A 57,671-nucleotide genomic window follows, 5' to 3' on the forward strand; every position below is an offset into this window, starting at 1 on the left:
ACAGGTCTCGGCCGAAACAACTAGGACGATTCAGGAGACCCAGGAGACCCGGAGGACGCGGGAGGGTCCTCCGCCAGCGCGTCCGCGAGGGAGTCATGGACGGTGAAAACGGCGTCCGCGCCCGTGATTTCGAACACCCGCGCGACCACCGGCTGCATTCCGGCGAGATGCACCCCGCCGCCCGCGGTCTCCGCCTTCAGGCGGGCGCCGAGCAGCACATTGAGACCGGTGGAGTCACAGAACTCCAGGCGCGTGCAGTCGACGACCAGCCGCACGAGGCCCTTCGCGAGGCAGTCCTCGAGCGGTTCACGCAACAGGTCGGCGGTGTGATGGTCAAGCTCACCCGCCGGCGTCACGACGGCACTCTTGCCTTCATTCCGCACCTCGACCAGAAGCCGGCCAGACTGTGCGCTGCCGACCGTCCCGCGATCCATGCCGTCTCTCTCCCGAGGTCGTGGCTGCTTTCCAGCGCCCGGTGGCGCCCGACTGACGTCCACGAAGACTACGCCTTCCTCACAATCTCCGACACCTGAACTAACGCCCATATATGGACATAAGGGAAGGGAACGCACTTGCGGCGGGCTCGGGAGAACGGGTAGGGCTAGTAGTGAGCCAGTTCCAGTAGCGAGCCGGCCCGAGACAAGCACCCGACACGGCCGGCATTGGAGGCGCCGCACACCGCACCGCACGCTCCGGCTTCGGCAGCCTTATGCCGAGAACCATGGAGGACACCATGTCACCCCGGCTCGACGCATCGCATACCCAGACGGCGACGTCGACACCCCCTCCGGAACACACGGACTCCCATCAGCCAGACCAGCACATCCCGGGCCCACGCGTTCCGGACCCCTTGGAGGGTCTCCCCGAGATCCCTCCGTACGACGAGGTGGGGGCGGTCGACGCCCGGGCCCTGTCGAAGACCCTCTTCGCGCGGCTGGAGTCCCTCGAGGAGGGCACGCACGAGCACGCGTACGTCCGGAACACCCTCGTCGAGCTCAACCTGGCGCTGGTCAAGTTCGCCGCCTCCCGCTTCCGTTCGCGCAGCGAACCCATGGAGGACATCATCCAGGTCGGCACCATCGGCCTGATCAAGGCGATCGACCGCTTCGAACTGAGCCGCGGCGTCGAGTTCCCGACCTTCGCCATGCCGACCATCGTCGGTGAGATCAAGCGTTTCTTCCGCGACACGTCGTGGTCCGTCCGGGTACCGCGCCGGCTCCAGGAGCTCCGGCTCGACCTGGCCAGGGCCGGCGACGAACTGGCCCAGCAGCTCGACCGCGCCCCCACCGTGGCCGAGCTGGCCGAACGCCTCGACCTCTCCAAGGACGAGGTCGTGGAGGGGATGGCGGCGTCGAACGCGTACACCGCCAGCTCCCTCGACGCCCAGCCCGAGGAGGACGACTCCGAGGGCGCGCTCGCGGACCGCATCGGGTACGAGGACCACGGCATCGAAGGCATCGAGTACATCGAGTCGTTGAAGCCGCTGATCGCCGAACTCCTGCCCAGGGACCGGCAGATCCTCGCCCTGCGCTTCGTCGCCAATCTGACGCAGTCGGAGATCGGCGAGGAGCTGGGCATCTCGCAGATGCATGTGTCACGACTGCTGTCGCGCACCCTGCAGCGGCTGCGCAAGGGCCTGTTGGCCGAGGGCTGAGGCCCGACAGCCGATGGCCGAGGCGTCCGGCAACGACGTCCGCCCGGGAGGGGTTTCCGGTTACCTGGTCACCAGTTGATGGTTACCTACGGAAACCCCTCCCCTCTTTTCCCAAAGGCCCCATGCGTCACCGACGCCGCCCTCAGACTGGCTGGTACGTCAGGACGGGGACGGGCCGGGGGTGCGAGGAGGCGGACGGATGTCCCAGGGCACCGACCACAGCGGGGTGTACGACGACAGCGAGCTGTACGGGGAGTACGCGGGCGCGCCCGACGCCCGGCTCACCGAGTTACTGCGCACCAACTCCCCCACCGCGTACCCGGCGTTGCAGGAACTCCGCTCCCGTCACCGCGCGTCCGTCCTCGCGTACGCCGGGCTGTGCACCGCGAGCGGCTCGGCGGCGGACCGGCTGGCGACCCAGGCGTTCACCACGGCAGCCCGGGACACCGCGCGCGGCAACGAGCCGAGTGTGCCGTGGCGCCACCAACTCCTGCTGACCACAGCGGACTTGACGGCGTCATGGGCGGCCGACGAACGCGCGGCGGGCCTCGACCCGAGCCTGCTCCTCGTCCTGAACACCGCCGGCGGCGGCTGGCCGCCCCCGCCCATGCTGGGCCCGTTCCAGTCGCTGCCGGCCCGCACTCAGGGCCTCATCTGGTACGGCATCGTGGAGCGCGAGTCCGAGGAACGGACCGCCGCTCTCCTCGGGTTGACGCGCGAGGACGTGACGCACGAGCTGGACTCGGCGCTCCAGGCCCTCGCGCAAGCCTGTCTGCGGTTCCGGCTGGCCGCCTCCGACGACCCGCGCTGCCAGGACTTCCGCCGGCTGATCGAGGAGTCGCTCCGCCCCGTCAACCCGCGCCACAGCACGGACCTCAACTCCCACATGGTCATCTGTCCGCACTGCTCGGTGGCCTACCAGGAGCTCTCCGCCTGACAACCCGCGCGCGGCGCTGGGTGACGGTCTGTTGCCGTGGAGCGGCCCGGCGTACGCGCGGGACGCGCCGACGGTCGCCCGGGCCAACACCACGCCCTCGGAGGGCAGTTGGTCCGGGGCGCCGCCCAGGCCGTCCCGGCGGCGGTTCGTGCTGGCCTCGGCGGTGCTGGGCGTGACGCTCGTGCCGCTGCTGATCGTGCTGCTGTCGCCGGGGGACGGCTCGGAGCAGCAGGACCCGGCGGGCTCTCTCCCGGTCACCTCGGTCCCCAGCGGCCCCGGGGCGCCGGCCCCCTCCTCGCCGACGGACGACCGGTCCCCCGCGTCTTCCTCGTCCCCCACCCCGTCGCCGTCGTCGACTTCCCGGCCGCGGGTCCCTCCGTCCCCGACTCCGACTCCGAAGCCGACCCCCACGGGAAAACCCGCGCCCAGGCCCGTCTTCCGGGCGCCGGGGGCCGCGACAGCGCAGGTGGTGAACGTGGCCTCGGGGCGCTGCCTGGACATCCGGCGCGGTGTGCTGGCGAAGGGCACGGATGTCGTGACGGCGCCCTGTTCCTCCTCCGCCACCCAACGCTGGCGCGTGGACGCGGGCTTGCAGCTTCTGCGCTCGGCCGCCGACAGCGATCTGTGCCTGGACAGCCGGGGTGACGTGGACAAGGGCGTGGGCATCTGGGAGTGCGCGTCCGTGAACGACGACGACAACGGGGACAACCTGCGCTTCACCGTGGACCCCGACGGGGTGATCCGTCCGGCGATCGCCATCGCGACGGGCCTCGCCCCGGACGTCGACGGCGGCCTGGCCCTCGTACCGCTGACGGGCGGTTCGGGGCAGCGGTGGCGGGCCGGCGCTACCTGAAAAGTCGGTGACCGCCAACCTCCCGCGTCAAGAACACGTTTCACTTCCGCCGTACCGACAGTACGGAAGCGGAGTGAAATGCTGCCGCGCGCACCCGGGCAACCCCGTGCGCGGCCGGTGGCGACCCGAGGGTGAATCCCGTTCCCCACAAAGGGAGTTCACCGATGCGCAAACACCTCGCACGACTGCTGGCCGTCCTCGCGGCGCTGGCCGCGCTGATCGCCGCGCCCGGTCTGCCCGCGGCGTTCGCCGCTCCCGCCGTGACGGCGGCCGAGACCCGGGCACAGGCGCAGGCCGCCGACGACTGGAACCCGCCCGCGAACCTCGTACAGCCCCTGAACCAGGTCTGGAACCACGTCGAGTCGACGTACGGGAACCTCTACGGCTTCCGCAACTACGGCTGGGACCAGGTCATGGCCAACCGGGGAAGCGTCAACTACTGCGTCCGCTGGGAGTCGGACGCGCCCGTCAGCACCGCCCTGCGCGACCGGATCCACGCCGCGCTGAAGAAGCAGTTCGCCAAGTGGATGGCGGCCATGGTCGACAACGGCAGGGGGCACAACGCCTGGCCGTACACCAGCGTCCCGGTCAACATCGTCGGCTGGGCCGTGAAGAACCGCTCGACCCTCCAGTGGACGGACAACTCCGTCGACATCTACGCCGGAAACCTCGACGGCGGCGGCTCCCCGCAGTGCGCCCCCGACTGCGGCCGCTTCTTCCACCAGGACGGCAACTACTCCAGGTGCCCGGGCGGCGCGTCCCGCCACTACGACCAGTCGCTGTGGCTGACGAAGGGCTTCCAGGGCGGCGCAGGTGGTGACTGGGGCCAGCGGGTCGGCCAGGAGTACTTCACCAGCACGCTGGACCAGGAGAACATCCACATCTATCTGCACGAGGTCGGCCACACGTTCGGGCTCGACGACTTCTACGACTGGACCCCCACCGGGCAGTGCTGCTTCATCATGAACGCGGGCAGCGCGACCCAGATCACCGAGTTCGACAAGTGGATGCTCCGCGACTTCTGGCGCCACATGAAGAACCGCTACGGCCTCTGAGCAGGTGATCCAGAGGGTCCGAGCACTCAGACGATCCGTACGCCCCGCCGCCACACCCCGCTGACCAGCGGAACGCCCGGCCGGTAGGCCAGGTGGACGTGGCTCGGGGCGTCCAGGAGCGTCAGGTCGGCGTGCGCCCCGGGCGTGAGGCGGCCTACGTCGGTGCGGCGCAGCGCCTGTGCGCCCCCCGCCGTGGCCGACCAGACCGCCTCGTCCGGGGTCATGCCCATGTCCCGTACGGCCAGTGCGACGCAGAAGGGCACGGAGGAGGTGAAGGACGACCCCGGATTGCAGTCCGTGGACAGTGCGACCGTGACGCCCGCGTCGAGGAGGCGGCGGGCGTCCGGCCACTGGGCGCGGGTGGAGAACTCGGCGCCGGGCAGCAGGGTCGCGACCGTACGGCTGTTCGCGAGGGCGTCCACGTCGGCGGCGGTGAGGTGGGTGCAGTGGTCGGCGCTGGCGGCGTCGAGTTCGACGGCCAGTTGCACGCCGGGCCCGTACGAGAGCTGGTTGGCGTGGACGCGCGGGTGCAGCCCCTTCGCCTGGCCGGCCGTGAGGATCGCGCGCGCCTGGTCGCCGTCGAAGGCGCCCTTCTCGCAGAAGACGTCGATCCAACGGGCGTGCGGGGCACAGGCGTCGAGCATCTCGCCGGTGACCAGGGCGACATAGGCGGCCGGGTCGTCGGCGTAGTCCGGGGACACGATGTGGGCGCCGAGGTAGGTGACCTCGTCGGTGTGGGCGGCGGCGATGCGCAGGGCGCGGGCCTCGTCCTCGACGGTCAGGCCGTACCCCGACTTGGTCTCGAAGGTTGTCGTGCCCTGGTGCAGGGCCTCGCGGAGGTAACGGGTGAGGTTGGCCTCGAGTTCCGCGTCCGTGGCGGCGCGGGTGGCGGCGACGGTCGTACGGATGCCCCCTGCCGTGTAGCCGCGCCCCGACATGCGGGCGTTGAACTCCTGCGTCCGGTCGCCCGCGAAGACGAGGTGCGAGTGGGAGTCGACGAAGCCCGGCAGGACGGCCCGGCCACCGGCGTCGACCCGATTGTCAGTGGCGGGTGCTTTGCTGTTCTCACCGGTCCAGACGACGCGTTCGCCCTCTATGACGACGGCCGCGTCCAGGACCAGCCCAAGAGGAGAACCGTCGCCGAGGGAGGGGTCGTTGGTGACCAGGCTGCCGATGTTCGTGATGACAGTCGTCGTGCCGGTGGTGGTGTCGGTCGTGCTGCCGATAGCGCTCTTCGTCCGGTTCGGGCTGCTCGGACTGTTCGGCGTGCTGGTGCTGTTCATGGCGTCCTCGTGGGTGGCGGGCCGGGTGGGGGGCCGTACCGGCGGGCGTACGGGGTTCAGCCGCGCAGGGCTTCGACGGCGGCCGCAAGCGCCTGCGGCACCTCGGGTACCAGGGTGTGCGCCCCGTCGCGCACGACGTGCCGGCCGCCCACGACCGTATGACGCACATCCGCTGCCGACGCTGCGAATACCGCCGTCTCGGCTCCCAGGCGAGGCACCGGCCCCGCAGTTCTGACCGAGTCGAGCGCGATCGTCGTGAAGTCTGCGAGCGCACCCGCCTCCAGAACGCCGGCGTCGTCCCAGCCGAGGGCCGCGTGTCCGTCGGCGGAGGCCGCCCGGAGCAGGGCCGCTGCGGTCCAGTGGCCCCGGGTGCGGGTGCGCAGCCGCTCGTTCAGCTCCAGGGCGCGCGCCTCTTCGAGGAGGTCGATGACGGCGTGGCTGTCGGAGCCGAGCGAGAGCGGTGAGCCCGCGCGCTGCAGGGCCACGGCGGGGCCGATGCCGTCGGCGAGGTCGCGTTCGGTGGTGGGGCACATACAGGTGCCGGTGCCGCTGTGGCCGAGGAGCGCGATGTCGTCGTCGGTGAGGTGGGTGCTGTGGACGCCGGTGGTGCGGGGGCCGAGGACCCCGTGGTCGGCGAGCAGGCGAGTGGGGGTGCAGCCGTGGGCGGCCTGGCAGGCGTCGTTCTCCGCCGTCTGCTCGGACAGATGCACATGGAGGGGGGCCCGCCGTTCCTCGGCCCAGCGGGCCACGGTCGCCAACTGGCGTGCGGGCACGGCCCGTACGGAGTGGATGGCGGCGCCGATCCGCGCGTGATCCCGTTCCTTGAGAACTGAACAGCGTTCCGCCCAGGCGTCGGCCGTGCCGTCGGAGAAGCGGAGCTGGTGGCGGTTGGGGGCCTGGCCGAAGCCTGAGGAGAGATAGGCGGTGTCGAGGATGGTGATGCGGATCCCGGCATCGGAGGCGGCGGCGACGAGGGCCTCGCCCATGGCGTTGGGGTCGGTGTAGGGGGTGCCGCCGGGGGCGTGGTGGACGTAGTGGAACTCGCCGACGGCGGTGATGCCGGCGAGGGCCATCTCGGCGTACACGGCACGCGCGAGGGCGTGGTAGCTGTCCGGGGTCAGTCGGTCGGCGAAGGAGTACATGATCTCGCGCCAGGTCCAGAAGGTGCCGCTGCCGACCTGGACGGTGCCGCGCAGGGCGCGGTGGAAGGCGTGGCTGTGAGCGTTGGCGAGCCCGGGCAGGGTGAGTCCGCGCAGGATCTCGGCGCCGGGGGGCGGGATCTCGACGCCCGTCCGGACGGCGACGATCCGACCGCCCTCGACCTCCAGGGCGACACCCGGCTCGACGTTGGTGTCGAGCCAGGCGTGCTCCAGCCAGTACGTCCGTGCTCCGGGGTGCGTCACGTGCAGGCCAGCCCTTCCAGTACGTCGGCGAGTGCGATCACCCCGGCCACGCAGTCGTCCTCGGCGGCGTACTCCGCCGGGGAGTGCGAGACGCCCGTGGGGTTGCGCACGAACAGCATGGCGGTCGGGATGCTCCCGGAGAGGATCCCTGCGTCGTGTCCGGCCCCGGTGCCGAGGACGGGGACGGTGAGGCCGGTGTCCTTCCCGAGGACGCGGGCGAGTTCGTCGCGCAGGGCGTGGTCGAACTCGACGACGGGGGTGAACGACTCGCGGACGAAGTCGAGTTCGATGCCGTGCGCCTCGGCGTACTCGCGGGCGGCCTTCTCGACGCCGGAGACGACGGTGTCCAGGGCGTGCTGGTCGGCGGCGCGGGAGTCGAGCCAGCCGCGTACGAGGGAGGGGATGGCGTTGACCCCGTTGGGCTCGACGCTGATCTTCCCGAAGGTGGCGACGGCACCGGCGAGTTGCGCCTCGCGTCGGGCGGCGAGGACGGTCTCGGCGTAGGACAGCATGGGGTCACGCCGGTCGACGAGCCGTGTCGTACCGGCGTGGTTGGCCTCGCCCCGGAAATCGAACCTCCAGCGTCCGTGCGGCCAGATGGCGCTGGCGATGCCGACCCGGTCGCCGCTGAGATCGAGCGCCCTGCCCTGCTCGACGTGCAGTTCGACGAAGGCACCGATACGGGCGAGCCGCTCGGGGTCGGGCCCGATGGCGTCCGGGTCGTACCCGGCGGCCTCCATGGCCCTGGGCAGTGTCACCCCGTCCCCGTCGGTCAGCAGCCGGGCCTGCTCGACGGTGACGGCACCTGCGGTGAGCCGCGACCCGACACAGGCCAGCCCGAACCGGGCACCTTCCTCGTCGCCGAAGTTGACGATGGCGAGCGGTTTGCGGAACTGCACCCCGCGCCCCCTCAGTTCATCAAGAGCAGCGAAGGAGGAGACCACACCGAGGGGCCCGTCGAAGGCCCCGCCATCGGGCACGGAATCAAGATGCGACCCGGTGACAACGGCATCCCCGGCAGCGGGATCCCCCAGCCAGGCCCACTGATTCCCGTTCCGATCGACCTCGTGGGCAAGCCCCCGAGCCTCGGCCTGCTCCTTGAACCAGGCCCGGCACTCGAGATCGACGCCGGTCCAGGCGTAACGCCGATACCCGTGAGAGTCGGGATGCCGCCCAATGGGGGCAAGCTCCCGCCACATGGCATGAAAGGAGGAACCGCCACGGGTCTGCAGACCAAGGCCAGCCACCCCACCAGGCCCGCCAGGCTGTGGGCCCTGGACAGCCACCCCACCAGGCTCGCCAGGCTGTGGGCAGTCGTTCCGCAGGGCGATGGGGGTCCCCCCGCTCGAACGAAGTTGAGAGTGGGGGAGGGTGGGCACAGCCGGACCCGCAGGCGGCAACGACCCGCCCGACCCCGCCGAAGCGTGACCGTCCCTCACGCGGAGCCCCCCTCACGCATGGGCACCCGCACGCCCCGCTCGTCGGCGACCGACTCCGCGATGTCGTACCCGGCGTCGACATGCCGGATCACCCCCATCCCGGGGTCGTTCGTCAGCACCCGCCGGATCTTCTCCCCCGCCAGCTTCGTCCCGTCGGCCACCGAAACCTGCCCCGCGTGGATCGACCGCCCCATCCCGACCCCGCCCCCGTGGTGAATGGACACCCAGGACGCGCCGGAGGCGACATTCACCATCGCGTTCAGCAGCGGCCAGTCGGCGATCGCGTCGGACCCGTCCAGCATCGCCTCGGTCTCCCGGTAGGGAGACGCGACCGACCCGCTGTCCAGGTGGTCGCGGCCGATCACCAGCGGCGCGGCCAGCTCCCCGCTCGCCACCATGTCGTTGAACCGCTCGCCCGCCCGGTCCCGCTCGCCGTAGCCGAGCCAGCAGATCCGGGCCGGCAGCCCCTGGAAGTGGACCCGCTCCCCAGCCATCTTGATCCAGCGGTGCAGCGACGCGTTTTGAATGGACTCAGCCTCCGGGAACAGCTCCAGCATCGCCTTGTCCGTCTTCGCGATGTCGGACGCCTCGCCCGACAGGGCCGCCCAGCGGAAGGGGCCCCTGCCCTCGCAGAAGAGAGGACGGATGTACGCGGGGACGAAGCCGGGGAAGGCGAACGCCCGCTCGTATCCGGCGAGTTGGGCCTCACCCCGGATCGAGTTGCCGTAGTCGAAGACCTCCGCACCGGCGTCCATGAAGCCGACCATCGCCTCCACGTGCCGGGCCATCGACTCGCGCGCCCGGGTCGTGAAGCCGGCCGGGTCCTTCGCCGCGTAGGTTGCCAGGTCGTCGAAGTCGACGCCGACCGGCAGGTAGGACAGCGGGTCGTGGGCCGAGGTCTGGTCGGTGACGATGTCGATGGGGGCGCCCTCGGCGAGCATGCGCGGGAGCAGCTCGGCCGCGTTGCCCAGCAGGCCGATGGAGAGCGGGCGGCGGGCGTCCCGCGCCTCCACGGCGAGCCGGAGGGCATGCTCCAGGGAGTCGGCCTTGACATCGAGGTACCGGTGCTCGATACGGCGCTCGATGGCACGCGGGTCGACGTCGATACAGATCGCGACGCCGTCGTTCATCGTGACCGCGAGCGGCTGGGCGCCGCCCATCCCGCCGAGGCCAGCGGTGAGGGTGATCGTCCCGGCGAGGGTGCCGCCGAACTTCTTCGCGGCGACGGCGGCGAACGTCTCATAGGTGCCCTGGAGGATGCCCTGGGTGCCGATGTAGATCCACGACCCGGCCGTCATCTGCCCGTACATGGTCAGACCCAGCTGCTCCAGACGGCGGAACTCCTCCCAGTTGGCCCAGTCGCCGACCAGATTGGAGTTGGCGATCAGGACACGCGGGGCCCACTCGTGGGTCTGCATGACACCGACCGGGCGGCCCGACTGGACGAGCATCGTCTCGTCCTGCTTCAGCGTGCGCAGGGTGCGGACCATGGCGTCGAAGGAGCGCCAGTCACGGGCGGCCTTGCCGGTGCCGCCGTAGACGACCAGCTTGTCGGGGTGCTCGGCGACCTCCGGGTCCAGGTTGTTCTGGAGCATCCGGAGGGCGGCCTCCTGCTGCCATCCCAGGGCACTCAGTTCCGTACCGCGCGGGGCTCGTACGGGGCGGGGTCCTGACATGGTCTGCCTCCCAGCGGACTGACAGCGGACTGTTGCAGTGGATATTCACATCCTGACTTCCTGAATAGAACTAGTCAATACCTTCTCGCTTCGGCATACACGCGCCGCGGATGTTTGGCTTGACAGCGTCGGCATCACATCACCACCACGGGGGACGCCATGGAACAGCACGGACCCAGCCGGACGGCCCGCCGGGACGAGGCCGTACGAGCCGCCGTCGAGCAGGGACTGCTCAACGCCGGCGCACCCATCGTCGGGCTGCTCGACGTCACCGGCATCCGCGAGTCCGCCGCCGAGCTGCGCGCCGCCTTCGAGGCGGTCATGGCGCCCGGCACGCCCGTGCTGCACGCCTTCGCGGTGAAGGCGACCCCGCTGGTGCCCGTACTGCGGCTGCTGCGCGAGGAGGGACTCGGGGCCGAGGTGGCGAGCCCGGGGGAACTGGCACTGGCACGCGCGGCGGGCGTGCCGCCGCACCGGACGGTGCTCGACTCACCCGCCAAGACACCGGCCGAGCTGCGTGAGGCGCTGGCCCTGGACATCGCCGTGAACGCCGACAATCCGCAGGAGCTTGACCGGATCGACGCGCTGATGAGGTCCGCGACCAGCCGGTCCCCGATCGGGATCCGGGTGAACCCGCAGATCGGCGGAGGGACGATCGGGGCCACGTCCACCGCCACCGCGACCTCGAAGTTCGGGGTCGCACTGCTGGACGAAGGGGCGCGCGAATGGATCGTGGGGGCGTACGCCGGGCGCCCGTGGCTGACCAGGCTGCACGCGCACACCGGTTCGCAGGGCATCCCACTGTCGCTGATGGTGCGGGGCGTGGCGGAGACGTACGCGCTCGCCGAGGAGATCAACCGGCGCATCGGGCGGCGGCAGATCGACACGATCGACATCGGCGGCGGGCTGCCGGTCAACTTCGCGTCGGACGCGACGACGCCGACGTACGCGCAGTACGCGCGGCTGCTGCTCGAGGCGGTGCCGGGGCTGTTCGAGGGGCGGTACGGGCTGGTGACCGAGTTCGGGCGGTCACTGCTGGCCAAGCACGGCACGGTGGTGGCGCGCGTCGAGTACGCGAAGAGCGCCGGCGGGCGGCCGGTCGCGGTCACGCACGCGGGCGTACAGGTCGCGACGCGGACGGTGTACGCGCCGGGGTCGTGGCCGCTCAGGATCGCCGCGTACGACGGGAAGGGGCGCCCCAAGTCCGGGGCGGACGTGGTGCAGGACGTGGCCGGACCCGCCTGCTTCTCGGGCGACCTGCTCGCCGAGGGGCGCGCGCTGCCGCTGCTCGAACAGGGCGACTACGTGGCGGCGCTGGACACGGGCGCGTACTACTTCGCGCACCACTACGCGTACAACTCCCTTGCCCGGCCTGGGATCTACGGCTTCGTGCCAGCCGGAGGCGGCGACGGCGGTGACGGCGGTGACGGCGGTGACCGCAGGGACAGTGCGGCCGGGGGCGTCACCTTCGCCGTCGTGCGGGAGCCGCAGACCGTCGCCGAGATCGTGGCCGAATCCGGAGGGGCGCACGCCGCCGCACTCACCACCCTCTCCGCGACCGCCTCCCCGTCAGCACGCCCTTGACGGACTCGGGGGAACATGCAGGTCAACTGCCCTGAAAACAGGCTCAGTCGACCCACCTTAGTCATCCGGCGCATGTTCCACCGGAAAATGCCAGAACTCTCACTCCTCATGCACACGTTGCGTAGCGTCTGTGTCACTCAGCCGAACATCAGGTTGGCCGAACATCCGTCGGCCGAACGCCAGGCGGAGTGACCGAACACCGGCCGGACAGACGCGAACGGGACAGGCAGGAGGGGCCAAGGGTGCCCGGAATCGACGAGTGCTTACTGGAAGCCATGCGGCTGCCCGGTGCCCGGGGCGCCGCGCTGGTGGACTGGACCAGCGGGCTGGCACTGGGCACCGTCGGGGAGTCCCCGGGCGGTGATCCGGAGACGATGGCGGCCGAGGCGGCCGAGCTGGCCCGGCTGGCGGCCGAACACCGCTCGTTCGCCCCGGAGGAGGACGACGACGCGAACGCAGACGCCGGCGCGGGCGGGTTCACCGGGGGCCGGCCCGGCCAGGACCCTCCGGTCGAGGATCTGATCATCAGCAACCGGGACAGCTACCACGTCCTGCGGTTCGTCACGACGAGCTTCGACAGCAGTGTGTTCCTGCACCTGTGGCTGGCCCGCGCGGAGGGCAACCTCGCGCTGGCCCGTATCCGGCTCGGCGAGATGGCGGGGCGGCTGGTGCTGGGATGACGACGCTGCACACGAATCTGACCACCCCGCCGCCGCGCCTGCCGGTGCGGGACAAGGCGGCGACCCGGCAGCGGGCGTGGGGCGGGGTCTCGCCGATGCTCGCCCGGCTCGCCGGCGAACGGGCCACGGGCGTCCTGGTCCGCGAGTGCGGCTCGCTCTACCTCGCCGACGGCCAGGTGGTGCACGCCGACAGCCCGGCGGTCCCGGGTCTCGACGTACTCCTCACCGCGCGCGGCACGCTGGACGCGCAGGGCTGGCGGGACGCGGTGGGCGCGGCCGGCGGGCGCAACCGGGTCGGGCGGTTCCTGGTGGAGAGCGGCCGGATCGGCGCGGGTGCCCTGGAGGTGTGCCACCTGGGGGCGCTGTACGACGCGGCGTACTTCGCCCTCGCGCCCAGCGTCACGCCGGGGCACTTCCGGTACGGGGACACGCACTGGCTCGGCCCGGTGCGCCCGGTGCCGGTGGCGGCGGTCGAGCACGAGACCCTGCGCCGGCGCGCCCTGCTGCACCGCATCTGGCCCGACCCGGCCCCCGACAGTGCCCCGCTGCTGCACTCAGGCAGCCCGGCCGCGCCGTCGGTCTCCGCCCGCCAGCACGCCGTACTGGCCCTGGTCGACGGTGTCCGTACGGCGGCGGACATCGCGCTGGCGCTGGCCCGCCCGACCTTCCACGCCCTGGTGGACATCCGGCGCCTGGCAGCGGCCGGAGTCATAGCCCCGGCGGCGGCTCCCGCGCCGCTTCCCGACCCCTCGCCTCCACCACCCGTGTCCGCCGCTCCCCAGGCACCCCCGGCTCCCCCCGGAACGCTGCCGCCGTCGTTCGCCGACCCCAACATCACGCTGCTGAAGAGGCTCAGGGATGCGCTGGAGGCCCTTTGAACGGCAGCGCCCGCGTGCCGAGAGGAGACCGACACTCATGGCGGCCGAGGCCGAAGTCATGGACGAACTCCGTCGGCTGCGGGCCCGCGTGCCGCAGCTCACCGGCGCGCTCGCGGCCAGCGTCGACGGTCTCGTCCTGGTCCAGGACACCCCCGGAGTCGAACCGGAGACGGTCGCGGCGCTCACCGCCACCGCGCTCAGTGTCGCGGTACGGATGGCGGACGCGACCGGCCAGGGCGACTTCCGCGAGCTGCTGGTGCGCGGGGTCTACGGCTATGTGGCGACGTATGCGGCGGGCCGTACCGCCGTTCTGACGCTGCTCGCCCAGGACCGCGTCAACGTCGGCCGGCTGCACCTGGAGGGCCGCCGGGCGGGCCTGCGCATCGGCGAACTGGTCGACGCGGAGGCCGAGACGGAGGCGGAGCAGCCACCCGCACGGGCAAGGCCGGCCATCGCCCCGCCCCCGACAACCGCTCCCGCCCCGACAACCACCCCCACTCCCACCCCTCCCCCCATGCCCACCCGAACCAGAACCCCGCGCGCGCCACGCACACCGACAACCACGCCCAACGCGCGTACCACCACTGATAGTTGAACCGGAAGCAGGAGAGGACCACCGTCATGGCCAACACCGAGACCGCGCTCAAAGAGGCGCTGACCTCCATCGAGGGAGCGACCGGAGTCGCACTCGTCGACTACACCAGCGGCATGGCCCTGGGCACGATGGGCGGCAGCAAGACGTTCGACCTGAACGTCGCCGCCGCCGGCAACACCGATGTCGTCCGCGCCAAGATGCGGACGATGGAGCACCTCGGCCTGAAGGGCGAGATCGAGGACATCCTGATCACGCTCTCCAGCCAGTACCACCTCATCCGGATGATGAAGGGGCGCGGCGGCAACGGCCTCTTCCTCTACCTGGTGCTCGACATGAACCGTTCCAACCTGGCGATGGCCCGCCACCAGCTGAAGAGGATCGAGGCGGAGATCGAGGTCTGAGCCGGACGGGACCGAAAGGCCCTGGCCGGGACGGGACCGACAGGGCTCAGACCAGTACGTCGCCGCGGCGGCGCGCCCCGCCCGGGGTCGCGTCGCCCGCGGCGATGCCGGTGGCACGGTAGGCCTTGACGGGCTTGCCGGCCGGGGCCCCGGAGCGGGGGCCGAGCCAGTCCACCCGTACCCACAGCAGTACGTCGTCGGCGCGCTCGCGCCGGCCCAGCCAGGCGGCCTTGAGCCGCAGCCCGGTGCCCGCCCCGGCGAGCAGCATTCCGCCCGCCGCGGGCACCGCGAAGGAACTGCCCAGCGCGGCGGCGAAGGCGAGCAGCAGCCACCAGCGGTGGCCCCGGCGCCAGTTGCGCACGGTCACCGCACGGTCCTGGAGCACGTCGTGTCTGCCGGCCCGGGCTGCGCCTGCGGCGAGCCCGGTGTAGCGTCCGCGCCGCAGACACGCCACGCCGGCGCACATGACGATGAACAGGGCGGCCCCCGCCATGACCCCGATCCGGCGCCCGGTGATCCCCGGCACCAGTACGCCGACGCCCGCCGCGAACACCCCGAGCCACCACAGGGGCGCCGCTCCGGCCCGTACGACCACGGCCACCCGAGCGAGGCCCTGCCCTCCGCGAACTCCGTGTGCCACGTCCGCCTCCCGGTTCGTCTCTCCGGCACAGTCCTGTCCTGTCGGAGCGGGAGGCTAGCGAGCGAACGTGAGACGAGTCTGAGAGCCGCGAGGGGAGTGCGAGTCCCGGCGGGGCCTACTCGACGAACAGTCCCCGGGCCGCCGCTCGCGCGTCGAACTCCTCCAGGCGGGCCTGGGCGTCCGACAGGTCGTCGCACATGGCCTCGAGCAGTACCCGGCCGAGCAGCATCGGCGCGCAGGCGGTGTCGAAGGCGAGGCCGGTGCCGACGGCGGCGGGCAGCAGCAGGTCGGAGACCTTCGCGACCGGCGCGAACGCCGAGTCGGCGACGGTGACGACGGTCAGCCCCGCCGACTTGGCGTAGGCGAGGGTGTCGACGACCTCGCGCGGATGCCGGGGCAGCGCGAAGCACAGCAGGGTTGTGGCGCCCGCCCGTACGGCGGCGTCGATCCGGTCGTGGATCATCGTGCCGCCCTCGTGGAGCAGCCGTACGTCCGGGTGGACCTTGGCGGCGAAGTACGCGAAGCCGTACGCCTGGGAGGCGGCGGCACGCAGCCCGAGGACGGGCAGGGGCCGGGACGCGGCGAGCAGCCGGCCCGCCCGGTGCACCGGGCGCGGGTCGGCGAGGACCTCGGCCAGGTGTCGCAGGTTCTCGATCTCGGCCTCGACGGCCTGCTGGTACTCGTTGTACGAGCCCGGCTCGGCGCTCTGTTCGGCGGGAGCGACCTCGCGCAGGTGTTTGCGCAGGGCCGGGTAGCCGTCGAAGCCGAGGGCGACGGCGAAGCGGGTGACGGAGGGCTGGCTGACTCCGGCCAGTTCGGCCAGTTCCACGCTGGAGAGGAAGGGCACCTCGGCGGCCCGGCGCACCATGCTGTGCGCGATGCGCCGCTGCGTCGGGGTGAGCCGGTGCCCTTCGAAGAGAGCCTGGAGCCGGGCGGCGGGACTGTCGGGCAGCTGCCCACCCGAGCCCACCACCCCTTGCCCCTGCCCCTCCGTACCCGTGCCTGTACCCGTGCCCGTGGCCATGCCTGTGCCCGTGCCCCCGCTGCCGTCCGTACTCGGCGTGCTCATGCCCCGCTCCCCCTCCAGATGTCCGTGAACCGGTCCAGCAGTGCCGTCGCCGCCGTCACGTCGTCCGTGAGCGGCCGGTCGGTCGAGTCGGCGTCGAGGACCGACTCGGCCAGCTCCAGCGCCCGGCCGACCGGCAGTTCCGGGTCGGGCCGAAGATCGCGCTGGCGCAGCGCCCGTACGGCGGCGACCAGTTCACAGCCGACGACGAGACGGTACGCGTCGCAGGCGCGCAGTGTCTGGCGGGCGGCGAGCGAGGCGAAGCTGGCCTGTTCCTCGACGCCCCGGGAGAGTACAGCGTGCCCGAGCGAGGCGGGCGCGGAGAAGGCGCGCAGGTCACCGAGGGCGGCGCCGGCGGCGTACTCCAGGATCATCACCCCGGAGGCGGCGGGCTCGTGGTCGGCGAGGAAGGGGCGCAGCCGGGTGAAGGCGGGCTCGTTGAGGGTGGACAGGCGTGAGGTGGACAGCCGTGCCACCTGGGTGACGGCCAGTCTGAAGTGGTCGAGGGCGAGGGCCAGTTGGGCCTGGTAGAAGCCGCCGTGGTGGTAGGCGGCCAGGTCCTCGGGGGAGATGAGCGGGTTCTCGGCGGCGGCGTTGATCTCGATCCGGAGCACGCCTTCGAGCGCGTCCGCCGCGTCGTGAGCGGGCCCGTGGATCTGCGGCAGACACCGGAAGCCGTACGGGTCCTGGATACGCCCGAGGGGAGGGGTGGGCCGGTCGGCGGAACCGATCAACTCCCGCATGCGACGGGCGACTTCGACAGAGCCGCGGTGCGGCCGGGCGGCATGCACGGGAGCGGCGTACGCCTCGTGCGACCCGTCGACGGCGAGCAACGAGAGGGCGGCGACGACCTGAGTGGCGGCGATGAGCCCGCGCAGCTCGTGCAGGGCGAGCGCGGACTGCCCGAGCGTGAGCGCGTTGCTGCTGATCAGGGCGAGGGCGTCGTTGTTGTCGAGGGCCTGGGGTGCGGGGGAACCGGGGACGCGGCGTCCCCGGGGGCCCGATGGGCCGACCCGGGCTGCTGCCTCCGCCCCTTCCTCGGCCTGGGTGGCCGTCACCGACGAGATCCACTCGTGCTCTCCCGCCAGCGCCAGTCCCAGCTGCGCCAGCGGGGCGATGTCGCCGGTGCCCACCGAACCGAACTCGTTGATCACGGGGTGCGCCCCGTTCTCCAGCGCCTCGCACAGGGCGGTGACGACCCCGGGGCGGAGTCCGGCGCCTCCGGCCAGGAGCTGGTTGGCGCGGACGGCGAGCATCGCCCGTACCTGCCGGGCCGACAGCTCCGCCCCTATGGCGCCCGCGTGGCTGCGCAGCAGACGCATCCCGTGGTCGGCGGCGGCCTCGGTCGGGACGTCCTCGTTGCGGTTGGCGCCCACGCCGGTCGACCGGCCGTACACACGCCCGGTCGCGGCGATCCGGCGCGCGGCGTCCCAGACCTCCTCGACCCGCTTCATCGCGTCGGTGCCGGGCACCGGCCGCGCGGTCCCGTCGGCGAGGCGTACGACGTCGTCGATGCCGAGTCCTACGCCGTCCAGCACGACGATGCCGACGGAGGCCACCGGCCCCGACACCGGCCCCGACCCCGCCACCGACACCGGTGACGGCGACGACACCGGTGACGGCGACGCGTCGACGATCCGAGACGACATAAGGCGCACACTCCCCTCAGCTGAACGCCAAGCAGGCATCCGATCCTGCTTGCCGGACATCCGCCATCCCGGCCTGCCACCAGGGCATTGGTGTCCATTCAGACATGGAGAACTCTGCATGAGGCTATACAGGACCGGCAAGGGAGCCCGGGATCCGGTGCGCCCACCTGCGGGCGGAACGCACAGGCGAAGCACGGGAAGTGACACCTCAGCGAACCGGTTCGAGGACGCTAGCACCGCAGAATCGGCCAGCAAATACCCGTGACACCAATCCCACCGACCACACACTCCCAGTCACCCAGCCAGGACGAGACCCCCTCCTCGCCATCCCGCCTCGCTATTGACCTGCTGGCCCGTCAGACACCTCCCCAGCAGCCCAGACACCACCCCGCCGCGCGGCTGACGTTTCCGGGCCGTTACGAGAAATTCGACATGAGGCGTTGACACCTGTCCGGGTTGCTCCTACCTTCACTTCACGCGAACCGGTTCGACGATCGAGATCCGCACGATCCCGTCTCCGGAATCTCGAACCGACTCGATCCATCTCGCCAAGGAGGTCTCGTGAACATCGGTGAGATCGCCCAACGTGCCGGTGTCTCGCGGAGCACCGTGTCGTACGCCCTGAGCGGGAAACGGCCCGTGTCCGAGGACACCCGCCAGAAGATCCAGCGGGTCATCGACGAGCTGGGCTACCAGCCCAACGCGAGTGCGCGAGCCCTGGCCAACGGCCGGACCAACACCATCGGTCTGGTCTTCCCGCCGGCCGGCAACCACTACACCGGCATGCAGCTGGACTTCATCGGCAGCGTCACCGAGGCCGCCGCCGCCCACGACTACGACGTGCTGTTGTCACCGAGTGGTGTGGACAGCGACCGCTCGTTCCAGCGGCTGCTGGGCGAGAGGCGGGTCGACGGCGCGATCCTGATGGAGATCCGGCTGCAGGACGACCGGCTCGACCACCTGGCGGCGGTGGACTTCCCCTCCGTAGCCATCGGCCGGACCGCCCACCCCGAGGGCGGTTGGTGGGTGGGCCTCGACCACACCGCACTGGCCTCGGCCTGTGTGCACCACCTCGCTGATCTGGGTCACCGCAGGATCGCCTTCGTCAACCGTCCCGAGCAGCTCCTGCGAGCCGGCTACGAGTCGGCCCAGCGCGGGCTGGACGGGTTCACCAAGGCCGCGGCGGAACGCGGTCTCACCGTCCGGACGTACTGCTGCGGGGACGACGCCGCATCGGGTCTGGCCTGCCTGGAACGGATCCTGCTCGACGACCCGGCCACCACCGCCCTGGTCACGCTGAACGAGGCGGCGATCGGCGGCCTCTATCGGGGGCTGGCTCAGGCCGGCCGCCATGTGCCGCGCGACTTCTCCGTCACCGGAGTGGTGGCCGGCCGGTGGGCGGAGACGGTGACCCCGCAGCTCACCGCGGCGGACGTACCGGCGGAGGAGATGGGCCGACTCGCCGTCGACCTGCTCGTCCAGCGGCTCGACCACCCCGGCACACCTGCCCGGCATCATCTGCTCGCTCCGCCGATCTCGTTGCGCGCGAGCACCGCACCCCCCGGCACCACCCCGACCGACCTCTCCCCTGACTTCGGCGCCCCCACGCACCCCTGAGCGCCGCCCGCCCCACCGCTTCACCCTCCGCACCCCATACCGGCCGGCCGGCACCTCGCCGTACGAATTCGGCGAGCCCCAGCGGCCCTCGTTCACCCCTCCCAGGCACACCTGTGCCGATCCCTGGGCACCCCCGTGCCAAAAACCATGAGGAACACGCCATGAACCGATCCACCAGACAGCGCCGTCTGACCGCCGCCGCTGTGACCGCTCTGGCCGTCGCTGTGAGCGCCACTGCCTGTTCGTCCGGCTCGGGCAGTTCGGACACGAAGGCCGCCGCCGGTGGTACGTACTCGATCTGGGACCCCTACCCGCAGTTCGCGAAGGGGTCGGCGTGGGTGAAGCTGCTGGAGGACTGCGGTACGAAGGCCGGGGTGAAGGTCAAGCGGACCGGGTTCGACACGGGGGACCTGGCGAACAAGACGCTGCTGGCGGCTCAGCAGGGCAATTCCCCGGATGTGCTGATCGTGGACAACCCGGTGGTCTCGACGCTGGCCGAGGCGGGCGTGCTCACGACGACCGACGACAGCAAGCTGGACACGTCCATGGTGGATCCGAACCTGCTGGCGGCGGGTCAGTCGGGCGGCAAGACGTACGGCACGCCGATCGGCGCCAACACCCTGGCCCTCTACTACAACAAGAAGGTCCTGGCGGAGGCCGGTGTCGACATCGCGTCGGTGAAGGACTGGGCGTCGCTGACGGCGGCGCTGGAGAAGGTGAAGAAGGCGGGGAAGAAGGGCATCACGTTCTCGGCGATCGGCACGGAGGAGGGCAGTTTCCAGTTCCTGCCCTGGTTCTGGGGTTCGGGGGCGAAGCTGACCGCGCTGGATTCGCCGCAGTCGGTGTCGGCGCTGGCGTTGTGGAAGGGCTGGCTGGACAAGGGTTACGCGCCCAACTCGGTCCTCAACAACACGCAGACGACGAGTTGGCAGGAGTTCGCGTCGGGGGAGTACGCGTTCAGTGAGAACGGGACCTGGCAGCTGGCGAACGCGGAGAAGGCCGGTTTCGAGTACGGGGTGATCCCGGTCCCGGGCGCGTCGGGCGGTAACGCGGCGGCCCCGACGGGCGGGGAGTTCGTGACGATGCCGGTGCAGGACGACACCGCCCGTTACGCGACTTCGCAGAAGATCGTGTCCTGCCTGACCAGCAGCCAGAACCTCCTGGCCACCGACACCACGCTCTCCTATGTCGCACCGACCGCCGAGGTCCAGGACCAGCAGGTCGCCGCGAACGCGCAGCTGAAGCCGTGGGTGGACGCGGTCAAGGCGGCCAAGGGCCGTACCAGTGACGACCTGGGCACCAAGTACCCCAAGATCTCTGAGCAGTTGTGGAAGGCGGTCCAGTCCGCGCTGAGCGGCTCCACCTCCCCGAAGGACGCGCTCACGGCCGCCCAGTCCGCCGTCAAGTAACCAGCTGCCAGGGCCTGTTGATGAGTCACACCACACACGCGCCGCATCAGCGGCCCGTTGCCGGCGACAGCGGCGCGGCCCCCACCGCGCCGCCCCGGCGACGACGCCGTGCGACCTCTGCGCAGTGGACGGCCTTGGCGTTCATCGCCCCGGTCGCCTGCTACCTCGCCGTCTTCTACGCCTATCCCCTCTACCGCAACCTCGATCTGAGCCTGCGCAACTACACGGTCCGCTCCTTCGTCCAGGGCAACGCCCCGTTCACCGGTTTGGACAACTACCGCACAATCTTCGACGACCCGACCTTCACCCCGGCCCTCGTGCACACCGCCGTGTTCACCGCCGTGTGCCTGCTCTTCCAGTACGCGATCGGCCTGGCACTCACGGTCTTCTTCCACCAGCACTTCCGGCTGTCGGCCACCCTGCGGGCGCTGTTCCTGGTGCCGTGGCTGCTGCCGCTGATCGTGTCCGCCTCCACCTGGTCGTGGATGCTCAACTCCGACTCCGGCATCGTCAACGCCACCCTGAACGCGGTCGGCATCGGCCCGGTGAACTGGCTGACCTCACCCACCTGGTCCCTCGCCTCGGTGATCATCGCGAACATCTGGATCGGTGTCCCCTTCAACCTGGTCGTCCTCTACAGCGGCCTGCAGTCCATCCCCGCCGGCCTCTACGAAGCGGCCGCCCTCGACGGGGCGAACGCCTGGCGGCGTTTTTGGTCCATCACCTTCCCCCTGCTGCGCCCGGTCTCCGCGATCACCCTCCTGCTCGGCCTGGTGTACACCCTGAAGGTCTTCGACATCATCTGGATCATGACCAAGGGCGGACCCGCCGACTCCTCGACCACGTTCGCGACCTGGTCCTACCAGCTCGGCTTCGGCAGCCTCCTGCCGGCTTTCGGGCCCGGAGCGGCCGTGGGCAACCTCCTGGTCGTCGCCGCCCTCGTCTTCGGCCTGATCTACCTGCGCATCCAGCGAAAGCAGGCCCTGACATGACCGCAACCACCCTCAACCCCCGAAGCCGAACCTGGGGCAAGACGGTCATCGGGGTCGTTTTGACTGGGGTGATGCTGTTCCCGGTGTACTGGATGGTGAATGTGTCCTTCACCCGCGACCAGGACATGCGCAAGTCCCCGCCCAACCTGTTCCCGGTCAACGGGACGCTGGCCGGCTACCGCACCGTCCTTACCGAGCAGCTGCCCTACCTCGCCACCAGCCTCGTCGTCGCCCTGGGCACCGTCGCCCTGACCGTGGCGCTGGCCGCGCCCGCGGGATACGCGCTGGCGAAGCTGCGCCCCCGCGGCGGCGGCATCCTCAGCTTCCTCCTGCTGGCCGCGCAGATGATCCCCGGCATCATCATGGCGATGGGCTTCTACGCCATCTACCTCCAACTCGGCGTCCTGCAGTCCCTCCCCGGCCTGATCGTCGCCGACTCCACCCTCGCCGTCCCCTTCGCGGTCCTCATCTTCACCGCGTTCATGACCTCGATCCCGGGTGAACTCATCCAGGCCGCGCAGATGGACGGAGCACGGCCCCTGCGCACGTTCTGGTCGATCGTCCTGCCGATGAGCCGCAACTCGATCGTCACGGTGTCCCTGTTCGCGTTTTTGTGGTCCTGGTCCGACTTCATCTTCGCCAGCACGCTGGTCAACGGCGGCACGCACGAGCCGATCACCCTGGGCATCTACCACTACATCGGCAACAACAACCAGCAGTGGAACGCCATCATGGCCACCGCCGTCGTGGCCTCCCTGCCCGCCACGGTCATCCTCGTCCTCGCCCAGCGCTACGTCGCCGCAGGCGTCACCGCCGGCGCCGTCAAAGACTAGATCCCCCCACTCCTACCTGGTCCCCACCGCCCGTCCGCACCCCGGACGGCCGACCACCCCTGCCCGAGAAACGAGTACCGCCGCCATGACCGCCGCACCCTCCGGCCCGACCTTCTCCGTCCAGGACATCCCCTTCAGCACCCACGGATCCTGGTTCGGCATCTCACCCGTGCTGGCGGAAAAGACGCGCGCCCAGGACCTCCACCTCGTCTCCCACCAGAACGGCATGCACCCGGTCCTGCGGCTGCTTCCCCTCGATCCGGCGACGGGCGAGCGGGCCGCGACCCACATCGAGGCCACACCCGCCCTGCTCACCTGGACCGGCGACGAGGGACGCATCGACCTCGCCTACGAGTCGCCGGACACCGTACGCGTCAACGGCACCGGTCTCGGGTTCGGTGTCAGCGCCGCGGCTCCGGCCTTGACCCCCTTCAGCGGGACCTATTTCTATCGCGACCCGGTGGACGGCGCGCATGTGTTCACGTCCTACGAAACCGGGCGTCGCTACCGGATCACCGTGCTGTCCGGTTCGGTGGCCGATGTGTCCGGTTCGCAGGCCCTGGGTGCCGGCGAGCGCGGTCTCACGGTCACTGCTGAGGCCGACGGATCGTGGGAGGTCGCGATCGAGGAACTCGACAGCGCGCGAGTGCCCTTCCTTTCGGCGGCTCCGTTCAGCGAGGTCATGAAGGCCGCGCGGCAGTCGTTCGCGGACTTCGTCGACGCGGTCGCTCCCTGGCGCACCCCCGACACCCCCGCCGCCGAACTCGCCGCCTACGTCCTGTGGTCGGCCACCGTCCGCCCCGCAGGCCTGCTCACCCGCCCCGGCGTCCTCATGTCCAAACACTGGATGGACAAGGTCTGGAGCTGGGACCACTGCTTCAACGCCCTCGCCCTGGCCCCCGGCCACCCCCACCTCGCCTGGGACCAATACCACCTCCCCTTCGACCACCAGGACGCCACCGGCGCCCTGCCCGACTCCGTCACCCACTCCGAAGTCCTCCACAACTTCGTCAAACCCCCCATCCACGGCTGGGCCCTCGCACACCTGCGCCGCCTCCTGCCCACACCGATAGGGCAGGCCGAACTCACCGAGACCTACGACAGGCTGACCCGCTGGACCGAGTTCTGGCTCACCGCCCGCCGCGCCCCCGGCAACGCCCTGCCCCACTACCAGCACGGCAACGACAGCGGCTGGGACAACGCCACCACCTTCGACCCCGAACGCGTCATCATCACCGCCGACCTCGCCGCCTTCCTCACCCTCCAACTCCACCAACTCGCCGAACTCGCAACCGAGTTGGGGCACACGGAAGACGCCGCCCGCTGGCAGCAAACCGCCACCGAAACCCAAACCGCCCTGCTCGACCAGCTCTGGACCGGCGACCGGTTCGTGGCCCAAAGCGTCCACACCTCACACACCTGGAGCACATCCAGCCTCCTGGACCTCATGCCCATCACCCTCGGCGAACACCTCCCACCCCACATCAGCAACACACTCGCCGACCGCATCCAAACCCACCTCACCCCCCACGGCCTCGCCACCGAACTCCCCACCTCCCCCCACTACCTCCCTGACGGCTACTGGCGCGGCCCCATCTGGGCCCCCGCCACCGTCCTCATCGAAGACGGCCTGCGCCGCGCCGGCCACCACCACCTCGCCGACGACATCAGCACCCGCTTCCGCACCCTGTGCGAAACCCACGGCTTCGCCGAAAACTTCGACGCCCTCACCGGCACCGGCCTCCGCGACCGCGCCTACACCTGGACCGCCGCCAGTTACCTCCTCCTCGCCCGCGACCACCACCACCGCCACCACGAGCACCATCACCACGCGGACGAGGGGGCCGACGGCGTCGTCACCCCCGTCTCCTGACCCGCGAGACGCCCGCGAACCGCGCCACAGGCGATCCCCAGGTCGCCCCGCGAGCGACAACCACCCAAACGTCCGGCACGGGGGCCGGCGCAGCAACAACCAGCCGCATCAGGCGCATCAGGCGCATCCCTGAAGGGACGTATGCACATGCCACGAATCGGGCAAAGACGCTCGACCGCGAGCCGGCTTCTCCACGGCCTCACCAAGTCGGTGCTCTCGCTGACCGTCATAGTCGGCGCCACCACCGTGCTGGCGACGCCGGCCTCCGCAGCCGACCCCACCCTCACCGTCGACCTCGGCACCAGCACCGGCGCCTTCCGGGGCGGCGCGTCCGGGGCGCTGTACGGGCTGTACGGACCGGACGTACCGACGAACAACCTCATCGAGGGAATGGGGCTGAAGACCACCAACACCAAGTACCAGGACGGTCAGCAGCACCCCGGCTCGGACGCCCTGGAGATCGCCAAGCCCTTCACCGACAGCGGCGGCGGGGACGTCTTCATCTACATGACGGACGTCTACCGGGCCAACTACGAGCGCGCGAGCTACGCGGCCTACCAGGCGACCATGAAGACCCAGGTCGAGCAGGCGATGGCCAGCCCCTACGCGAGCCACATCGTCTTCATCCCCTATAACGAGCCCGACCTGAACTGGTTCAGCGGCATGCGCACCAACGCCACGGCGCTGGCCAACTTCAACGCCGAGTGGCGTCAGACCTACAACTTCATCAAGGGCATCTGGCCCCAGGCGCGGCTCGCGGGACCCAACACCTCCAGCTACACCTCCTCCTCCCTCAGCGGCTTCCTCACCTACTGCAAGGCCAACAACTGCCTGCCCGACGTGGTGACCTGGCACACCCTGGGCAGCCCGGCAGACGTCCGCAGCACCGTCGACTCCTACCGCGCGGTGGAGACCGCCGCCGGCATCACCTCCCCCATCACCGTCAACCTCAACGAGTACGCCCACCGCTACCACCTGACCGACCCCGGTCAAATGGTCCAGTGGATCGGGGCTATCGAGGACGAGAAGATCGACGGGAACCTGCCGTACTGGAACATCAACGGCAACCTCGGTGACTCCGCCGCCGCCCAGAACACGCCCAACGCCCAGTGGTGGCTGTACAACTGGTACAGCTCCATGAGCGGCAACACCGTCAAGGTCACGAGCACGGGCGCCAACGCCGCGTACACCCTCCAGGGCCTGGCGAGCCTGGACACCGCGAAGAAGCAGGCGCGGGTCATCCTCGCCGGTGGCGGCACCAGCGGCGCCTCCAACACGGTCATCAAGAACATCGACCCCGCGGTCTTCGGCAGCACCGTGCACGTCAGCGTGTTCCAGGACCGCTACAGCGGCTACATCGGCGCGGCGGCCACCCCGACCCGGCTCTCCGACGCCGACGTCGCCGTGGCCTCCGACGGTTCGATCACGCTCCCCATCACCCTTGACCGCATGTCCGCCTACGAGGTGATCGTCTCCCCGGGTGGCACCGGCAGCGCCACCGCCTCGGACAGCACCTGGACGGGCACGTACGAGGCCGAGAACGCCACGCTCAGCGGCAGCGGCTACAACATCAACACCGAGGGCACCACCGGCAACGTCGGCGGCTTCGCCACCTCCGGCACCAAGGACGTCGGAGGCCTGCGCACCGGCTCGACCACGGTGATCTCCTTCCCCGTCAACGTTCCCACCACCGGCGACTACGACCTGTCGGTGTTCGGCAACAGCTACGCCAAGGACGCCGACGTCAAGGGCCCGACGAACGTGTACATGCGGGTCGACGGCGGCGCCTCGACCAGGATGGACATACCGGTGGGCTTCCAGTGGGTGGTGTGGGGGCACAGCGACACCACCGTGCACCTCACCGCGGGCAGCCACGCCATCACCCTGGCCACCACCGGCGACAACGGCGCGACGACCATCGGTGACGCGATCATCGACAAGATCGACCTGCGGTACAAGGACGCCTCCGTCCAGGGCACCACGCTCTACGAGGCCGAGCAGGCCAACCTGTCGGACAGCGGCACCGCCGCCTACACGTCCCAGGGCCAGTCCGGCGCCGGCGCGGTAAACCTCACCTCCGGCAAGTCCGCCACCTTCTGGGTCTACTCCGCGCGGGACGGCTACGCCGACCTGACCGCCCGCTACCGCAACACCGGCCAGGCCTCACTCACCGTCAACGGCAAGGCCGCCGACGACCAGACCCTCTCCGGGGCAACGACCGGAGCCTGGTCCACGTCGACCAACCGCGTCTACCTCAACGGCGGCATCAACAAGGTCAAGGTGACCGGCAGCAGCGGCACCCTGGCCCTGGACGACCTGGCCGTCACCCCGTTCAGCGCCACCGACGCCGTCACCACCGGGAACGTCGTCACCTACCAGGCCGAGAGCGGCACCCTCACCGGCACCGCGGCCACCGACACCACGTACAGCCAGGCCAACGGCGGCGTCGTCACCGGCATCGGCAACGGAACCGCCAACTCCCTCACCCTCAACGTCAACGCGCCCACGGCCGGCACGTACGCCATGACCATGCGCTACGCCAACAACGAGGAACTGCCCTCCAACCACTACAACCCCGACCTGTACGCCGAGCACGCGGACGTCAGCGTCAACGGCGGCACCTCCACCCGCGTCAACTTCGCGAGCACCCTGCACTGGAACCAGTTCAACGACTACACCGTCCCCGTGACCCTCACGAAGGGCGCCAACACCGTCAAGTTCACCGCCTCGCAGCTCTACAACTACGACGGCACCACCATCGGTCTCGTCTACTCCGGCGGCGGCAGCGACATCGGACAGCCCATGCGCTCCAGCTCCGCGCCCCACCTCGACCAGGTCTCCTTCGCACCCGCGAGCCTGCACATCGGCGCCTCGACCGGCTTCTCCTCCACGGCCGTCGCCCAGCACAGCTCGCTCTGCCTCGAAGACCCCGCCCAGTCCACCGCCGACGGCACCCAGTACCAGCAGAACACCTGCGGTACCGGCCAGGAGCAGATCTTCGACTTCCACCCCGTCGCCGGTACGACCGACACGTACACCGTGGTCAACCACTCCAGCGGCAAGTGTCTGGACGTCTCCGCCCTCTCCACGGCCAACGGGGCCGCCGTCCAGCAGTGGACCTGCCTCAACGGCACCAACCAGCGGTTCACGCTGAGGGCGGTCACCGCGCTCGGCAACAGCCACGACTACCAGTTGGTCGCCGTACACAGCGGCAAGTGCGTCGACGTCAGCACCATCTCCACCGCGCCCGGCGCCCTCGTCCACCAGTGGACCTGCGACACCGGGAGCACGCTGACGACCAAGAAGAACCAGATCTGGCGGCTCAGCGGCAAGAGCTGACGCTCCATACAAGGGAATGAAGGCATGAAGGCATGAGGGCCACGACCGGGTGTCGTGGCCCTCTCCGCTGCCGGCCCCTAGGGGCCGGCCCAGGGACAACAGGGGGGCTAACCCCAGTGCCAGGTGGTTGCGGTTTCCCTACCGTGGTGTGCATGACGGGTATGGAGACGACGGGCGCGCACGACGCCGACCTGAAGAAGGACCTCAGCGCCACCCTGCACGCCCGCAGGGACCTGGGCAACGAGTACGAGTCCGCGTTGATCGACTCGTTCCTGGAGAAGGTCGACCAGCGGATCGACGACTCGGTGGAGCGCCGGGTCCGGCGGCAGCTCGCCGAACAGCAGATGGTGGTGGCGCGCGACTCGCGCGGGCCCAAATCGACCGACACCTTCGGCGAGCGCTTCGGCTTCGCCATCGTCTCCCTGGTCCTGGCGATACCCCTGTCCGCCATCGGCGGCGCCATGGGGGACCTCCCCGGCCTGCTCGTCGCGTGGGCCGGCATCGTGGGCGTCAACGCGTTCCAGGCGACCCGCGGTACGACGTGGCTCTTCGGCGGACGCCGTCAGCGCGGGTCCGACAGGGACAGCGACGCCTGGGAGGACTGACCCGCCCCGGAAGCCGCCCGAAAACCCGCGCCGGAAAAAGCTGTGCGCGGGGACCGCCGCACCCCCGGTGTTACCCGGAGGGCGGGACGACGGCGGTCCCCGCGAGGGACGCGAGCCGGGTCAGGGCCGGGCTTGGCGCGTCCAGGGCGTCGGTGGAGGTCCGGGAGCCGCTCCGGAGGTCCGTGACGCCGTTTTGGTGCCGGCCTGGGCGGGGAGCCGCTCCCGCCCTTGCCGACATCCACCAATCTGCCGGACTCGTGTTAAGCGTGTGCTGCGCGGACGTGACACCCTCGTACCACTTCCACGAAGTTCTCCGCCCGGAAGGCATCCGAAAGGAATCGGAACGGGACATCGCGGCACACACCGCAAATTCCTCTCCGCCACGCCCCGTTCACCGGACGTTTCCTATTGACTGAATGTCACCTGCCGACCGGATGCTTCCTACTGCTTGCCGCCCTTGGCGAGGAACGCCAGCAGGTCCTGCCGGCTGACGACGCCCTTGGGCTTGCCCTCGACCAGCACGATCGCCGCGTCGGCGGCGCCGAGTACGGACATCAGGTCGCCGACCGGCTCGCCGGAGCCGACCTGGGGCAGCGGCGGCGACATGTGCTTGTCCAGCGGGTCGTCGAGCGAGGCCCGCTGGGTGAACAGCGCGTCGAGCAGCTCCCGCTCGACGACCGAGCCGACGACCTCCGCCGCCATGACATCGGGGTGACCGGCGCCGGGCTTCACGATGGGCATCTGGGAGACGCCGTACTCACGCAGCACCTCGATGGCCTGGCCGACGGTCTCGTCCGGGTGCATGTGCACGAGGGAGGGGATGTGCCCGTGTTCCTTGTCGTCGAGGACGTCGGCGACGCGCGCGGAGGGGCCGGTGTCCTCCAGGAAGCCGTAGTCCGCCATCCACTCGTCGTTGAAGATCTTGCTGAGGTATCCGCGTCCGCTGTCGGGCAGCAGCACGACGACGACATCGTCCGGCCCGAGCCGCTCGGCGACCCGCAGTGCGGCGACGACGGCCATCCCGCAGGAGCCGCCCACCAGCAGGCCCTCCTCCTTGGCGAGGCGCCGGGTCATCTGGAAGGAGTCCTTGTCGGACACGGCGATGATCTCGTCGGCGACGGTCCGGTCGTAGGCGGTGGGCCAGAAGTCCTCCCCCACCCCTTCGACGAGGTACGGCCGTCCGGAGCCGCCGGAGTAGACGGACCCTTCCGGGTCGGCCCCGACGACCTGGACACGCCCGTCGCTGGCGTCCTTCAGATAGCGCCCGGTCCCGGAAATGGTCCCGCCGGTGCCGACGCCGGCCACGAAGTGGGTGATGCGCCCGTCCGTCTGCTCCCACAGCTCGGGGCCGGTGGAGTGATAGTGCGAGAGGGGGTTGTCGGGGTTGGAGTACTGGTCGGGCTTCCAGGCGCCCGGCGTCTCCCGCACCAGCCGGTCGGACACGTTGTAGTACGAGTCCGGGTGCTCGGGGTCGACGGCGGTGGGGCAGACCACCACGTCGGCGCCGTACGCACGCATCACGTTGATCTTGTCGGTGGAGACCTTGTCAGGGCAGACGAAGATGCACTTGTAGCCCTTCTGCTGGGCCACGATGGCGAGCCCGACCCCGGTGTTTCCGCTGGTCGGCTCGACAATCGTGCCGCCCGGCTGGAGCGCGCCGCTCTTCTCCGCCGCCTCGATCATGCGCAGGGCGATGCGGTCCTTCACGGACCCGCCGGGGTTGAAGTACTCGACCTTCGCGAGGACGGTCGCCTGAATGCCCGCGGTCACACTGTTGAGCCTCAGCAGCGGGGTGTTGCCGACGAGGCTGATCATCGAGTCGTGGAATCGCACCGTTGTCTCCGGTTGCCGCACATGAATGTGGTCGTCATTGGTCCCGCCAGCCTAAGGCTCCGCCCCGGCATTCACCTCACGTCACGATTGGCGGACGGTCGGTACGGGGCAAGGAGTGGTTGTACGGCTACGAGGAGGTGGCGGCGACGCATGACGAGCATGTCCAGGGCAAGAGTGGCCAGGCGTATCGCGGCCGGAGCTGCGTACGGCGGTGGCGGGGTCGGTCTGGTGAGCGCGGCGGCCGTGGGACTGGTGCTGGCCGAGGTACGGATGGCGAGACGCCAGGTGGGCAACGGCGGCGGTCCGCATCCGCCGAGCGCGGACGGCCTGTACGGACGCGGGTACGCCACCCCCGGTGAACCCCCGCTCAGACTTGTCCTCCTCGGCGACTCGACTGCGGCCGGCCAGGGCGTCCACCGGGCCCGCCAGACCCCGGGCGCGCTGCTCGCCTCGGGTCTCTCGGCGGTCGCGGAACGCCCGGTGGAGCTGCGCAACGTGGCGCTGCCCGGCGCCCAGTCCGACGACCTGGACCGCCAGGTGGGGCTGACCGTCTCGGGGTCCGACGAGATCCCCGACATCTGCGTGATCATGGTCGGCGCGAACGACGTCACCCACCGGATGCCCCCGACGCGCTCGGTCCGCCACCTCTCCTCGGCGGTACGGCGTCTCCGTACGGCGGGCGCGGAGGTGGTCGTGGGCACGTGTCCCGACCTGGGCACCGTCGAACAGGTCCAGCAGCCCCTGCGGTGGCTGGCCCGCCGCGCATCCCGCCATCTGGCGGCGGCCCAGACGATCGGGGTCGTCGAACAGGGGGGTCGTACGGTGTCGCTGGGCGACCTGCTCGGCCCCGAGTTCGAGGCGAATCCGCGCGAGTTGTTCGGCCCGGACAACTACCACCCCTCCGCGGAGGGGTACGCGACGGCGGCGATGGCCGTACTCCCCACGGTGTGCGCGGCGCTGGGCCTGTGGCCGGCGGAAGAGGAGCGCCCGGACGCGTCCCGCCGCGAGGGCTTCCTGCCGGTGGCGCGTGCGGCAGCGGAGGCGGCCTCGGAACCGGGCACAGAGGTCACGGCGGCGATGCCGACGGGGCCGAGGGGCCCCTGGGCCCTGCTCAAGCGCAGGCGCCGGCGGCGGGTCCCGGCAACGGACCCGGCCCCAACGTCGACCACGTCGAGGGGGGCTTCGGGCAACTGAGTCCGGCGAGGGCTTGCCGGCCCCTCCGTGAGGTGTCACGGAGGGGCCGAGGTCAAATCGACCTGGCGTCAGGGGAGTTCACCCACAAACTCCGTCGCCGGGGCCGTTTCATGGCAGGCGCAGGTGCACACCAGGTACCGCACTCCAGGTACGCCGGTGTCGCGAGGTTCGGCGTCCCGGCAGCGGGGGGGTGTCCCAGGACGCAGCGGGGGGAACGGAACGGGGCTTCCGGTGCCCAGGTCGGCAGGCGGCTCATCCCGGGGTCCTCTCCCCGCCGAGGCCCGATCCACCGACCAGCGGAATCACGTACCAATGCGCACCCTTGGCGTCCTGGTGATCGTCCCTGTGCCCCTGCGGGAGGACGCATGCGCCGGTTTCGCTGAGAATCGGGGCGCGGTAGAAGAGGGAGGCGCGGGTGATCCCACACCGTTTCGCCGAGTCGATGGGGTCCGAGGTCATTCCGCACCTCCTCCGTCGTACGCACGCCGGTAGCTCGCCCACAGCTCCTGTCCGTCCAGGCAGCCGTCCCGCGCCGTGCGGACACGCTTGCAGTGGGCGCACTTGCGGGCGTGCTCGAACCAGAGGCGGTAGGCGCGCAGCATCGGCAACTCGGTCTGCCGTACGCCGACTTTGGTCCCGGTCATCGGGCGCTCACCCCGCTCAGTACGGCGTGGATGTCCCGGGTGTCCGCGTCGATACCGAAGTCCGCGGCCAACACCGCGACCGTCCGACGACGCAACCGCACCGCCCGTTCCCGCGCGGCCCGGTACGGACGTACACGAGCCGTACTGAGGGAGGCGGCCATCTCCGGAGCCCGGTCCATGACGTCGGGCAGGTAGGGCCGCACGAGCCGGGACGCCGAACCGTCCAGGGGTGCCCGGTCGGTGCTGTACGGCGACCGCCGCCGACACGGCACCCGCTCCGCCGGATGCCCGTGCTGCTTAACGTTCTCACTGGTCGTTGTCATGACAGCACGCCCCGGCGTCAGAGGTTTCCGGCGGGTGCCTGTCGGTGGGATCAGGCAGGTGAGCACCCGGAGAACCAGGGTCACCACAACCCAGTGCAGCGCGGCAGCGCTACGCTCGGCCATGTTCATCAACTCCTATCAGTTGGTGGGCCACGCCCCGGGAGTCCTGACCGACTCGCCGGGGTCTGTCGATTCAGAGAATACGCGCATTCGCGCATTCGCGGTCGCTCGGTTTCGCGAAGACGCATACGTTCGAGTCATGGATCTCGACCGGAGCAAACCCGTATGGACCCAGATCGCCGATGAGCTGCGACGCAGGATCGACGCGGGCACGTACGTCCCCGGGGAACGCTTCCCTGCCGTCGTGGACCTCGCTACGGAGTTCGATGTCGCGGCGTCGACAATCCAGAAAGCCGTTGCCGCACTGCGGTCGGAAGGCAGACTTCGCACTGTGCTGGGACAGGGCTCGTTCGTCGAGGGTGCAGTGCGAGCCGGGCAGTAACCGGGGGCGGCCGTCCGGGTTGGATTCGCCTTCTGGTGCTGCCTCATAGAGGACAGGCTGAATGCGCCTGCGCCTCTTGGACTACGCACCTGTGCCAACTTGCGCGGCGAAGTCGGCGCGTGGAAGCGTGTCCGGCCCACGGGCAGGGCTGGGCTCTGCGGAGTCCGATCGCCGAGCGCGAGACGTGAGCGCCGCGCAGGGTCAGCCAAGGTGCTGCTGGAAGAAGGTGGCCGCCTCCTTGCCGACACTGACACGTGCGGCCGGGTCGGCGGGTTCCGGTGCGAAGAAGTCGTCGTGGCGAACGTCCGGGCCGGCCGAGCGGCCACTCGCCGTAGGGATGTGTTCGAGGTACGGCTTGATGTCCACTTCGTACAGGCTGATCGTGTCCGCTCCGCCCCAGCGGATGTCCACCGGCACCTGCACGGTTGCCAGGCTCTCCGGGGTCACGAGACCGCCGACGCCTGGGGCCACTGTGAAGACCGCTCGTACTCGGGGATCCGAGAGGTCCGCTGCTGCGGTGTCCAGCGTGCGCCGCGACGACTCATCGTCCGGGTACATCTTTCGCAGCGCTGCCGATGCGCCGGGGAACTCTGGGATCTCCGGCAAAGGAACCACACCCGTCAGAACCGCCCGCAAGCCTTCAGGATCGATACGGGCTCCGGCCAGCGCCACCGCCGTATAACCGCCCAGGGAGAAGCCTGCCGCGCCCACTGCGCCAAGGGGTTGTTCCCGAGCGAGCGCGTCGAGAGCGAAGGAGACGTCCCAGGGCCGTTCCCATACATGGAGGAAGCCCTCGGGTTCGTAGCCGTCGACGAAGTTGTTGCCGTGGTGGTCCAGGGCCATCACCCGGAAACCTGCCGCGCGCAGCGGCTGTACCAGCCACTCCATGTCGCTGCCCGATCCTCCGGTACCGTGCGAGACGACGACCAAGGGGGCGGACGCGGCCAACGGACGGTCCGGCTCCCACAGATAGAGGCGGACAGGACGCGGACGAGCTGGATTTCGCAGGTCATGGCGGGACTCGTCGTAGAGGACACGTATCTGCGGCTGTTCCTGCCCAGGGATCGTCATGGCGGCATCGTAGAGAGACCGGCCTGCCCTGACACCGCTGTCCGATCAGGCGCAGAGCTGTCGACGACATGGCTCTTTCCGGCCGCCAGCCCGGACAGCCGATGAGCGAGTCCGCTTGGGCTCGGGTTCGCCGCTCCGCACGCTCGCGAGTTCAGTTGCGCGGTGGCAACTCCTGATCCAGAAGCCGTAGTACCTCCTGCTGACGCCGATGAAATCCGGGCAGCAGCGGCTGCACGAGGGCGAGATGCTCCGCATTCGGCAAGCCCCGGTGAGCGGGCGGCTGCGCCGGGTGATGCCGATCAAGGGCCTTGTTCATCGAAGCACAGAACAGGTACACCGTCCCCATTGCCTGCGAGTCGAAAATGACATGTCCGGCCGCCACTGAATCGACCGGACCACATACGCCTTCGACCAAAGCTCTCAGCACATCCACGGCGACCGCCGGATCACCGTACGGATCCCACCGGGCATGTATGAGGGCAGTGCGCATACCCTCTGCCAACTCCGAAGCTGACGGCTTCGCCAGACCGTTCGCCATCCCCGCATCGTCTCAGCCTGGCTCGCGGAAGACCATACTGAACCAGCTACTCTCCGTGACCGAGGTCATGAATGCCATGCGAATACACGACACCTCAACGTGCGAGCCCACCAGCCGCTCTCCCCCAACGCCCCCTCACAGCCCACCCTCCTCCGGCTCCCCCACCCGAGGCAGCCGCACCGTGAAAACCGCCCCCCTGCCAGGCGCACTGTCCGCAGCGACGGTTCCCCCGTGTGACTCCACGAGTTGGCGCACGATGGACAGCCCCAGGCCGCTCCCCCCAGTGCGTCTGCTGCGGGACTTCTCTGCTCGCCAGAAGCGGTCGAAGACGTGGGGCAGGTCTTCCGGCGCGATGCCGTCCCCGGTGTCGCGCACGGTCAGTATCGCCTCGTTCGCCGTCTGCCGGGCGGCGAGGGCGACCGTGCCCCCTGCCCCCGTGTGCCGCAGCGCGTTGGAGACGAGGTTGCCCAGGACCTGCCGCATGCGCACCGGATCGGCGTCCATCCAGAGCCCGGGATCGGCGTCCGCCCGCAGGTGGACGTCCGCTGCTTCGGCTCGGCTGCGATGGGCCGCGGCGACCTGGCCGATCAGCTCGTCGGCGGCCAGCGGTTCCCGGTGCAGGCGCAGGGTGCCCGCGTCGCCCGCGGCCAGGTCGCTCAGGTCGTCGATGATGTGCTGCAGTTGCAGCGCCTCGTCGTGCAGGGAGGCGAGGAGATCGGGGTCGGGGTCGAGCAGTCCGTCGCGGGTGACCTCCAGCCACCCGCGGATATTGGTCAGCGGGGTGCGCAGTTCGTGGGCGATGTCGCTGACCATGGCCTTCCTCTGGGCTTCCATCTGTTCCCGGCGCGCGGTCAGGTCGTTGAAGGCGGCGGCCAGGAAGCCCGTCTCGTCCTTGGTCGTGACGGCGACCCGCGCGTGGTGCTCGGGCGGCTGCCGGGCCGCGGCGGTCAGGGCGCGCAGGGGGCGTACGAGACGGACGGCGACGAGGGCGGTCAGGGTGATCGTGACGGCCAGGACGAGACCGGTGACTCCGACGATCTTGGTCTTGTTGGCGGGTGAGAGGTCGAAGCCCGACCGCTGTTGCTCGCGGTCGCCGAGATAGAGGGTCGCCGGTGCGGCCACATAGGGGTCGAGCTGGGTTCGGCGCGCGGTGTCGATGCAGTTCTGCGTCTGTTGGTCGCCGATCGTCCTGTCGGACATCCCGGGGACGATGTCTTCGCCGAACAGTTTGCGCAGCGAGGGGTCCACCTTGACCACCTGTTTGAGGTCGCCGGAGAGACAGCCGGTCATCAGCTTCCCGAGGGCCTCCAGCGCCGCGCTCTCGCTGGGCATCGCCGAGTTGTCCGCCGCGTCGGCGCACTGCGAGACCACGGTCTCCGAGGTGCCCTCGGGGATGGCGACCGTACGACCGCTGGGCATCCGCTCGATGTGGCCGCCCCCGCCGAACTGGGTCAGGCACTTCACCCGTCGCCCCGCCGTCGCGCTCACCTCCCTGACCTCGCCGGGGGACAGCCGATAGGGCCCCACCGCCCGGGGGTCGATGCCGGCGAGCTGGGCACCGGGCTCACTGTAGGTGTCGATGCGCAGCGGGTCGACGGTGGCCGAGGCGCGGGCGGGCAGCGCGGTGCCGGGGGCGGCGGAGTCGGCGATGAGCTTTCCGTACGCTGTGGTCAGGGCGATACGCCGGTCCAGGGTGCGGGAGAGCGTGCGCACGGTGGACTCGACGCCGTCCCAGTCGGCGTGGGTCGCGGCGTAGCCGCTCAGCCGGCTCAGGAGCTCGGAGTCGTCGGAGAGCACCTGCCCGCGTTCCTCCTGGATGGCCCGCGTGGTCAGCTGCACGGCCAGCCACGCGGTGGCGCCGACGGACAGCATCGCGATCGCCACGGAGGTGAGCAGCAGCCGTACGAGCAGACTCTTGCGCCACGGAATGCGGGAAACGGGCGGCGTCCCTCCGTCCGGGCCGGTCACGCGGGACCCCGGTCGCCCGAGAGAGCCCCGCCCTCGACCAGCTTGTACCCGACCCCGAACACCGTCAGCAGCCGTACGGGGCTGCTCGGGTCCGGCTCGATCTTCTTCCGCAGGTTCATGATGTGCATGGTCACGGCGCGCTCGGTGGACGCCCGGTCGTAACCGCGCGTGTGTTCCAGCAACTGGCGTCGTGAGAAGACGCGTTCGGGCTCGGCGACCATCGCGTTCAGGATCGCGAACTCGCCCGGTGTGCAGCCGACCTCCGTGCCGTCGCAGGTGACCTCGTGGCGTACGGGGTCGACGGTGATGGCCCCGAGCCGCAGTACGGGGGACTCCTCGACGGGGCGCAGGGTGCGGCGCAGCACGATGCGGATGCGTGCCAGCAGTTCCCGGGGGCTGTACGGCTTGGTCATGTAGTCGTCCGCGCCGAGGTCGAGGCCGAGCAGCAGATCGTCCTCGGCGGAGCGGGCCGTGAGCATCAGCACCGGTATGTCCGCGTCCCGGCGCAGCACACGGCAGACGCCGAACCCGTCGAGGCCCGGCAGCATGACGTCGAGGATCACCAGATCGGGCCGGCGGTCGCGGGCCGCGTCGAGAGCGGCCCGTCCGTCAGAGACGACGACGGCCTCATGGCCTTCCTTGACCAGGAGCCGGCGGATCAACTCGGCCTGCATACCGTCGTCTTCGGCGATCAGAATATATGCGCACACGCAGGTGACCCTAGGTGTGCCGAGGCCTCGCGGGCACGGTGAACGGGCCTCGTGCGGCCCTTCCCACATCCTGACCCGACCCTGACCACTTCCTGATATCCGTTCTCCACGCTGGCCCCATGCACAGCGGAGAATCCATACATCACACCGGCCCGGCCCCTCGCGTCCCAGCCCGGTCCGCCCTGGCGCTGCTGGCTGTCTCGGTGTGCCTGCTGGCCGGCTGCGGCTCCGGAGCGTCGGACGCGAAGAACCCCGGCGGGGACCCCGCGAGGAAACCCGCGCAGGCCGCCGGGGACGCCGCGGGGACGTCCGCGCAGGCCGCCGGAGCGGCGACGGGACCCCGGCTGGAGCTGCGGGCCGCCGACAGGCAGGAGCATGTCCCGGTCACCACCGGCGGCCGGGTCACGGTCGAGGGAGGCACGATCACCAAGGTGTCCCTGTCCGGCCCGGACGGACGGGCGGTGCCGGGCGAACGGTCCCCGGACAAGCGGAGTTGGGCCCCCTCGGCCGACCTGGAGCACGGGACGGCCTACCGGCTGACCACCGAGGCCACCGGCGCCGACGGCCACCGCACGACCCGTACCGTGGCCTTCACAACTCTTGCCGAGGCCGACCGGTTCACCGGCACCCACACCCCGGAGAACGGCTCCACGGTGGGTGTGGGCATGCCGGTCTCGTTCACCTTCGACAAGGCGATCACCGACAGGAAGGCCGTCGAGTCCGCCGTCGAGGTCAGTGCCGACAGCGGCCAGACCGTCGTGGGCCACTGGTTCGGCGGGCAGCGCCTCGACTTCCGTCCCGAGGAGTACTGGAAGGCCGGCTCCACGGTCACCGTCAGGATCCGCCTCGCCGGGGTGAAGGGGGCCGCCGACGCGTACGGCGAACAGGACAAGACCCTCCGGTTCAAGGTCGGCCGCAGCCAGGTGTCCACCGTGGACGCCGCCGCCCACACCATGAACGTCGTCCGGGACGGCCGCACCGTACGGCGCATCCCGATCACCGCGGGCGCCGCCTCGTCACCCACCTGGAACGGCCGGATGGTCATCTCCGAGAAGCTGATGTCGACGCGCATGAACGGTGCCACGGTCGGTTTCGCCGGCCAGTACGACATCCCCGACGTCCCGCACGCCATGCGGCTGTCCACCTCGGGCACCTTCATCCACGGCAACTACTGGGGTGACGACTCCGTCTTCGGCCGGTCCAACATCAGCCACGGCTGTGTGGGGCTCAACGACGCCAAGGGCGGCGGCGATTCGGGCCAGGACGCGGCCTGGTTCTACGACAACTCCCTTCTCGGCGACGTGGTCGTGGTGAAAAACTCCGATGACAAGGTGATCGCACCCGACAACGGGCTCAACGGCTGGAACATGCCGTGGAGCGAGTGGAAGGCCGGTTCGGCGCGATGAGGCACCTCTTCTCCTCTCTGGGTTCCCGGCTGCCGGTTCCCGCCCCGGTCCCGGTTCTGGCGCTGACGCTGACCCTCGCCCTGGCCGGGTGCGGCGGCCCCGGCGGTCCCGGCGGCGCCGGAGCAACCGGGGACGCCCCCTCGACCGCGACCAGTACGCAGGACGCCCGCGCGGTCCCGCCCGGCACGGCTGACGCCGGATCAGGACCGAACGCGGCCGGCGGAGCCGCGGCCACGCCCGCTCCCGCCGCCTCGGCCGACCTGCCGGGCCTCGGCCCCCGGACACTCGCCCGCGTCCCCGCCACCGCCCGGCAGGTCCTCGTCGTCACCGGCGAGGACAAGAACTCCCCGTCGTCGCAGGTGGTGCTGTACCGGCGTACCGGCGACGGCTGGATCGCGGGGCGGACCTGGGCCGCCCACAACGCGCTCCGGGGCTGGACCGAGGAGCATCACGCGGGCGATCTGCGCTCCCCGATCGGGGTGTTCACCCTCAGCGACGCGGGCGGACTGCTCACCGACCCGGGCACGAAGCTGCCGTACGACCGGTCCAGTGCCTTCACCATCGGCGGCACCGGATTCGAGGGCGAGCCGCTGGCCGGCTCCTTCGATTACGTGGTCGCGATCGACTACAACCGCAGACGGGGCACCTCCCCGCTCGACTGGACCCGTCCCCTCGGCGCGAACAAGGGCGGCGGCATCTGGCTGCACGTCGACCACGGCGGCCCCACCCACGGCTGCGTGAGCCTGGCACCGGAGCACATGAAGGACCTGCTGCGCACCCTCGACCCGGCACTGCACCCGGTGATCGTGATGGGGGACGACACGTCCCTCGAACGGTGAGGACGCGCGTCTTCAGGGCGCCAAGGCCAAGTAGGAGCCCGCCCCACTTTCGCGGGACGGGCTCCTACGGCATCACATGTCAGGCGCTCACCCGACCCGGTACCCCCGGATCACCCGGTACTCCACCGCACCCCCGTCCGCGAACCCGGCACTCGCCCGCAGCGACACGTACCCGCCGGGCACGGGCCGTCCGGGCAGCGGCATCAGCCACGCGTCCCGCCCGGTCTTCGCCAGGTGCGCCTTGCGCCAGTTCTTCCCGTCGTCGTAGGACACCTCCACGGACACGGACCGCACCGCCGAAGCAGCCGCCCCCGGCTGCCGTACCAGTCGCATCGGGACGACCGGCAGCCCGCCCGTGTTGTTCCGGTCGACGACCGGTGCGAAGTCGAACGCCGACAGTCCGAGCGCCGTCTGGCCGCCGCTCGTCTCGCCCGAGCGGAAGGTCCAGGAGCCGCTGACGCTCGTACCGAGGTCGAAGCCGCCGCCTTTCGCGCTGCGTTCGGCGGAGTACTCCAGGCGGTAGGTCGCCTCGGCCGCCGGGACCGTGCCCGAGGCGTCCGTCCACGGGTAGTCCAGTTCCACGATTTTCCGGTCGCCGTAGTAGAAGGCGACCCTGCTCGTGTCGTACGCCGAGTAGCCGGTGTGGCCGGCCTGGTCGCCCGCCATGGGGACGTTGAAGGACAGCCGGTTGCCGTCCCGGACGACGGTCGTCGTGCGGCTGAAGCGCGGGCCGGGTACCGCCTTCTGCCACTCCGTCGTGTAGCGCTTGCCGGGCCGGTAGGTCTCGTAGTTCGTCAGGAACTGCGTCTGGAAGGTGCCGTCGGCCGCGTACTGGTTGTAGCGCGTCTCCCACATCGTGTCGGCGGCCTTGTAGTAGACGGTCCGGGGGCGGCCCGGGGTGTCGAACCAGATGGCACCCGCCGACAGCGCGCTGCCGCCCTCCGGCGGGAAGCCGAAGTTGTGCGTGAACGCCCTCGACTGCCCTCCCGAAGTCACCGAGTAGTACTGGTGTTTCACCGTCGCCAGTTCGCTCTGCCGCACCACCCGGCTGAAGTTCGTCGGCAGGTGCCCCCGCTCGAACCACACCAGCACGTATTCGTACGGCGAGTCGTCGTACGTGCCCTCCGCGTTCTTCTTCGCCCAGAAGCCGCGTACGTCCGCCACCAGCGTGCCCTCTCCCGGGCCCACGTCGTCACCCAGCGCGGCGGTGAACAGCTTGTCGTAGGAGTCGGCGATGGCCCGCATGCCCAGGCCCATCCCGTTGGTGAGTCGGCGGTCGAAGCCGACCGCCGCCAGGCGCAGACTCGCGTCCTTGCGCGGGAGGGTCGCCGAGACCGGTGTGCCCTTGCGCGCGTCGAGGACGATCTCGCTGTCGCCGGTCACCGTGAGGGTGGGGCGGACCAGCAGGGTCGTACTGCCGTCCGTCGGTGTGACGACCGACGCGTTCACCGTGTAGCTGCCCGCCGGGAGGGCCACCGTGCCCGAGCCCGAGGGGTACACGAAGCGGTAGACCGAGCCGTCCAGGCTCGTGATGTCGGTCCAGAAGTCGGTGGCCGGGTTGCCCGCGCGGTCGACGACCTTGACCGTCAGGTCGTGGGTGGGCGTGGCCTTGGTGATGGTCAGGGGTACGCGGACCGAGGCTTTGGTGGTCGCGTCCGTGCCGACCAGCGCGCCCTGGAACACCCCCGTACCGCTCTGCACGCGCGTGTCGGCGGTCACCGTCACCTCGACAGATCCGCCCGCCGGTACGGTCGCGCGCTCCGGGCTGACCGTGAACATGCCCGTCGGGGCGGGCGAGCCCTCCGGCCCGCTCACTCGCGCCGCCAGGTCCAGGGTCACCGGCTCCGTGCCGTCGTTGCGGTACGTCACCGTCCTGACGACCGGTATGTCATCGTCCGCCGGGGCGGCCTGTGTGCCCAGGGGCAGGGCCGTCGGCGAGGCGAGGACCGACTGGTGGATCGCCCGGGCGACGTCCACCCGGCCCGCGCCCTGCGCGTTGACGTTCGCGCCGGGAGTCGCCGTCACCGACGCCATCAGGGCCGCCTTCAGCTCGGCCGCCCGCCAGTTCGGGTGCTGTCCGGCGAGCAGGGCCGCCGCTCCGGCCACGTGCGGGGTGGCCATGGAGGTGCCGGAGAGGGAGGTGTAGCCGGGCTCCACCTCGATGTACTCGCTGCCCGCGTGCGCGGCACGGGCGGCGACGATGTCCACGCCGGGTGCGGTGATCTCCGGCTTGATCGCGCCGTCCTCGCGCGGGCCCCGGCTGGAGAAGGACGCCATGACGTCCTGCTTGTCGACGGCGCCCACGGAGAGCGCGGCGTCCGCCGTGGACGGGGAGTCGACCGAGCCGTCCGCGCCGCCGTCGTTACCGGCCGCCACCACGAAGAGGGCGCCGGTCTTCGCCGTCAGCGTGTTGACCGCCTCCTCCAGCACGTCCAGTCCCGGGGTGTCGTCACCGGCGAGGCTCATGTTGATCACCCTCGCGCGAGGGGCGGCCCACTCCATTCCGGCCAGGATCGACGACTCGGCGCAGTCACGGTCACTGCACACCTTCCCGACGATCAGCGAGGCCCCGGGCGCGACCCCCTTGTACTTCCCGCCGCCGCCGGCCACCGTCGACGCCACATGCGTGCCGTGACCGACGTTGTCGTCGGCGTCGGGCGCGTCCGTGAAGTTCACCGCCTCCGTGACCCGTCCGGCCAGGTCGGGATGGGTCGCGTCGTACCCGGTGTCGAGGACCGCGACGGTCACGCCGCTGCCGTCGTACCCCGCCTGCCAGGCCGTCGGCGCGCCGATCTGCGGCACACTCCGGTCCAGGGCGACCTGCCGCTTCCCGTCCAGCCAGAGCTTCGCGACACCGCTCGCGGCGCGCAGCCCGGTCGTACGGCTGCCCTCGGTCACCCCCTCCCAGAAGGCGCCCGCCGTCTCCTTGCCCACGGCCACCGCCGCGCCGTCGACCGCGCGCAGGGCACGGGTCACCCGGGCTCCGTCCGTGGCGCGCAGACCGCGGCTGCCGAGCGTCGCGTCGGTGTACGTCACGATCACGGGCAGTACGGCCGTGGCGGCGTCGTCGTACCCGGCCGCGACGAGCCCCGTCACGTCGAACAGCCGCTCGTCGACCTGGCCGCCGGTGACCAGGCGCAGGGCGTCGTTCGGTACGACGTACTGGTGGCCGTCGCGCTCGAACTGCTGGAAGCCCGTCGCCTCGCGGCCCGGCCCGGGCTCGACGGCCACACCGGCTCCCGACAGGTCCACGCGGTCGCCGGTGACGAGGGTGACGCGATGGGTGGTGGCGTCCTGCGGTCCGGTTCCGCGGGTCCAGGCAGGGACAGCGCCACTGTCCGTCGCGCCGGAGGCCGGCGCGGCCACCGCGACTCCCTGCACCAATAAGGCGGTTACCAGTGCGCCGGCCAGCTTTCGAGACATGCGGGACATACGGCCTCCCCTGTGCCGGTGGTGACTCCGGTTGCGGTCGACTGTCCCGCCGGACGCGATCTTCCGGGTACTCCCAACCGCCCATAACATCGCGCTATGGATCTGGAGTTCCGCCACTTACGCGTCCTGAACGCGATCGCCGAAGCCGGCTCCATCACCCGCGCGGCGGCGGCCCTCGGCTTCACCCAGCCCGCCCTGACCGCCCAACTCCAGCGCATCGAGCGCCTGTTGGGCGGTTCGCTGTTTGTACGGGCCGGCAGCGGCTCCCGGCCCACGGCGTTCGGCGCGATGGTGCTGGCGCACGCGCACGGCATCCTCACGGCCCACGAGGACCTCATGCGTGACGTACGGCAGCGGGGCCCCGAGGACTCCGACCTGACCGCGCTGCGGCTCGGCTCGGTCCCCGGCCCGCTCACCGCCGTACTGGTGACCACCGCGCGCCAACTGCTCCCCCGGGCCGAGATCACCCTGCACACCTGCGACACCGAGGAGGAGCAGCTCGAGCTGCTCGCCACCGGCCGGCTCGACTTCGGCCTGGCCGTGGACTACCCGGAGTACGAGCTGCCACTGCGCCGCGAACTCAGCGACGCCCTTCTCGCCGTGGACCCCGTCTTCGTGCTGATCTCCGAACAGCACCCGCTCGCCGCCGGCACCGACATCCCGCTCTCGGCCCTCTCCGGCGAGGCCTGGCTCGTCGGGGAGAACAAGGACGTACGGATGCGGGCGCAGTTCCGGGCCGCCTGCCGGCGGGCCGGGTTCGTCCCGCGCCGGGTGCAGCGGCTGAGCGCGAGCGTGGTGTTCCCGCTGGTCGGGCAGGGGCACGGGGTGGCTCTCGCGCATCCGCTGGTGACCGAGCGCGAGGGTGTCGTCGTACGGCCGCTGGCCGGGGACCCGATGGGTGTGCGGCAACGGTTGGTGTGGGCCACGGGCAGTCCCCTGGCCGAGCACGCGCCCGCGCTGCGCGACGCTCTCAGGAAGGCGTACCGGTCGGAGGTGCAACGGGCGGGCGTTTACTGGAAGTGGCTGGAGGACAAGGGCCGGACGAGCCCCTCCGACCCTGCCTGAGCAAGCGCTTAGAAAAGTGCGGCCCGAGTCACACCGCCACACCCGTGACCGGGGCCATACGTACGGGTAACTTCCCAAGCAGGTCCGCCCACAAGAATAAAAAGTCTCTCGTACTCCCACCCGCCACCCGACCGCCGCCCCTCAACGAGGCGCTTCGCGCCGCCCATTCGACTGGAGCCGTCATGCCGGAAGCCGTCATCGTCTCGACCGCCCGCTCGCCCATCGGACGCGCCTTCAAGGGCTCCCTCAAGGAGCTCCGGGCGGACGATCTCACCGCCACGATCATCCAGGCCGCACTGGCCAAGATCCCCGAGCTGGACCCGCGGGACATCGACGACCTGATGCTCGGCTGCGGTCTGCCCGGTGGCGAGCAGGGCAACAACCTGGGGCGGATCGTCGCCGTACAGATGGGCATGGATTACCTGCCGGGCTGCACGATCACCCGTTACTGTTCCTCCTCGCTCCAGACCTCCCGCATGGCGCTGCACGCCATCAAGGCGGGCGAGGGCGACGTCTTCATCTCGGCCGGCGTCGAGATGGTCTCCCGGTTCACCAAGGGCAACTCGGACTCGCTGCCCGACACGCGCAACCCCTTCTTCGCCGAGGCCGAGGCGCGTACCGCCGCCGTCGCCGAGCAGGAGGGCACCTCGTGGCACGACCCGCGCGAGGACGGTCTCGTGCCGGACGCCTACATCTCGATGGGGCAGACCGCCGAGAACCTCGCCCGCCTGAAGGGCGTGACGCGCCAGGACATGGACGAGTTCGGCGTCCGTTCGCAGAACCTCGCCGAGGAAGCCCTCAAGAACGGCTTCTGGGAGCGCGAGATCACCCCGGTGACGCTGCCGGACGGCACGGTCGTCAGCAAGGACGACGGTCCGCGCGCGGGCGTGACGCTGGAGGGCGTCCAGGGGCTGAAGCCGGTGTTCCGTCCGGACGGACTGGTCACGGCCGGCAACTGCTGCCCGCTGAACGACGGCGCCGCGGCCGTCGTCGTCATGAGCGACACGAAGGCGCGCGAGCTGGGCCTCACGCCGCTGGCCCGCATCGTGTCGACGGGCGTCTCCGGCCTCTCCCCCGAGATCATGGGCCTCGGCCCGGTCGAGGCGAGCCGCCAGGCACTGCGCCGCGCCGGCCTCACCGTCGACGACATCGACCTGGCGGAGATCAACGAGGCGTTCGCCGCCCAGGTGATCCCCTCCTACCGCGACCTGGGCATCCCGCTGGAGAAGATCAACGTGAACGGTGGCGCCATCGCCGTCGGCCACCCCTTCGGCATGACGGGCGCCCGCATCACCGGCACGCTCATCAACTCCCTCCAGTTCCACGACAAGCAGTTCGGCCTGGAGACGATGTGCGTCGGCGGCGGCCAGGGCATGGCGATGGTCATCGAGCGCCTGAGCTGACCCCGAGGCCCCCACCCCTGATTCCGCACCGTAGTTGACCGGAGACCGCGGGTGAGAAAACGGCCTGGAACCCTTCAACCACCGGGGTTCCGGGCCGTTTTGTGATCCAATCTCGCCCAGGATGTGACCTATCTCGCTCCGACGGGGTATTTGCGCAGGTCACAACATGTTCGACCCTAAACCACAGGCCCAAAGTCCTGTCCGTTTCGTGACGTTACGCACTGACAGGTGGTTAGTCCACCCTTCAAGCTGATGTAGGAAGTCGGGGGTCGACTTTGAACCGGGAGTACGTCAGTGAGCGCTATGCCTCTTGCTCTGCTGCTCGCCACAGCCACCATCACCACGGCCGTGGGCGTCGCCGTTCTGCGCACCCTGCTGGGGCTGCGTCGACAGATCACGGCCCTGCACGCGGAGCTCGCCGCCCAGAGTCTCGCCGTCGGCGCGCACCATCTCGTACCGCAGGCCCGCACCCACTCGGACACCGCCGAGATACGCGCTGCGGTGGCCGAGGCGCTCGCCGAGGAGCGGGAGCGGGAGCTTGCCGAGGCGCGCGCCTTCTGGGCCGCCCAGGAGGCACGTGACGCCGCTGACGCCCCCTCCCTGCTCGGCCTCCCGGACAGCGAACTGTTCCTGCCGCGCCCGGCGGACTTCGCGGGCCTGGAGTCCCTGGAGCCGGTGACCGAGCCCAGCACCGACGTCGACGAGTTCACCGGGGAGTCCGCCGAACTGGCCGCCGCCCGTCGCCGGCACCCCTCGCACCCCGACTTCGTACCGGCCCAGTCGCCCGTCGTGAACGACCACGAACGCACGGTCGCCTGCCTCGAGGACCTCGCCGACTCCCGTACCGCCCTGGCGGACGTCCGCCCCGGCCCCCTGGGCACCCTCGACGTCTACGTCTTCACGGACGGTACGACCCTCTGCATGACCCCGGGCCACCGCGAGACGGCGGAACGTCTCTCCGCGGCCCTGCGCTCGGGCGCGGCCCCGGTCCTCCTGGGCGGCTCTGGCATCTCCGGCGCCTACTCCCTGACCTTCGAATGCGGCGAGGAAACGGTGTACGTACTGGCGGACAGGGTCATAGCGTCCCTGTAGTGGCAGAGCCCCGTCTTTCAGGAGCACGGGGGGACCGGCCGGCCTTTCAGGTTGGCGGCGCGGGAACCAGCCGGTCTTTCAGGGGCGCGGGGACTGCACGACAAGCCCCCACCGGCCTGACAGCCGAAAACGCACCCCTCAAACCCCGGCCCGCCGCTGAGCCTCCGCCACAAGAGCCAACGCCGAAGCCAACTCCCCCTCCCCCCGCAAGACCAACGCCAGATCCCGCGAAGCAAGAGTCACCTGATCCGCCGCCGCGAACATCCCCACATCAGGCATCACCCGAGGCTCCTCCCCCGGCGACTCCAGCAACTGCGCCCGCCGCGCCAACTCCCTGGCCAGCCCCAGCGCCTCCGCCGCCGCCCCCCTCTGCAGTCGGCTCTGCGGCGCCGCCCGCAACCGGTCGGCAAAGTGATCCACTGCAAGCGTCAAAGGCGAGGTATCCAGCACGCCGCGAGACTACGCGTCGCAACCGGACTGTTGCCAACGCCCCAACCCTCAGGCACCGTGGCGTGAAGGACCGGCTTACATCCCCTTTGCGTCCGGAGGCGCCGATGTCCCACGTCCTCTCCGAGGAGACCCACCGCAACATGCTCGCCCGCATCCCCCAATGCACCGGTCGTGAAGTGTCCGACTGGTTGCGCACCGTCGACGAAGGCCCCTCCCTCTTCCGCTTCGAGGAGAAGGTCAGCTGGCTCCGGCACGAGCACAATCTCGCGTACGGACACGCCAAGGCGATCATTCACGAGTACGACCTGAGGAGGGCCGCGCGCAAGCTCCTCTGAGAGCACCGCTCTCCCAGGACCGAGAAGCGCACCGACACCACGACGAAGGGCCCCGGGACGAACCCGGGGCCCTTCTGGTACCACTGCTTACCGCCGGCTACTGCCTGGCGTACTAGTCGTTGCCCTGCAGGATGGCGATCAGCCGCAGGAACTCCAGGTAGATCCAGACCAGCGTCATCGTCAGACCGAAGGCGGCGAGCCAGGCCTCCTCGCGCGGCGCGCCGTAGGCGATGCCGTCCTCGACCTGCTTGAAGTCGAGGGCGAGGAAGCACGCACCGAGCAGGATGCCGATGATGCCGAACACGATGCCGAGGCCGCCGCTGCGGAAGCCGAGGCCGTCACCGCCGCCGAACACCGCGAACAGCAGGTTCACGGCCATCAGCAGCACGAAGCCGAGCGCCGCCGCCATCACGAAGCCGTAGAAGCGGCGGTTGACGCGGATCCAGCCCGCCTTGTACGCCACGAGTACGGCGGTGAAGACCGCCATCGTGCCGATCACGGCCTGCATGGCCGCACCGCTCGCGATGCGGTTGTCGACGACGCTGGAGACGACACCGAGGAAGACACCCTCGAGCGCCGCGTACGTCACGATCAGCGCGGGCGAGGCCTTGCGCTTGAACGACTGGACCAGGCCCAGGACCATCGCGACGAGACCGGCGCCGATGGCGATGCCGTAGGACTTGCTGATGTTCGCGTCGTCCACGGGCAGCAGCGCCCAGGCGAGGGCCGCCGTGACGACCAGCACACCGAGCGTGGTGGCCGTCCGCATGACGACGTCGTCCATCGTCATCCGGCCGGTGGAGACCGGGGCCTGCGGTGCGCCGTGCTGAACGTCCTGCTGCGCGTAGGGGTTGGTCGCGTACGGGTTGCCGCCCTGCTGGGCGTGCGGGTCCGCATACGGGTTGCCCGGCTGCGTACCGACAGCTGCTCCCCCGGCCTGCGGCGCGGTGTTGAAGCCCGCGTAGCCGTTGTCGCGGCTGAACCCCCGTCGCGAGAAGACCGGGTTGCTGCTCCTCATTTCACTCCTCCATGGCCACCGTGTGTGGGCCTTGGGCTCAAGAGTAATGGGTGGGCAAAGGATTGACCCTAGTGCTTGGGGAGGATCTTTCCCTTGTCCCTGTCGCGAACACGCTACGCGCCCCCCTGATTCCCGGCTATGGAGGCCCGGGACCATGACCAACCCGGTACGAAGCCGAGACCACCCGCTGATCAGCGACCGTCCCGGTCGCCCACAGCGTTCTCCGCCGCGCTCGTCACAGGGGGAAGCCCGTGTACCCCTCGGCGAGGTCGGTCTCCGCCGAACGGGCTCCGGCGATCCGTTCCAGCCGGGCCAGCTGGAGCCGGTCCTCGAAGGGGGTGGCGTCCGGTGTCCGGTGGAGGAGGGTCGTCATGTCGTACGAGAACCGCTCCGCCTGCCAGACCCGGCGCAGACAGGTCTCGGAGTAGGCGTCGAGCAGTTCGGCCGACCCCGTCTCCTTCTGGTGTGTCAGTGCGCGTGCGAACGTCACGACGTCGCCGACGGCGAGGTTGAGTCCCTTGGCGCCGGTGGGCGGCACGATGTGCGCGGCGTCGCCGGCCAGGAACAGCCGGCCGTACCGCATCGGCTCGTGGACGTAGCTGCGCATCGGGGTGACGGACTTCTGGGTGATGGGCCCCCGGTCGAGCTTCCAGCCGTCGGCGGTCTCGAAGCGCCGCTCCAGCTCGTCCCAGATCTCCTCGTCGCTCCACGCGTCGGCGTCGGTGCCGTCCGGCACCTGGAGGTAGAGACGGGAGACGGAGGGGGAGCGCATGGACAGCAGGGCGAAGCCGCGGTCGTGGCGGGCGTAGACCAGCTCGTCGTGCGAGGGCGGTACGTCGGCGAGGATGCCGAGCCAGCCGAAGGGGTACGACCGTTCGAAGACCCGGGTGAGTTCGGCGGGGATCGCCGTACGGGCCACTCCCCAGAAGCCGTCGCACCCGACGACGTAATCGCACTCCAGGACGTCCTCGCGCCCCTCGTGCCGGAACCGCACACGCGGGCTGTCGCTGTCGGCACCCTCCACCGCTAGCGCCTCCGCCTCGAAGAGCAGCGGGCCGCCCTCGGCCAGCTGGAGGGCGATGAGGTCCTTGCAGACCTCGGTCTGCGCGTACACCATCACGGACCGGCCGCCGGTGAGGGCGGGGAAGTCGACGCGGTGGCGCTTCTTGTCGTAGCGCAGCTCGATGCCGTCGTGGCGCAGGCCCTCCCGGTCCATGCGCGCGCCGGCTCCGGCCTCGCGCAGCACGTCGACGGTTCCCTGCTCCAGGATCCCGGCCCGCTGCCGCTGCTCCACGTACTGTCGGTCACGGCTCTCCAGGACGACCGAGTCGATACCGGCGTTGTGCAGCAGCCGGGCGAGCAGGAGCCCGGCGGGGCCGGCTCCGATGATGCCGACGGTGGTACGCATCGGTCGTTCCCTTCACGCGGTCAGGTCCAGCGGGAATTGTTCGTGCAGTGAAATTTTCTTCACGAAGCACCTACGAAGAGTCTCTGACCGCACACGCCCGCTGTCAACGGTTCCGTGGTGAAGACCTCAATGAAGGCAGCACCGACAAATCCGGCAAACTGCAGTCGAAAGTGCCCGGAGCCGGACTTGAACCGGCACGCCCGCGAAGGGGCAGCGAGGTTTAAGCTCGCCGTGTCTGCATTCCACCATCCGGGCAGGCCCTGGGCTCCGCATCGAGGTTCCGAGCCTATCGGGACGCCCCACCCGAACTGCGGGTGAGGGCCCCGATGTTGTCTTATTTTATTGACTTCTGAGGGTGCATCAGCACCTGGAACGAGCCATCCGCACTTGCCAATAGCCTTTCGCGAGGCAGCCCGGCGCGCATGCGGAATGACGGAATTTCACCGTCCGAACAAGGGGGCTCCACCTGTTCTTGCCATTTCCCCGTGCGGGGGCTCTGGGGGACAGCCGTCATCCCCAGGTATGACACGGGCCCGTCGGGTCCCTCCCGAGTCTGCCTTCGGAACCAGAACTACGGCTGACTACACAGCGGCCCCCGGCCCTGACGATGGTTCACGTGGTTGACGAGCTTCGCCTCGAACCCATCGCCGCGCCCACCCTCCCGACAGGAGCCCGCCCGTGACCGCCAGCACCCCCCTCGCCGACCGGACCACCACCTCGGTGGCCGCCCGTGCCACGGAACTGTCCAAGGTCTACGGGCAGGGCGAGACGCAGGTCGTCGCCCTCGACCGGGTGTCCGTGGACTTCCGGCAGGCCGAGTTCACCGCGATCATGGGCCCGTCCGGCTCCGGCAAGTCCACGCTCATGCACTGCGTGGCGGGCCTCGACTCCTTCTCGTCCGGCTCCGTGCGCATCGGCGACACCGAGCTGGGCTCCCTCAAGGACAAGCAGCTCACCAAGTTGCGCCGGGACAAGATCGGCTTCATCTTCCAGGCCTTCAACCTGCTGCCGACGCTGACGGCCCTCGAGAACATCACCCTCCCGATGGACATCGCGGGCCGCAAACCCGACAAGGAGTGGCTGGATTCGGTGATCTCGATGATCGGCCTCGCCGACCGGCTCCGCCACCGTCCCTCCCAGCTCTCCGGCGGCCAGCAGCAGCGCGTCGCCGTGGCCCGGGCGCTGGCCTCCCGCCCCGACATCATCTTCGGCGACGAGCCGACCGGGAACCTCGACTCCCGCGCGGGCGCCGAGGTACTGGGCTTCCTGCGCAACTCCGTACGGGAACTGGGGCAGACGGTCGTGATGGTCACCCACGACCCGGTGGCGGCGGCGTACGCGGACCGGGTGGTGTTCCTCGCGGACGGCCGGATCGTGGACGAGCTGCACGGTCCGACGGCGGACGGCGTCCTGGACCGCATGAAGCGGCTGGACACGCGGGCAGTCCGCACCAGCTGACAGCCCCTACGCCCCTACGCCCCTACGCCAACGACCTCGATGGACTGAGACGAACCCATGTTCCGTACCGCCCTGCGCAACGTACTCGCGCACAAGGCCAGGCTTCTGATGACCGTGCTCGCCGTGATGCTAGGCGTGGCGTTCGTGTCCGGGACCCTCGTCTTCACCAACACCCTCTCGAACGCCCTCCAGAACAGCTCCGCCAAGGGCTTCGACCAGGTCGACGTCGCCGTGCAGCCGGGCTACCAGGAGGATGTGGGCGACAAGATCGGCAAGACCCCGGAGCTGACGCAGGCCCTGCTCGACCGGAGCGCGAAGGTACCGGGCGCCGCCTCCGCCATCGGGGTCGTGACCGGCTTCACCGCCATCGCCGACAAGGACGGCAAGCTCGTCGGGGGCGGTTTCCAGTCACAGGGCGGGAACTACTGGGGCACCAAGGACGCCCGGTACCCGCTGAAGGACGGCGTCGCGCCCAAGGGCGCCGGACAGGTCGCCCTGGACGCGAGGACCGCCGAGCGGGCCGGCTACAAGGTCGGCGACACCGTGCGCCTGTCGGTGGACGGCCCGGTGCTCTCCCCCACCGTCTCCGGCATCTTCACCACGGACGACGGCAACGTGACGGCGGGCGGCAGCCTCGCCCTCTTCGACACGGCGACCGCGCAGAAGCTGTTCGGCAAGCAGGGCACGTACGACGAGATCGACGTCAAGGCGGCGGCCGGCACGAGCCAGAGCGCGCTCAAGGCGGCCCTCGACAAGGCCCTGCCGCGGGACACCGTCGAGACCACGACCCGCGCACAGCTCGCCGGCGACCAGGCGGAGATCATCGCCGCGTCGATGAGCGGCCTGAAGCAGGGCCTGCTGGTCTTCGCCGGTATCGCGCTGTTCGTCGGTACGTTCATCATCGCCAACACCTTCACCATGCTGGTCGCCCAGCGCACCAAGGAACTCGCGCTGATGCGGGCGGTCGGCGCCTCGCGTCGGCAGGTCACAAGGTCGGTGCTGATCGAGGCGTTCGTGGTCGGCGCGGTGGCGGCGGTGACCGGGCTGGTCGCGGGCATCGGCATCGGGGCCGGGCTGAAGGCCCTGCTGGGCACGCTCGGCGCGACCGTGCCCGACGGACCGCTGATCGTCACACCGGGCACGGTCGGCGCAGCCCTCGCCGTCGGCATCCTGATCACCATGCTGGCGGCCTGGCTCCCCGGCCGCCGTGCCGCGAAGATTCCGCCGGTCGCCGCGATGAGCAGCGTCCACGCGACGGCGACGACCAAGTCTCTGGTGCTGCGCAACACGCTCGGCGCGCTGTTCTCGGGCGCGGGTGTCGCCGTGGTCCTCGCGGCCACGACGATGAGCGGCTCGGACGGTCAGGCCCCCATGGGCATCGGCGCGGGACTGCTCATCATCGGCGTCTTCATCCTCACCCCGCTGCTGTCCCGCCCGCTGATCGCCGCCGCCGCGCCGCTCATGCGCGTGTTCGGTGTCGCCGGGAAACTGGCCCGCCAGAACTCGGTCCGCAACCCCCGTCGTACGGCGGCCACGGCCTCCGCGCTGATGATCGGGCTCACGCTCATCACCGGGATGACGGTGATGGCGGGCAGCCTGCAGAAGTCGATCGACAAGATGGCCACGTCCGCGATCAGGGCCGACTACGTCGTCAAGCTGGCCAACGGCAACGACCTCTCCCCCGACGTCGCCCGGACACTGGCGAAGACGCCCGGGGTGACCGCCCTCAGCTCCACGCGCCGCGCGTCCGTACGCATCGACCGTACGACGGAGTCGGTGACCGGCGTCACCGGCAGCACGATCGGCGAGCTGACGAGGCTGCCCGTCGACGAGGGCACGTTCAAGGTCGGCGGCGCACAGGTGGTCGTCGACGAAAGGACGGCCAAGTACCGCAACTGGAAGGCCGGTTCGACCTTCACCGCCGGCTACCAGGACGGCCGGAAGCAGCAGCTGACGGTGTCGGGCGTGTACCAGAGCAACGAGATGTTCTACGGCATCATTCTCGACAACACCCTGATCGCCGCGCACGGGACCGACGCGGACCGCCTGTCGGACGCGCAGATCATGGTGAAGACGTCGGGCGGTGCGACGGGCGCGACGAAGGACAGGCTGGAGAAGGCACTGGGCTCCAACCCGGCGATCAAGATCCAGGACAAGAAGGACGTCTCCAACGAGACCGCGCAGGATCTGACGCTGATGCTGAACATGCTCTACGGCCTGCTGGCCATGGCGATCCTGGTCGCGGTCCTCGGGGTCATCAACACCCTGGCCATGTCGGTCTTCGAACGCTCCCAGGAGATCGGCATGCTCCGCGCGATCGGTCTCGACCGCAAGGGCATCAAGCGGATGGTCCGCCTGGAGTCCCTGGTCATCTCCCTCTTCGGCGGTGTCCTGGGCATCGGCCTGGGCGTGTTCTTCGGCTGGGCGGCCGGCGAACTGATGGGCACGAGCCTGCCGACGTACGAACTCGTCCTGCCCTGGGCCAGGATGGCGCTCTTCCTGCTCCTCGCCGCCACGGTGGGCGTCCTGGCGGCCCTGTGGCCTGCCCGCCGCGCGGCCCGCCTGAACATGCTGACGGCGATCAAGGCGGAGTAGGCACGGCCTCAGGCGATCAGGAGATACGGCAGTTGGGCCCCGCTGACGAGCAGCGGGGCCCAACTGCCTTCTCCCTCCCTGCCCTCAGTTCCAGGCACGGGAGCGCAGAGGCATCCCGGAGGCGCCCGACCCGGAGGTCCGCACGGCGAGGACCTGGTTGACGCCGAGGCGGTTGTGTTCGAAGGCGAGGGCGGAGGCGGCCATGTACAGCCGCCAGACGCGGGCGCGCCCCGGGCCGGCGAGCTGCTGGGCCCGCGCCCAGTCGGCCTCCAGACCGGTCACCCACTGCCGCAGGGTCAGCGCGTAGTGCTCCCGGATCGACTCGACGTCACGCACCTCGAACCCGGCCCGCTCGAGCTGGGTGACGGTGGTGCCGACGGGTGCGAGTTCGCCGTCCGGGAAGACGTACGCGTCGATGAACCCGTCGAGGCTGTACGCGTCCTCGTCCGACTGCGGCCGACGGGCGATCTGGTGATTGAGCAGCCGCCCGCCCGGCTTGAGCAGGGCGTACAGCTCACGCGCGTACGCCAGGTACTGCTCGCTCCCCACATGCTCGGCCATGCCCACGGAGGAGACGGCGTCGAAGGGTCCGTCGGAGACGTCCCGGTAGTCCTCCACCCGGATCTCGACCCGGTCGGTGAGCCCCTCGTCCGCGACGCGCTTACGGGCGTACGCGGCCTGCTCCTGCGAGAGCGTGACACCGACCACCTGTACGCCGTACTCCCGGGCGGCGTGGACGGCGAGGGAGCCCCAGCCGCAGCCGACGTCGAGGAGGCGCAGGCCGGGCGTCAGGGCGAGCTTGCGGCAGATGAGGTCGAGCTTGTCGCGCTGGGCGTCCTCGAGGGTGGTGGTGCCGTCCGGGGTCTCCCAGTAGGCGCAGGAGTACACCATGGACGGGCCGAGGACGAGTCCGTAGAAGTCGTTGCCGACGTCGTAGTGGTGGCTGACGGCACGTTTGTCGGTGCCTCTGGTGTGCCGGCGCCGTCGCAGGCGTGGCACCTCCTCGCGGGGCGGGGAGGGGGGAACAGGGAGCCCGGCCATCTTCACGAGCCCGCCCACCGCGGCCCGCGCCCCGGGTTCGCGCAGGGTCTCGGCGAGGCTCCGGGCGTCCTCGCCGCGTTCCCAGACCAGCCCGGACAGCAGGTCGAGGGCGGCGTAGAAGTCCCCCTCGATGTCCAGGTCACCGGCGACCCAGGCCCGGGCAAGCCCCAGCTCGCCGGGTTTCCACAGCAGTCGGCGCAGGGCGCGACGGTTGCGGATGACCAGCGTGGGGGCGCCCGGCGGCCCGGCCTGCGAACCGTCCCAGGCGCGGATGCGCATCGGGAGCGGAACCCCCAACAACTGTTCGGCGAAGCTCTGCAGCCGCGACGCGGCTTCGGGCATGGCGCACACCTCCGTTACGACACAACCGGGAATGTCCAACACCCACAGAAACACCAACAGCTCGGACTCGCCCTTTTTTTCAGCCCGTCCGGCGTTTGAGGACAAGGCCCGTTCAGGGCCGTAGGGGGGTCTGGGGGCGCAGCCCCCAGGAAGGGATGGGACGGGTAGGGGCGGCGGGGGCGAAAAAACCCCTGAAGGGGCCACCCGCACCACGGATGGCGGGCAGCCCCTTCAGGGATATCTCTCACTGACCGGAGGTCAGGACGTGCAGGCGGAGCTCAGGAGGCCTTGGCCTCGGTCTTCTCCTCGACCTTCTTCGCCGCGGCGACCGGCGCCGGCTTGGCAGCCTCGTAGAACTCCTCACGAGGAGTCTCCAGCGCGCCGAGCGCGACAACCTCACGCTTCAGGAACATCGCGAGCGTCCAGTCCGCGAACACCCGGATCTTCCGGTTCCACGTCGGCATCGCGAGCCCGTGGTAGCCACGGTGCATGTACCACGCGAGACGGCCCTTGAGCTTGATCTTGATCTTGCCCATGACGATCATCGCGACGCCCTTGTGCAGGCCGAGACCCGCGACAGCGCCCTTGTTGGAGTGCGAGTACTCCTTCTGCGGGAAGCCCCGCATACCGGAGACCACGTTGTCGCCGAGGACCTTCGCCTGACGCAGCGCGTGCTGCGCGTTCGGCGGGCACCAGGCGTTCTCCACGCCGGCCTTGCGGGCGGCCACGTCCGGCACCTGGGCGTTGTCGCCAGCGGCCCAGATGTAGTCCGTACCCGTGACCTGGAGGGTCGGCTGCGCGTCCACGTGACCGCGCGGGCCCAGCGGCAGGCCGAACCGCGACAGGACCGGGTTGGGCTTGACGCCCGCGGTCCACACCACGGTGTTGGAGTCGACCTCGAGGCCGTTCTTCAGAACGACATGGCCGTCGACACACGAGTCCATGGACGTCGAGAGGTAGATCTCGACCCCGCGGCTCTCGAGGTGCTCCTTGCCGTACTGGCCCAGCTTCGGGCCGACCTCGGGAAGGATCTTGTCGGCGGCGTCGACGAGAACGAACCGCATGTCCTCACGGGACACGCTGGTGTAGTACTTCGCCGCGTCGCGCGCCATGTCCTCGACCTCACCGATGGTCTCCGCACCCGCGAAGCCACCGCCGACGAAGACGAAGGTGAGCGCCTTGCGGCGGATCTCCTCGTCGGTCGTCGAGTCGGCCTTGTCCAGCTGCTCGAGGACGTGGTTGCGCAGGCCGATGGCCTCCTCGATGCCCTTCATACCGATGCCCTGCTCGGCGAGGCCGGGGATCGGGAAGGTGCGGGAGACCGCGCCCATGGCGATGACGAGGTAGTCGAAAGGCAGCTCGTACGCCTCACCCACGAGGGGGGCTACGCGAGCGACCTTGCGGTCCTGGTCGATGGTGGTGACCCGACCGGTGAGAACTTCCGCCTTGGGCAGCACACGTCGCAGCGGTACGACGACGTGGCGCGGCGAAATGCTGCCGGCGGCGGTTTCGGGGAGGAAGGGCTGGTAGGTCATGTACGACCGGGGGTCGACGACCGTGACGGTCGCCTCGCCGTAGCGCATCTTCTTGAGGATGCGCCGAGCTGCGTACAGGCCTACGTACCCACCGCCTACTACGAGGATCCTGGGACGCTCCGTGGTGCTCATGCCATCGAGTATGTACCCGGCCCAGGGGGGTCGCTCGTGCGCCCCTTCACAAGCTTATGTGCCCCCTCTGTTACACTGCGCGACTCGCTTCGCCGGGGCCGTGCTCCGCGAGGGGGACCAGAGGGCGGTACGCCCCGATGTCAATGCCGCGTGAACTGCTCTTCCGGGCCGCCGGGGGGACTGGACCAGCCCCCTGCAACACCCCCTGGAATCACCGCCGGAACGCTCCCCCGAGCAGGCTCCCACCCCAGGTGAGCCCCCGAAATGGCCCTCCGGACGATGTTCGTCGCCCAACAGGACCGAATTCCTTGTGAAGAACTTCACGAAGTTTCCCGAGGGGGCGTCACCAGGGGGCCGCAAAGACCCCCCGCCAGTGCGCTCATACGTTGTACGGCCTGCTCAGCCGAGGGTCACGCGAGCGAAAAAGCGATGCCGTCGAGGATGTCGTGCTCGCTCACGACGACCTCCGAAGCACCGATCCGTTCCATGATCGAAAGCAGTACCAGAGCCCCCGCGCCGATCACGTCGACCCGCCCCGGATGCATCGACGGGATCGCCGCGCGTTCGGCGTGCGTGGAGCGCAGAAGGGTCTCGGTGATCTCGCGGACGCGGTCGTAGGAGACCCGGGAGTGGTGGATGGCCGCGGAGTCGTACTCGGCCAGGTTCTGCGCGATCGCCGACACCGTCGTGACGGACCCCGCGAGCCCCACCAGCGTGCGCGCCTCGCCCAGCGGCACGGTCTGCTCCGCCAGGTCGAGGGCGGCCTCGATGTCGGCCCGCACAGCGGCGATCCGCTCCTCCCCCGGCGGGTCCAGGACCACCCCGTCCCGCACCAGGTGCCGCTCGGTCATCCGTACGCATCCGATGTCCACGGAC

At 70.2% G+C, this 57,671-nt stretch carries 47 protein-coding genes, 1 tRNA gene and 1 pseudogene (1 of these 49 cut by a window edge); 25 read left to right on the forward strand and 24 right to left on the reverse strand.

What is annotated here, in order from left to right; genetic code table 11:
- Positions 1 to 20: 20 nt before the first annotated feature.
- Positions 21 to 434, reverse strand: coding sequence for an STAS domain-containing protein (locus PV396_RS38300; protein WP_319212754.1), 414 nt, complete (start codon positions 432 to 434; stop codon positions 21 to 23).
- A gap of 299 nt (positions 435 to 733) precedes the next feature.
- Here PV396_RS38300 and PV396_RS38305 point away from each other — a divergent pair, with 299 nt between their 5' ends.
- The 3 genes and pseudogenes from PV396_RS38305 (at position 734) to PV396_RS38315 (ending at position 4,499) form a co-directional block, all read left to right on the forward strand.
- Positions 734 to 1,654, forward strand: coding sequence for an RNA polymerase sigma factor SigF (locus PV396_RS38305; RefSeq protein ID WP_319212846.1), 921 nt, complete (start codon positions 734 to 736; stop codon positions 1,652 to 1,654).
- 199 nt (positions 1,655 to 1,853) lie between these two features.
- A pseudogene (locus tag PV396_RS38310) lies at positions 1,854 to 3,444 on the forward strand (ricin-type beta-trefoil lectin domain protein).
- Between the two features lie 164 nt (positions 3,445 to 3,608).
- Positions 3,609 to 4,499 carry a hypothetical protein gene (locus PV396_RS38315; RefSeq protein ID WP_319212756.1) on the forward strand — a complete coding sequence of 297 codons (891 nt, stop codon included), beginning with the start codon at positions 3,609 to 3,611 and terminating at the stop codon, positions 4,497 to 4,499.
- 26 nt (positions 4,500 to 4,525) lie between these two features.
- On the opposite strand, the gene hutI is transcribed toward PV396_RS38315, so the two are convergent.
- The 4 genes from hutI to hutU are packed head-to-tail and all read right to left on the reverse strand — an operon-like array spanning position 4,526 to position 10,300.
- Positions 4,526 to 5,782, reverse strand: coding sequence for an imidazolonepropionase (gene hutI, locus PV396_RS38320; RefSeq protein WP_319212758.1), 1,257 nt, complete (start codon positions 5,780 to 5,782; stop codon positions 4,526 to 4,528).
- 56 nt (positions 5,783 to 5,838) lie between these two features.
- Positions 5,839 to 7,185 (reverse strand): formimidoylglutamate deiminase, encoded by a 1,347-nt coding sequence (locus PV396_RS38325; protein WP_319212759.1) that lies wholly within the window; start codon positions 7,183 to 7,185, stop codon positions 5,839 to 5,841.
- Positions 7,182 to 8,624: an allantoate amidohydrolase gene (locus tag PV396_RS38330; protein WP_416071554.1), complete on the reverse strand. Its 1,443-nt coding sequence runs from the start codon at positions 8,622 to 8,624 to the stop codon at positions 7,182 to 7,184. The genes PV396_RS38325 and PV396_RS38330 overlap by 4 nt, the downstream gene beginning before the upstream one ends.
- A complete protein-coding gene (hutU, locus tag PV396_RS38335; protein WP_319212764.1) occupies positions 8,621 to 10,300 on the reverse strand; it encodes a urocanate hydratase in 1,680 nt (559 codons plus the stop codon). Before hutU ends, PV396_RS38330 begins: the two co-directional genes overlap by 4 nt.
- 159 nt (positions 10,301 to 10,459) lie before the next feature.
- Between hutU and PV396_RS38340 the strand changes: the two genes are divergently transcribed.
- The 5 genes from PV396_RS38340 to PV396_RS38360 all read left to right on the forward strand — a co-directional run bounded on the left by PV396_RS38340 (position 10,460) and on the right by PV396_RS38360 (position 14,438).
- Positions 10,460 to 11,884, forward strand: coding sequence for a diaminopimelate decarboxylase (locus PV396_RS38340; RefSeq protein ID WP_319212766.1), 1,425 nt, complete (start codon positions 10,460 to 10,462; stop codon positions 11,882 to 11,884).
- Positions 11,885 to 12,126: 242 nt separating this feature from the next.
- Positions 12,127 to 12,564, forward strand: coding sequence for a hypothetical protein (locus PV396_RS38345; protein WP_319212768.1), 438 nt, complete (start codon positions 12,127 to 12,129; stop codon positions 12,562 to 12,564).
- Positions 12,561 to 13,442: a transcriptional regulator gene (locus PV396_RS38350; RefSeq protein WP_319212770.1), complete on the forward strand. Its 882-nt coding sequence runs from the start codon at positions 12,561 to 12,563 to the stop codon at positions 13,440 to 13,442. The genes PV396_RS38345 and PV396_RS38350 overlap by 4 nt, the downstream gene beginning before the upstream one ends.
- A gap of 37 nt (positions 13,443 to 13,479) precedes the next feature.
- The gene (locus PV396_RS38355) at positions 13,480 to 14,037 is read left to right on the forward strand and encodes a roadblock/LC7 domain-containing protein (RefSeq protein WP_319212772.1); all 558 of its coding nucleotides are present in this window, start codon (positions 13,480 to 13,482) and stop codon (positions 14,035 to 14,037) included.
- Between the two features lie 26 nt (positions 14,038 to 14,063).
- Positions 14,064 to 14,438, forward strand: coding sequence for a hypothetical protein (locus PV396_RS38360; protein ID WP_319212774.1), 375 nt, complete (start codon positions 14,064 to 14,066; stop codon positions 14,436 to 14,438).
- A 46-nt stretch (positions 14,439 to 14,484) separates the two neighbouring features.
- On the opposite strand, the gene PV396_RS38365 is transcribed toward PV396_RS38360, so the two are convergent.
- From PV396_RS38365 to PV396_RS38375, 3 genes are all read right to left on the reverse strand, one after another.
- A complete protein-coding gene (locus PV396_RS38365) occupies positions 14,485 to 15,078 on the reverse strand; it encodes a hypothetical protein (RefSeq protein ID WP_319212776.1) in 594 nt (197 codons plus the stop codon).
- Between the two features lie 115 nt (positions 15,079 to 15,193).
- Complete coding sequence (locus tag PV396_RS38370) at positions 15,194 to 16,147, reverse strand: MurR/RpiR family transcriptional regulator (protein ID WP_319212778.1); 954 nt, start codon at positions 16,145 to 16,147, stop codon at positions 15,194 to 15,196.
- Positions 16,144 to 17,793 carry an aromatic amino acid ammonia-lyase gene (locus PV396_RS38375; RefSeq protein ID WP_319212780.1) on the reverse strand — a complete coding sequence of 550 codons (1,650 nt, stop codon included), beginning with the start codon at positions 17,791 to 17,793 and terminating at the stop codon, positions 16,144 to 16,146. The genes PV396_RS38370 and PV396_RS38375 overlap by 4 nt, the downstream gene beginning before the upstream one ends.
- A 561-nt stretch (positions 17,794 to 18,354) precedes the next feature.
- On the opposite strand from PV396_RS38375, the gene PV396_RS38380 reads away from it, so the two are divergent.
- The 7 genes from PV396_RS38380 (at position 18,355) to PV396_RS38410 (ending at position 28,461) form a co-directional block, all read left to right on the forward strand.
- Positions 18,355 to 19,410, forward strand: a complete 1,056-nt coding sequence (locus tag PV396_RS38380) for a LacI family DNA-binding transcriptional regulator (RefSeq protein WP_319212782.1) — start codon at positions 18,355 to 18,357, stop codon at positions 19,408 to 19,410.
- A gap of 161 nt (positions 19,411 to 19,571) precedes the next feature.
- Positions 19,572 to 20,819: an extracellular solute-binding protein gene (locus PV396_RS38385; protein ID WP_319212783.1), complete on the forward strand. Its 1,248-nt coding sequence runs from the start codon at positions 19,572 to 19,574 to the stop codon at positions 20,817 to 20,819.
- Between the two features lie 20 nt (positions 20,820 to 20,839).
- Complete coding sequence (locus PV396_RS38390) at positions 20,840 to 21,811, forward strand: sugar ABC transporter permease (RefSeq protein WP_319212785.1); 972 nt, start codon at positions 20,840 to 20,842, stop codon at positions 21,809 to 21,811.
- Positions 21,808 to 22,644 carry a carbohydrate ABC transporter permease gene (locus PV396_RS38395; RefSeq protein WP_319212787.1) on the forward strand — a complete coding sequence of 279 codons (837 nt, stop codon included), beginning with the start codon at positions 21,808 to 21,810 and terminating at the stop codon, positions 22,642 to 22,644. Before PV396_RS38390 ends, PV396_RS38395 begins: the two co-directional genes overlap by 4 nt.
- Positions 22,645 to 22,729: 85 nt before the next feature.
- Complete coding sequence (locus PV396_RS38400) at positions 22,730 to 24,517, forward strand: amylo-alpha-1,6-glucosidase (RefSeq protein ID WP_319212788.1); 1,788 nt, start codon at positions 22,730 to 22,732, stop codon at positions 24,515 to 24,517.
- A 147-nt stretch (positions 24,518 to 24,664) separates the two neighbouring features.
- Positions 24,665 to 27,856 carry an RICIN domain-containing protein gene (locus PV396_RS38405; protein ID WP_319212790.1) on the forward strand — a complete coding sequence of 1,064 codons (3,192 nt, stop codon included), beginning with the start codon at positions 24,665 to 24,667 and terminating at the stop codon, positions 27,854 to 27,856.
- 152 nt (positions 27,857 to 28,008) lie between these two features.
- Positions 28,009 to 28,461, forward strand: a complete 453-nt coding sequence (locus PV396_RS38410) for a hypothetical protein (protein WP_319212792.1) — start codon at positions 28,009 to 28,011, stop codon at positions 28,459 to 28,461.
- 441 nt (positions 28,462 to 28,902) lie between these two features.
- On the opposite strand, the gene PV396_RS38415 is transcribed toward PV396_RS38410, so the two are convergent.
- Positions 28,903 to 30,294, reverse strand: a complete 1,392-nt coding sequence (locus tag PV396_RS38415; RefSeq protein ID WP_319212794.1) for a cystathionine beta-synthase — start codon at positions 30,292 to 30,294, stop codon at positions 28,903 to 28,905.
- A gap of 150 nt (positions 30,295 to 30,444) precedes the next feature.
- On the opposite strand from PV396_RS38415, the gene PV396_RS38420 reads away from it, so the two are divergent.
- Positions 30,445 to 31,488 (forward strand): SGNH/GDSL hydrolase family protein, encoded by a 1,044-nt coding sequence (locus PV396_RS38420; RefSeq protein ID WP_319212796.1) that lies wholly within the window; start codon positions 30,445 to 30,447, stop codon positions 31,486 to 31,488.
- A gap of 252 nt (positions 31,489 to 31,740) precedes the next feature.
- Here PV396_RS38420 and PV396_RS38425 read toward each other — a convergent pair whose 3' ends face one another.
- From PV396_RS38425 to PV396_RS38435, 3 genes are read right to left on the reverse strand one after another with little or no spacing between them, the layout of a single operon-like run.
- Positions 31,741 to 31,947 carry a hypothetical protein gene (locus PV396_RS38425; protein ID WP_319212798.1) on the reverse strand — a complete coding sequence of 69 codons (207 nt, stop codon included), beginning with the start codon at positions 31,945 to 31,947 and terminating at the stop codon, positions 31,741 to 31,743.
- Positions 31,944 to 32,132, reverse strand: a complete 189-nt coding sequence (locus PV396_RS38430; RefSeq protein ID WP_319212800.1) for a hypothetical protein — start codon at positions 32,130 to 32,132, stop codon at positions 31,944 to 31,946. Before PV396_RS38430 ends, PV396_RS38425 begins: the two co-directional genes overlap by 4 nt.
- Positions 32,129 to 32,455 carry a hypothetical protein gene (locus tag PV396_RS38435; RefSeq protein WP_319212802.1) on the reverse strand — a complete coding sequence of 109 codons (327 nt, stop codon included), beginning with the start codon at positions 32,453 to 32,455 and terminating at the stop codon, positions 32,129 to 32,131. Before PV396_RS38435 ends, PV396_RS38430 begins: the two co-directional genes overlap by 4 nt.
- 259 nt (positions 32,456 to 32,714) lie before the next feature.
- On the opposite strand from PV396_RS38435, the gene PV396_RS38440 reads away from it, so the two are divergent.
- On the forward strand, positions 32,715 to 32,957 hold the full coding sequence (locus PV396_RS38440; RefSeq protein ID WP_319212804.1) for a GntR family transcriptional regulator: 243 nt from the start codon (positions 32,715 to 32,717) through the stop codon (positions 32,955 to 32,957).
- Positions 32,958 to 33,158: 201 nt separating this feature from the next.
- Here the strand turns inward: PV396_RS38440 and PV396_RS38445 are convergent, their stop codons facing one another.
- The 4 genes from PV396_RS38445 to PV396_RS38460 form a co-directional block, all read right to left on the reverse strand.
- A complete protein-coding gene (locus PV396_RS38445; RefSeq protein WP_319212806.1) occupies positions 33,159 to 34,028 on the reverse strand; it encodes a hypothetical protein in 870 nt (289 codons plus the stop codon).
- 151 nt (positions 34,029 to 34,179) lie between these two features.
- Positions 34,180 to 34,566 carry a hypothetical protein gene (locus PV396_RS38450; RefSeq protein WP_319212808.1) on the reverse strand — a complete coding sequence of 129 codons (387 nt, stop codon included), beginning with the start codon at positions 34,564 to 34,566 and terminating at the stop codon, positions 34,180 to 34,182.
- Positions 34,567 to 34,701: 135 nt separating this feature from the next.
- Positions 34,702 to 36,534, reverse strand: coding sequence for a HAMP domain-containing sensor histidine kinase (locus tag PV396_RS38455; RefSeq protein WP_319212810.1), 1,833 nt, complete (start codon positions 36,532 to 36,534; stop codon positions 34,702 to 34,704).
- On the reverse strand, positions 36,531 to 37,244 hold the full coding sequence (locus PV396_RS38460; RefSeq protein WP_319212812.1) for a response regulator transcription factor: 714 nt from the start codon (positions 37,242 to 37,244) through the stop codon (positions 36,531 to 36,533). Before PV396_RS38460 ends, PV396_RS38455 begins: the two co-directional genes overlap by 4 nt.
- Positions 37,245 to 37,363: 119 nt before the next feature.
- On the opposite strand from PV396_RS38460, the gene PV396_RS38465 reads away from it, so the two are divergent.
- A complete protein-coding gene (locus PV396_RS38465; protein ID WP_319212814.1) occupies positions 37,364 to 38,650 on the forward strand; it encodes a L,D-transpeptidase in 1,287 nt (428 codons plus the stop codon).
- The gene (locus tag PV396_RS38470) at positions 38,647 to 39,489 is read left to right on the forward strand and encodes a L,D-transpeptidase family protein (protein ID WP_319212848.1); all 843 of its coding nucleotides are present in this window, start codon (positions 38,647 to 38,649) and stop codon (positions 39,487 to 39,489) included. The genes PV396_RS38465 and PV396_RS38470 overlap by 4 nt, the downstream gene beginning before the upstream one ends.
- A gap of 87 nt (positions 39,490 to 39,576) precedes the next feature.
- On the opposite strand, the gene PV396_RS38475 is transcribed toward PV396_RS38470, so the two are convergent.
- A complete protein-coding gene (locus PV396_RS38475; RefSeq protein ID WP_319212816.1) occupies positions 39,577 to 42,921 on the reverse strand; it encodes a S8 family serine peptidase in 3,345 nt (1,114 codons plus the stop codon).
- 96 nt (positions 42,922 to 43,017) lie between these two features.
- On the opposite strand from PV396_RS38475, the gene PV396_RS38480 reads away from it, so the two are divergent.
- From PV396_RS38480 to PV396_RS38490, 3 genes are all read left to right on the forward strand, one after another.
- The gene (locus PV396_RS38480; RefSeq protein ID WP_319212817.1) at positions 43,018 to 43,986 is read left to right on the forward strand and encodes a LysR family transcriptional regulator; all 969 of its coding nucleotides are present in this window, start codon (positions 43,018 to 43,020) and stop codon (positions 43,984 to 43,986) included.
- Positions 43,987 to 44,168: 182 nt separating this feature from the next.
- Complete coding sequence (locus tag PV396_RS38485; protein ID WP_319212819.1) at positions 44,169 to 45,389, forward strand: acetyl-CoA C-acetyltransferase; 1,221 nt, start codon at positions 44,169 to 44,171, stop codon at positions 45,387 to 45,389.
- A 303-nt stretch (positions 45,390 to 45,692) separates the two neighbouring features.
- Positions 45,693 to 46,481: a hypothetical protein gene (locus PV396_RS38490; protein WP_319212850.1), complete on the forward strand. Its 789-nt coding sequence runs from the start codon at positions 45,693 to 45,695 to the stop codon at positions 46,479 to 46,481.
- 138 nt (positions 46,482 to 46,619) lie between these two features.
- On the opposite strand, the gene PV396_RS38495 is transcribed toward PV396_RS38490, so the two are convergent.
- A complete protein-coding gene (locus tag PV396_RS38495) occupies positions 46,620 to 46,931 on the reverse strand; it encodes a hypothetical protein (protein WP_319212821.1) in 312 nt (103 codons plus the stop codon).
- A 104-nt stretch (positions 46,932 to 47,035) separates the two neighbouring features.
- Here PV396_RS38495 and PV396_RS38500 point away from each other — a divergent pair, with 104 nt between their 5' ends.
- A complete protein-coding gene (locus PV396_RS38500) occupies positions 47,036 to 47,266 on the forward strand; it encodes a DUF4287 domain-containing protein (RefSeq protein WP_053742046.1) in 231 nt (76 codons plus the stop codon).
- A gap of 112 nt (positions 47,267 to 47,378) precedes the next feature.
- Here PV396_RS38500 and PV396_RS38505 read toward each other — a convergent pair whose 3' ends face one another.
- The 3 genes from PV396_RS38505 to PV396_RS38515 form a co-directional block, all read right to left on the reverse strand.
- Entirely contained in the window at positions 47,379 to 48,284 is a 906-nt protein-coding gene (locus PV396_RS38505; RefSeq protein ID WP_319212823.1) for a Bax inhibitor-1/YccA family protein, read from the reverse strand.
- Between the two features lie 235 nt (positions 48,285 to 48,519).
- On the reverse strand, positions 48,520 to 49,692 hold the full coding sequence (locus PV396_RS38510) for a 4-hydroxybenzoate 3-monooxygenase (protein ID WP_319212824.1): 1,173 nt from the start codon (positions 49,690 to 49,692) through the stop codon (positions 48,520 to 48,522).
- A gap of 171 nt (positions 49,693 to 49,863) precedes the next feature.
- Positions 49,864 to 49,947, reverse strand: a tRNA-Leu gene (locus PV396_RS38515).
- Positions 49,948 to 50,370: 423 nt separating this feature from the next.
- Here PV396_RS38515 and PV396_RS38520 point away from each other — a divergent pair.
- Entirely contained in the window at positions 50,371 to 51,150 is a 780-nt protein-coding gene (locus PV396_RS38520; RefSeq protein WP_319212827.1) for an ABC transporter ATP-binding protein, read from the forward strand.
- Between the two features lie 57 nt (positions 51,151 to 51,207).
- Positions 51,208 to 53,745, forward strand: coding sequence for an ABC transporter permease (locus PV396_RS38525; protein WP_319212829.1), 2,538 nt, complete (start codon positions 51,208 to 51,210; stop codon positions 53,743 to 53,745).
- Between the two features lie 84 nt (positions 53,746 to 53,829).
- Here PV396_RS38525 and PV396_RS38530 read toward each other — a convergent pair whose 3' ends face one another.
- From PV396_RS38530 to PV396_RS38540, 3 genes are all read right to left on the reverse strand, one after another.
- Positions 53,830 to 55,128: a cyclopropane-fatty-acyl-phospholipid synthase family protein gene (locus PV396_RS38530; protein ID WP_319212831.1), complete on the reverse strand. Its 1,299-nt coding sequence runs from the start codon at positions 55,126 to 55,128 to the stop codon at positions 53,830 to 53,832.
- Between the two features lie 278 nt (positions 55,129 to 55,406).
- Complete coding sequence (locus tag PV396_RS38535) at positions 55,407 to 56,795, reverse strand: NAD(P)/FAD-dependent oxidoreductase (protein WP_319212833.1); 1,389 nt, start codon at positions 56,793 to 56,795, stop codon at positions 55,407 to 55,409.
- 410 nt (positions 56,796 to 57,205) lie between these two features.
- Positions 57,206 to 57,671, reverse strand: partial view of a Ppx/GppA phosphatase family protein gene (locus PV396_RS38540; protein WP_319212835.1) — the final stretch only. 476 nt of this gene lie beyond the right edge of the window; 466 of the gene's 942 nt are visible here — the last part of the coding sequence; the start codon falls outside the window, past its right edge; the stop codon is at positions 57,206 to 57,208.

Origin of the sequence: Streptomyces sp. ME02-8801-2C (assembly GCF_033793965.1) — a bacterium.
In the GTDB taxonomy this organism is placed as follows: Bacteria; Actinomycetota; Actinomycetes; order Streptomycetales; family Streptomycetaceae; genus Streptomyces.

What these genes read in the sequence shown, in the direction of transcription:
- PV396_RS38300 (WP_319212754.1), bottom strand. Translation starts at nt 434, where the DNA reads ATGGATCGCGGGACGGTCGGCAGCGCACAGTCTGGCCGGCTTCTGGTC.
- PV396_RS38305 (WP_319212846.1), top strand. Translation starts at nt 734, where the DNA reads ATGTCACCCCGGCTCGACGCATCGCATACCCAGACGGCGACGTCGACA.
- PV396_RS38315 (WP_319212756.1), top strand. Translation starts at nt 3,609, where the DNA reads ATGCGCAAACACCTCGCACGACTGCTGGCCGTCCTCGCGGCGCTGGCC.
- hutI (WP_319212758.1), bottom strand. Translation starts at nt 5,782, where the DNA reads ATGAACAGCACCAGCACGCCGAACAGTCCGAGCAGCCCGAACCGGACG.
- hutU (WP_319212764.1), bottom strand. Translation starts at nt 10,300, where the DNA reads ATGTCAGGACCCCGCCCCGTACGAGCCCCGCGCGGTACGGAACTGAGT.
- PV396_RS38340 (WP_319212766.1), top strand. Translation starts at nt 10,460, where the DNA reads ATGGAACAGCACGGACCCAGCCGGACGGCCCGCCGGGACGAGGCCGTA.
- PV396_RS38350 (WP_319212770.1), top strand. Translation starts at nt 12,561, where the DNA reads ATGACGACGCTGCACACGAATCTGACCACCCCGCCGCCGCGCCTGCCG.
- PV396_RS38355 (WP_319212772.1), top strand. Translation starts at nt 13,480, where the DNA reads ATGGCGGCCGAGGCCGAAGTCATGGACGAACTCCGTCGGCTGCGGGCC.
- PV396_RS38360 (WP_319212774.1), top strand. Translation starts at nt 14,064, where the DNA reads ATGGCCAACACCGAGACCGCGCTCAAAGAGGCGCTGACCTCCATCGAG.
- PV396_RS38370 (WP_319212778.1), bottom strand. Translation starts at nt 16,147, where the DNA reads ATGAGCACGCCGAGTACGGACGGCAGCGGGGGCACGGGCACAGGCATG.
- PV396_RS38375 (WP_319212780.1), bottom strand. Translation starts at nt 17,793, where the DNA reads ATGTCGTCTCGGATCGTCGACGCGTCGCCGTCACCGGTGTCGTCGCCG.
- PV396_RS38385 (WP_319212783.1), top strand. Translation starts at nt 19,572, where the DNA reads ATGAACCGATCCACCAGACAGCGCCGTCTGACCGCCGCCGCTGTGACC.
- PV396_RS38390 (WP_319212785.1), top strand. Translation starts at nt 20,840, where the DNA reads ATGAGTCACACCACACACGCGCCGCATCAGCGGCCCGTTGCCGGCGAC.
- PV396_RS38395 (WP_319212787.1), top strand. Translation starts at nt 21,808, where the DNA reads ATGACCGCAACCACCCTCAACCCCCGAAGCCGAACCTGGGGCAAGACG.
- PV396_RS38400 (WP_319212788.1), top strand. Translation starts at nt 22,730, where the DNA reads ATGACCGCCGCACCCTCCGGCCCGACCTTCTCCGTCCAGGACATCCCC.
- PV396_RS38405 (WP_319212790.1), top strand. Translation starts at nt 24,665, where the DNA reads ATGCCACGAATCGGGCAAAGACGCTCGACCGCGAGCCGGCTTCTCCAC.
- PV396_RS38410 (WP_319212792.1), top strand. Translation starts at nt 28,009, where the DNA reads ATGACGGGTATGGAGACGACGGGCGCGCACGACGCCGACCTGAAGAAG.
- PV396_RS38420 (WP_319212796.1), top strand. Translation starts at nt 30,445, where the DNA reads ATGACGAGCATGTCCAGGGCAAGAGTGGCCAGGCGTATCGCGGCCGGA.
- PV396_RS38425 (WP_319212798.1), bottom strand. Translation starts at nt 31,947, where the DNA reads ATGACCTCGGACCCCATCGACTCGGCGAAACGGTGTGGGATCACCCGC.
- PV396_RS38430 (WP_319212800.1), bottom strand. Translation starts at nt 32,132, where the DNA reads ATGACCGGGACCAAAGTCGGCGTACGGCAGACCGAGTTGCCGATGCTG.
- PV396_RS38435 (WP_319212802.1), bottom strand. Translation starts at nt 32,455, where the DNA reads ATGACAACGACCAGTGAGAACGTTAAGCAGCACGGGCATCCGGCGGAG.
- PV396_RS38440 (WP_319212804.1), top strand. Translation starts at nt 32,715, where the DNA reads ATGGATCTCGACCGGAGCAAACCCGTATGGACCCAGATCGCCGATGAG.
- PV396_RS38445 (WP_319212806.1), bottom strand. Translation starts at nt 34,028, where the DNA reads ATGACGATCCCTGGGCAGGAACAGCCGCAGATACGTGTCCTCTACGAC.
- PV396_RS38450 (WP_319212808.1), bottom strand. Translation starts at nt 34,566, where the DNA reads ATGGCGAACGGTCTGGCGAAGCCGTCAGCTTCGGAGTTGGCAGAGGGT.
- PV396_RS38465 (WP_319212814.1), top strand. Translation starts at nt 37,364, where the DNA reads ATGCACAGCGGAGAATCCATACATCACACCGGCCCGGCCCCTCGCGTC.
- PV396_RS38470 (WP_319212848.1), top strand. Translation starts at nt 38,647, where the DNA reads ATGAGGCACCTCTTCTCCTCTCTGGGTTCCCGGCTGCCGGTTCCCGCC.
- PV396_RS38475 (WP_319212816.1), bottom strand. Translation starts at nt 42,921, where the DNA reads ATGTCCCGCATGTCTCGAAAGCTGGCCGGCGCACTGGTAACCGCCTTA.
- PV396_RS38480 (WP_319212817.1), top strand. Translation starts at nt 43,018, where the DNA reads ATGGATCTGGAGTTCCGCCACTTACGCGTCCTGAACGCGATCGCCGAA.
- PV396_RS38485 (WP_319212819.1), top strand. Translation starts at nt 44,169, where the DNA reads ATGCCGGAAGCCGTCATCGTCTCGACCGCCCGCTCGCCCATCGGACGC.
- PV396_RS38490 (WP_319212850.1), top strand. Translation starts at nt 45,693, where the DNA reads ATGCCTCTTGCTCTGCTGCTCGCCACAGCCACCATCACCACGGCCGTG.
- PV396_RS38500 (WP_053742046.1), top strand. Translation starts at nt 47,036, where the DNA reads ATGTCCCACGTCCTCTCCGAGGAGACCCACCGCAACATGCTCGCCCGC.
- PV396_RS38505 (WP_319212823.1), bottom strand. Translation starts at nt 48,284, where the DNA reads ATGAGGAGCAGCAACCCGGTCTTCTCGCGACGGGGGTTCAGCCGCGAC.
- PV396_RS38510 (WP_319212824.1), bottom strand. Translation starts at nt 49,692, where the DNA reads ATGCGTACCACCGTCGGCATCATCGGAGCCGGCCCCGCCGGGCTCCTG.
- PV396_RS38525 (WP_319212829.1), top strand. Translation starts at nt 51,208, where the DNA reads ATGTTCCGTACCGCCCTGCGCAACGTACTCGCGCACAAGGCCAGGCTT.
- PV396_RS38530 (WP_319212831.1), bottom strand. Translation starts at nt 55,128, where the DNA reads ATGCCCGAAGCCGCGTCGCGGCTGCAGAGCTTCGCCGAACAGTTGTTG.
- PV396_RS38535 (WP_319212833.1), bottom strand. Translation starts at nt 56,795, where the DNA reads ATGAGCACCACGGAGCGTCCCAGGATCCTCGTAGTAGGCGGTGGGTAC.